At 71.4% G+C, this 56,029-nt stretch carries 56 protein-coding genes, 2 tRNA genes and 2 pseudogenes (2 of these 60 cut by a window edge); 29 read left to right on the top strand and 31 right to left on the bottom strand.

Translation table 11 applies throughout. The features are described 5' to 3' along the window. On the bottom strand, positions 1-111 hold the start of the coding sequence (locus V6D49_RS17205; RefSeq protein WP_340560808.1) for an RNA-guided endonuclease InsQ/TnpB family protein. The gene continues 1,122 nt to the left of window position 1, outside the view; 111 of the gene's 1,233 nt are visible here — the first part of the coding sequence; it begins with the start codon at positions 109-111; its stop codon lies beyond the left edge, outside the window. Between the two features lie 25 nt (positions 112-136). Here V6D49_RS17205 and tnpA point away from each other — a divergent pair, with 25 nt between their 5' ends. Both tnpA and V6D49_RS17195 read left to right on the top strand, forming a co-directional pair. Beyond that, positions 137-553: an IS200/IS605 family transposase gene (tnpA, locus tag V6D49_RS17200; RefSeq protein ID WP_340560807.1), complete on the top strand. Its 417-nt coding sequence runs from the start codon at positions 137-139 to the stop codon at positions 551-553. A gap of 201 nt (positions 554-754) precedes the next feature. Further along, complete coding sequence (locus V6D49_RS17195; protein WP_340560806.1) at positions 755-1,462, top strand: L,D-transpeptidase family protein; 708 nt, start codon at positions 755-757, stop codon at positions 1,460-1,462. A gap of 40 nt (positions 1,463-1,502) precedes the next feature. Here V6D49_RS17195 and V6D49_RS17190 read toward each other — a convergent pair whose 3' ends face one another. Then, complete coding sequence (locus V6D49_RS17190) at positions 1,503-2,306, bottom strand: exodeoxyribonuclease III (RefSeq protein ID WP_340560805.1); 804 nt, start codon at positions 2,304-2,306, stop codon at positions 1,503-1,505. A 26-nt stretch (positions 2,307-2,332) separates the two neighbouring features. On the opposite strand from V6D49_RS17190, the gene V6D49_RS17185 reads away from it, so the two are divergent. From V6D49_RS17185 to V6D49_RS17175, 3 genes are all read left to right on the top strand, one after another. Further along, positions 2,333-2,815, top strand: a complete 483-nt coding sequence (locus V6D49_RS17185) for a GNAT family N-acetyltransferase (RefSeq protein WP_340560803.1) — start codon at positions 2,333-2,335, stop codon at positions 2,813-2,815. Positions 2,816-2,942: 127 nt separating this feature from the next. After that, a complete protein-coding gene (locus V6D49_RS17180; RefSeq protein ID WP_340560801.1) occupies positions 2,943-4,397 on the top strand; it encodes a flavin-containing monooxygenase in 1,455 nt (484 codons plus the stop codon). 90 nt (positions 4,398-4,487) lie between these two features. Continuing rightward, entirely contained in the window at positions 4,488-5,843 is a 1,356-nt protein-coding gene (locus tag V6D49_RS17175; RefSeq protein ID WP_340560800.1) for a helix-turn-helix domain-containing protein, read from the top strand. Positions 5,844-5,887: 44 nt separating this feature from the next. Here the strand turns inward: V6D49_RS17175 and V6D49_RS17170 are convergent, their stop codons facing one another. From V6D49_RS17170 to V6D49_RS17145, 6 genes are all read right to left on the bottom strand, one after another. Beyond that, the gene (locus tag V6D49_RS17170) at positions 5,888-6,733 is read right to left on the bottom strand and encodes a S1 family peptidase (RefSeq protein ID WP_340560798.1); all 846 of its coding nucleotides are present in this window, start codon (positions 6,731-6,733) and stop codon (positions 5,888-5,890) included. A gap of 159 nt (positions 6,734-6,892) precedes the next feature. Beyond that, the gene (locus V6D49_RS17165; protein WP_340560797.1) at positions 6,893-7,546 is read right to left on the bottom strand and encodes a hypothetical protein; all 654 of its coding nucleotides are present in this window, start codon (positions 7,544-7,546) and stop codon (positions 6,893-6,895) included. Beyond that, the gene (locus V6D49_RS17160) at positions 7,543-9,054 is read right to left on the bottom strand and encodes a HAMP domain-containing sensor histidine kinase (RefSeq protein WP_340560795.1); all 1,512 of its coding nucleotides are present in this window, start codon (positions 9,052-9,054) and stop codon (positions 7,543-7,545) included. Before V6D49_RS17160 ends, V6D49_RS17165 begins: the two co-directional genes overlap by 4 nt. Continuing rightward, positions 9,051-9,734 (bottom strand): response regulator transcription factor, encoded by a 684-nt coding sequence (locus V6D49_RS17155; protein WP_340560793.1) that lies wholly within the window; start codon positions 9,732-9,734, stop codon positions 9,051-9,053. Before V6D49_RS17155 ends, V6D49_RS17160 begins: the two co-directional genes overlap by 4 nt. 44 nt (positions 9,735-9,778) lie before the next feature. Next, the gene (gene murJ / locus V6D49_RS17150; RefSeq protein ID WP_445330541.1) at positions 9,779-11,458 is read right to left on the bottom strand and encodes a murein biosynthesis integral membrane protein MurJ; all 1,680 of its coding nucleotides are present in this window, start codon (positions 11,456-11,458) and stop codon (positions 9,779-9,781) included. After that, a complete protein-coding gene (locus tag V6D49_RS17145; RefSeq protein ID WP_340560791.1) occupies positions 11,455-12,627 on the bottom strand; it encodes a lipid II:glycine glycyltransferase FemX in 1,173 nt (390 codons plus the stop codon). The genes murJ and V6D49_RS17145 overlap by 4 nt, the downstream gene beginning before the upstream one ends. A gap of 221 nt (positions 12,628-12,848) precedes the next feature. Between V6D49_RS17145 and V6D49_RS17140 the strand changes: the two genes are divergently transcribed. After that, positions 12,849-14,018 (top strand): L,D-transpeptidase, encoded by a 1,170-nt coding sequence (locus V6D49_RS17140; protein ID WP_340564093.1) that lies wholly within the window; start codon positions 12,849-12,851, stop codon positions 14,016-14,018. A gap of 85 nt (positions 14,019-14,103) precedes the next feature. Here V6D49_RS17140 and V6D49_RS17135 read toward each other — a convergent pair whose 3' ends face one another. The 3 genes from V6D49_RS17135 to V6D49_RS17125 form a co-directional block, all read right to left on the bottom strand. Beyond that, on the bottom strand, positions 14,104-14,502 hold the full coding sequence (locus V6D49_RS17135; RefSeq protein WP_340560790.1) for a RidA family protein: 399 nt from the start codon (positions 14,500-14,502) through the stop codon (positions 14,104-14,106). Beyond that, positions 14,499-15,707 (bottom strand): MFS transporter, encoded by a 1,209-nt coding sequence (locus V6D49_RS17130; RefSeq protein ID WP_340560789.1) that lies wholly within the window; start codon positions 15,705-15,707, stop codon positions 14,499-14,501. Before V6D49_RS17130 ends, V6D49_RS17135 begins: the two co-directional genes overlap by 4 nt. A 69-nt stretch (positions 15,708-15,776) precedes the next feature. Further along, entirely contained in the window at positions 15,777-16,250 is a 474-nt protein-coding gene (locus V6D49_RS17125) for an RrF2 family transcriptional regulator (protein ID WP_340564091.1), read from the bottom strand. A gap of 85 nt (positions 16,251-16,335) precedes the next feature. Between V6D49_RS17125 and V6D49_RS17120 the strand changes: the two genes are divergently transcribed. Together V6D49_RS17120 and V6D49_RS17115 are read left to right on the top strand one after the other, a co-directional pair. Beyond that, entirely contained in the window at positions 16,336-16,578 is a 243-nt protein-coding gene (locus tag V6D49_RS17120) for a ribbon-helix-helix domain-containing protein (protein WP_340560787.1), read from the top strand. Next, a complete protein-coding gene (locus V6D49_RS17115; RefSeq protein ID WP_340560785.1) occupies positions 16,575-17,009 on the top strand; it encodes a type II toxin-antitoxin system VapC family toxin in 435 nt (144 codons plus the stop codon). Before V6D49_RS17120 ends, V6D49_RS17115 begins: the two co-directional genes overlap by 4 nt. Before the next feature lie 100 nt (positions 17,010-17,109). On the opposite strand, the gene V6D49_RS17110 is transcribed toward V6D49_RS17115, so the two are convergent. From V6D49_RS17110 to galU, 7 genes are all read right to left on the bottom strand, one after another. Then, positions 17,110-17,183, bottom strand: a tRNA-Ala gene (locus V6D49_RS17110). 72 nt (positions 17,184-17,255) lie between these two features. Beyond that, a complete protein-coding gene (gene sepX / locus V6D49_RS17105) occupies positions 17,256-18,179 on the bottom strand; it encodes a divisome protein SepX/GlpR (RefSeq protein ID WP_340560783.1) in 924 nt (307 codons plus the stop codon). 223 nt (positions 18,180-18,402) lie between these two features. After that, positions 18,403-19,011: a GNAT family N-acetyltransferase gene (locus V6D49_RS17100; protein WP_445330540.1), complete on the bottom strand. Its 609-nt coding sequence runs from the start codon at positions 19,009-19,011 to the stop codon at positions 18,403-18,405. A 14-nt stretch (positions 19,012-19,025) separates the two neighbouring features. Continuing rightward, on the bottom strand, positions 19,026-19,559 hold the full coding sequence (locus tag V6D49_RS17095) for a MogA/MoaB family molybdenum cofactor biosynthesis protein (protein WP_340560781.1): 534 nt from the start codon (positions 19,557-19,559) through the stop codon (positions 19,026-19,028). Further along, a complete protein-coding gene (gene moaC, locus V6D49_RS17090; protein WP_340560779.1) occupies positions 19,556-20,041 on the bottom strand; it encodes a cyclic pyranopterin monophosphate synthase MoaC in 486 nt (161 codons plus the stop codon). The genes V6D49_RS17095 and moaC overlap by 4 nt, the downstream gene beginning before the upstream one ends. 62 nt (positions 20,042-20,103) lie before the next feature. After that, positions 20,104-21,438 (bottom strand): molybdotransferase-like divisome protein Glp, encoded by a 1,335-nt coding sequence (glp, locus tag V6D49_RS17085; RefSeq protein WP_340560777.1) that lies wholly within the window; start codon positions 21,436-21,438, stop codon positions 20,104-20,106. Further along, entirely contained in the window at positions 21,435-22,409 is a 975-nt protein-coding gene (gene galU, locus V6D49_RS17080; protein WP_340560775.1) for a UTP--glucose-1-phosphate uridylyltransferase GalU, read from the bottom strand. The genes glp and galU overlap by 4 nt, the downstream gene beginning before the upstream one ends. Before the next feature lie 143 nt (positions 22,410-22,552). Between galU and V6D49_RS17075 the strand changes: the two genes are divergently transcribed. Further along, entirely contained in the window at positions 22,553-23,197 is a 645-nt protein-coding gene (locus V6D49_RS17075; RefSeq protein ID WP_445330539.1) for a 5-formyltetrahydrofolate cyclo-ligase, read from the top strand. Here the strand turns inward: V6D49_RS17075 and V6D49_RS17070 are convergent. Further along, entirely contained in the window at positions 23,187-25,955 is a 2,769-nt protein-coding gene (locus V6D49_RS17070; RefSeq protein ID WP_340560773.1) for a penicillin acylase family protein, read from the bottom strand. The genes V6D49_RS17075 and V6D49_RS17070 overlap by 11 nt on opposite strands. 457 nt (positions 25,956-26,412) lie before the next feature. On the opposite strand from V6D49_RS17070, the gene V6D49_RS17065 reads away from it, so the two are divergent. From V6D49_RS17065 to mscL, 6 genes are all read left to right on the top strand, one after another. Next, positions 26,413-27,957 (top strand): potassium/proton antiporter, encoded by a 1,545-nt coding sequence (locus V6D49_RS17065; protein ID WP_340564086.1) that lies wholly within the window; start codon positions 26,413-26,415, stop codon positions 27,955-27,957. A gap of 213 nt (positions 27,958-28,170) precedes the next feature. Next, complete coding sequence (locus V6D49_RS17060) at positions 28,171-29,442, top strand: MFS transporter (protein ID WP_340560771.1); 1,272 nt, start codon at positions 28,171-28,173, stop codon at positions 29,440-29,442. 66 nt (positions 29,443-29,508) lie between these two features. Continuing rightward, positions 29,509-29,850, top strand: a complete 342-nt coding sequence (locus V6D49_RS17055; protein ID WP_340560769.1) for an FmdB family zinc ribbon protein — start codon at positions 29,509-29,511, stop codon at positions 29,848-29,850. Between the two features lie 146 nt (positions 29,851-29,996). Then, on the top strand, positions 29,997-30,833 hold the full coding sequence (locus V6D49_RS17050) for an S-methyl-5'-thioadenosine phosphorylase (RefSeq protein ID WP_340560767.1): 837 nt from the start codon (positions 29,997-29,999) through the stop codon (positions 30,831-30,833). 237 nt (positions 30,834-31,070) lie between these two features. Then, entirely contained in the window at positions 31,071-31,904 is an 834-nt protein-coding gene (locus V6D49_RS17045; RefSeq protein WP_340560766.1) for a hypothetical protein, read from the top strand. A 195-nt stretch (positions 31,905-32,099) separates the two neighbouring features. Continuing rightward, on the top strand, positions 32,100-32,609 hold the full coding sequence (mscL, locus tag V6D49_RS17040) for a large conductance mechanosensitive channel protein MscL (protein ID WP_340560764.1): 510 nt from the start codon (positions 32,100-32,102) through the stop codon (positions 32,607-32,609). Positions 32,610-32,663: 54 nt separating this feature from the next. Here mscL and V6D49_RS17035 read toward each other — a convergent pair whose 3' ends face one another. Further along, positions 32,664-32,873, bottom strand: coding sequence for a hypothetical protein (locus V6D49_RS17035; RefSeq protein WP_340560762.1), 210 nt, complete (start codon positions 32,871-32,873; stop codon positions 32,664-32,666). Then, positions 32,870-33,430 carry an AMP-binding protein gene (locus V6D49_RS17030; RefSeq protein ID WP_340560761.1) on the bottom strand — a complete coding sequence of 187 codons (561 nt, stop codon included), beginning with the start codon at positions 33,428-33,430 and terminating at the stop codon, positions 32,870-32,872. Before V6D49_RS17030 ends, V6D49_RS17035 begins: the two co-directional genes overlap by 4 nt. Before the next feature lie 112 nt (positions 33,431-33,542). Here V6D49_RS17030 and V6D49_RS17025 point away from each other — a divergent pair, with 112 nt between their 5' ends. Continuing rightward, complete coding sequence (locus V6D49_RS17025) at positions 33,543-34,595, top strand: P1 family peptidase (RefSeq protein WP_340560759.1); 1,053 nt, start codon at positions 33,543-33,545, stop codon at positions 34,593-34,595. Positions 34,596-34,617: 22 nt separating this feature from the next. Here the strand turns inward: V6D49_RS17025 and V6D49_RS17020 are convergent, their stop codons facing one another. Next, positions 34,618-35,628: a sigma-70 family RNA polymerase sigma factor gene (locus tag V6D49_RS17020; RefSeq protein WP_340560757.1), complete on the bottom strand. Its 1,011-nt coding sequence runs from the start codon at positions 35,626-35,628 to the stop codon at positions 34,618-34,620. Positions 35,629-36,409: 781 nt separating this feature from the next. On the opposite strand from V6D49_RS17020, the gene V6D49_RS17015 reads away from it, so the two are divergent. After that, positions 36,410-37,264, top strand: a complete 855-nt coding sequence (locus tag V6D49_RS17015; protein WP_340560755.1) for a GNAT family N-acetyltransferase — start codon at positions 36,410-36,412, stop codon at positions 37,262-37,264. Continuing rightward, positions 37,261-38,133 (top strand): lysophospholipid acyltransferase family protein, encoded by an 873-nt coding sequence (locus V6D49_RS17010; RefSeq protein WP_340560753.1) that lies wholly within the window; start codon positions 37,261-37,263, stop codon positions 38,131-38,133. Before V6D49_RS17015 ends, V6D49_RS17010 begins: the two co-directional genes overlap by 4 nt. A 69-nt stretch (positions 38,134-38,202) precedes the next feature. On the opposite strand, the gene V6D49_RS17005 is transcribed toward V6D49_RS17010, so the two are convergent. Together V6D49_RS17005 and V6D49_RS17000 are read right to left on the bottom strand one after the other, a co-directional pair. After that, the gene (locus V6D49_RS17005; RefSeq protein ID WP_340560752.1) at positions 38,203-39,699 is read right to left on the bottom strand and encodes an MFS transporter; all 1,497 of its coding nucleotides are present in this window, start codon (positions 39,697-39,699) and stop codon (positions 38,203-38,205) included. Positions 39,700-39,762: 63 nt separating this feature from the next. Next, on the bottom strand, positions 39,763-40,371 hold the full coding sequence (locus V6D49_RS17000; protein WP_340560750.1) for a TetR/AcrR family transcriptional regulator: 609 nt from the start codon (positions 40,369-40,371) through the stop codon (positions 39,763-39,765). Positions 40,372-40,525: 154 nt separating this feature from the next. Between V6D49_RS17000 and V6D49_RS16995 the strand changes: the two genes are divergently transcribed. The 4 genes from V6D49_RS16995 to V6D49_RS16980 all read left to right on the top strand — a co-directional run bounded on the left by V6D49_RS16995 (position 40,526) and on the right by V6D49_RS16980 (position 43,629). Next, positions 40,526-40,598: transfer RNA gene (locus tag V6D49_RS16995), tRNA-Arg, on the top strand. 85 nt (positions 40,599-40,683) lie between these two features. Beyond that, positions 40,684-41,472 carry a hypothetical protein gene (locus tag V6D49_RS16990; protein WP_340560748.1) on the top strand — a complete coding sequence of 263 codons (789 nt, stop codon included), beginning with the start codon at positions 40,684-40,686 and terminating at the stop codon, positions 41,470-41,472. Between the two features lie 191 nt (positions 41,473-41,663). Beyond that, positions 41,664-42,473 (top strand): hypothetical protein, encoded by an 810-nt coding sequence (locus V6D49_RS16985; RefSeq protein WP_340560747.1) that lies wholly within the window; start codon positions 41,664-41,666, stop codon positions 42,471-42,473. Further along, a complete protein-coding gene (locus V6D49_RS16980) occupies positions 42,460-43,629 on the top strand; it encodes a helix-turn-helix domain-containing protein (protein ID WP_340560745.1) in 1,170 nt (389 codons plus the stop codon). Before V6D49_RS16985 ends, V6D49_RS16980 begins: the two co-directional genes overlap by 14 nt. A gap of 4 nt (positions 43,630-43,633) precedes the next feature. Here V6D49_RS16980 and V6D49_RS16975 read toward each other — a convergent pair whose 3' ends face one another. The 3 genes and pseudogenes from V6D49_RS16975 to V6D49_RS16965 form a co-directional block, all read right to left on the bottom strand. Beyond that, positions 43,634-44,449, bottom strand: a complete 816-nt coding sequence (locus V6D49_RS16975; RefSeq protein ID WP_340560743.1) for a WbqC family protein — start codon at positions 44,447-44,449, stop codon at positions 43,634-43,636. Beyond that, positions 44,391-45,080, bottom strand: coding sequence for a YdcF family protein (locus V6D49_RS16970; protein ID WP_340560742.1), 690 nt, complete (start codon positions 45,078-45,080; stop codon positions 44,391-44,393). Before V6D49_RS16970 ends, V6D49_RS16975 begins: the two co-directional genes overlap by 59 nt. Then, positions 45,077-45,400: pseudogene (locus V6D49_RS16965) on the bottom strand (hypothetical protein); the annotation flags it as partial. The pseudogene V6D49_RS16965 and the gene V6D49_RS16970, both read right to left, overlap by 4 nt. A gap of 13 nt (positions 45,401-45,413) precedes the next feature. On the opposite strand from V6D49_RS16965, the gene V6D49_RS16960 reads away from it, so the two are divergent. From V6D49_RS16960 to V6D49_RS16940, 5 genes are all read left to right on the top strand, one after another. Further along, entirely contained in the window at positions 45,414-45,632 is a 219-nt protein-coding gene (locus V6D49_RS16960) for a DUF7848 domain-containing protein (RefSeq protein ID WP_340560738.1), read from the top strand. A 295-nt stretch (positions 45,633-45,927) separates the two neighbouring features. Next, a complete protein-coding gene (locus V6D49_RS16955; protein ID WP_340560737.1) occupies positions 45,928-46,074 on the top strand; it encodes a hypothetical protein in 147 nt (48 codons plus the stop codon). A 16-nt stretch (positions 46,075-46,090) separates the two neighbouring features. Then, on the top strand, positions 46,091-47,284 hold the full coding sequence (locus V6D49_RS16950) for a cupin domain-containing protein (RefSeq protein ID WP_340560735.1): 1,194 nt from the start codon (positions 46,091-46,093) through the stop codon (positions 47,282-47,284). After that, the gene (locus tag V6D49_RS16945; protein ID WP_340560733.1) at positions 47,281-48,189 is read left to right on the top strand and encodes an aldo/keto reductase; all 909 of its coding nucleotides are present in this window, start codon (positions 47,281-47,283) and stop codon (positions 48,187-48,189) included. The genes V6D49_RS16950 and V6D49_RS16945 overlap by 4 nt, the downstream gene beginning before the upstream one ends. Next, on the top strand, positions 48,170-48,994 hold the full coding sequence (locus V6D49_RS16940; protein WP_340560731.1) for a phosphotransferase: 825 nt from the start codon (positions 48,170-48,172) through the stop codon (positions 48,992-48,994). The genes V6D49_RS16945 and V6D49_RS16940 overlap by 20 nt, the downstream gene beginning before the upstream one ends. Before the next feature lie 594 nt (positions 48,995-49,588). Here V6D49_RS16940 and V6D49_RS16935 read toward each other — a convergent pair. After that, complete coding sequence (locus tag V6D49_RS16935) at positions 49,589-51,460, bottom strand: ATP-dependent nuclease (RefSeq protein ID WP_340560730.1); 1,872 nt, start codon at positions 51,458-51,460, stop codon at positions 49,589-49,591. A 514-nt stretch (positions 51,461-51,974) separates the two neighbouring features. On the opposite strand from V6D49_RS16935, the gene V6D49_RS16930 reads away from it, so the two are divergent. Together V6D49_RS16930 and V6D49_RS16925 are read left to right on the top strand one after the other, a co-directional pair. Continuing rightward, positions 51,975-52,499: a GNAT family N-acetyltransferase gene (locus V6D49_RS16930; RefSeq protein ID WP_340560729.1), complete on the top strand. Its 525-nt coding sequence runs from the start codon at positions 51,975-51,977 to the stop codon at positions 52,497-52,499. Between the two features lie 192 nt (positions 52,500-52,691). Next, positions 52,692-54,965, top strand: a complete 2,274-nt coding sequence (locus V6D49_RS16925) for an nSTAND3 domain-containing NTPase (RefSeq protein ID WP_340560727.1) — start codon at positions 52,692-52,694, stop codon at positions 54,963-54,965. 135 nt (positions 54,966-55,100) lie between these two features. Here the strand turns inward: V6D49_RS16925 and V6D49_RS16920 are convergent. The 3 genes and pseudogenes from V6D49_RS16920 to V6D49_RS16910 all read right to left on the bottom strand — a co-directional run. Beyond that, a pseudogene (locus tag V6D49_RS16920) lies at positions 55,101-55,412 on the bottom strand (transposase family protein); the annotation flags it as partial. A gap of 34 nt (positions 55,413-55,446) precedes the next feature. Beyond that, a complete protein-coding gene (locus V6D49_RS16915; RefSeq protein WP_445330538.1) occupies positions 55,447-55,656 on the bottom strand; it encodes an integrase core domain-containing protein in 210 nt (69 codons plus the stop codon). Between the two features lie 94 nt (positions 55,657-55,750). Further along, positions 55,751-56,029 carry the final stretch of an IS1182 family transposase gene (locus V6D49_RS16910; RefSeq protein ID WP_340560725.1) on the bottom strand. The gene runs 1,326 nt beyond the window's last position, so 279 of the gene's 1,605 nt are visible here — the last part of the coding sequence; its start codon lies off the right edge, out of view — the gene reads right to left on this strand; it ends in the stop codon at positions 55,751-55,753.

Below are 56,029 nucleotides of genomic sequence, written 5' to 3'. Positions count from 1 at the left end.
CCGAGCGCGAAGCGCGTCGTTGTAGACCACCAGCGCACACCCGAACGCCTTCGCCAACGCCGTGCACTGACCGGCACTCGGATACATGCGAAAGCTGTACCGAAGCTGCACGCAGATCACGATACACAGTTGGCTTATGGGTATCGATGAGAACGTTCGTACAGGTCGACACCGCGTATTCCGGATGCATGTCCACTTGGTCTTCGTGACGAAGTACCGGCACTCCGTCTTCACCGACCGGCATCTGACACGGTGCGAGGAGATCATGCGAGCCGTGTGCGAGGACTTCCAGGCCGAGCTGGTGGAGTTCAACGGCGAGGCCAACCACGTCCACCTGCTGGTGAACTTCCCACCGAAGGTCACCGTGTCCAGGCTGGTGAACTCCCTCAACGGCGTGTCCTCGCGCAGACTCCGCCAGGAGCTCCCCGACCTGGTCCGCCACTACTGGCGGGCACAGCACCTGTGGTCCGGCTCGTACCTCGCAGAGTCGGTCGGCGGTGCGCCACTCAGCACCGTCAAGCAGTACATCCAGCAGCAGAACCGACCGTTGTGACCTGGGCCCAGGCGAACAGCGCGAATCCGTGCACACAGCCGAGGTCAGAGCAGTTTCCAGATTCGCTCCACCACCGGGCTGAAGCCCGGCGCACTGAGAATAGACCGGGTAGCGCAACCGTCACCCGGGGTGAGAGCGTCTCCGTCCCCGCGCGGATCCTTCCGGCCCCCGCCGGACCGCGCGGCAGGGAGGGAGACACCCATGGGACGAGGGTCGGCCCGGCGGCGCACCGCCGTGGCACTACTGGTCACCACCGCGTTCGTCGCACCCGCCGGGATCGTCGCGACGGCCGCACCCGCGCAGGCGGCGCCCTACTGCAACGTCACGACGGGCAGCCACCAGCGGCAGGTCGAACGTTTCCTGAAGCTCGCCGTGGACGGCAGGCAGTCACTGAAGGACTGCCGCGCCATCCAGGCGTTCCAGACCCGGCACGGCATAGCCCCCAACGCCGGCTGGGCCGGCCCGATCACCTGGGGCGTGATGCACCTGATGAACCAGCAGAAGGCCGCCGGGAAGAACCCGAACAAGAGCGGCCGGTGCCCCACGAACAAGGGCCGCATCGCCTGCGTGGACCTCACCCGGCAGCTCAGCTGGATCCAGGACGGCCGCAAGCTCGTGCACGGGCCCGTCCCCGTCCGCACCGGCCGGAACGGCCACGAGACCCGCACCGGCGCCAAAAAGGTCTACTGGCGGAACAAGAACCACTGGTCGACGCTGTACGACGTAGCGATGCCCTACGCCCAGTTCTTCGACGGCGGCATCGCCTTCCACTCCATCAAGGGCAGCGTGTGGTCACCGCCCGGCTCCCACGGCTGCGTCAACATGCGCCGGGCGGACGCCGCGACGTACTGGAGCCTGCTGCGCAACGGCGACGACGTGCACGTCTGGGGTCGCAAGCCCGGGACGTGAGCCTCCGGGGGCCGCCGGGGGCGCCCTCAGGGGCAGGCCCTCAGGGAGCGAAGACGGCCGTCACGGGGGCGTGGTCCGACCACCGCTCGGCGTGGCTCCCCGCCCGCTCGACGTACGCCTTCACACAGCGGGCGGCCAGCCCCTCCGTGGCGGCCAGCAGGTCGATGCGCCAGCCGCTGTCGTTGTCGAAGGCCCGCCCCCGGTACGACCACCACGAGTACGGCCCGGCCTGGTCCGGGTGCTGCCGCCGGACGACGTCCACGAACCCGCCGTCCGCCGGGTCCAGCACCCGGCTCAGCCAGGCCCGCTCCTCCGGCAGGAACCCGGCCTTCCGCCGGTTGGCCTTCCAGTTCCTGAGGTCCACCTCCTGGTGCGCGATGTTCCAGTCACCGCAGACCAGCGCCTCCCGGCCACCTTCGGCCGCCCGCTTCCGCAGCTCCCCCAGGTAGGGCAGGAAGGCGGCCATGAAGCGCTCCTTCTCCTCCTGCCGCTCGGTGCCGACCTCCCCCGACGGCAGGTAGAGGCTCCCCACCGTGACGCCCGGCAGGTCCACCTCGACGTAGCGCCCGGCGGCGTCGAACTCGCTCACCCCGAAGCCGACCCGGACCGCGTCCGGCGCGCGACGTGTGAGAACCGCCACGCCGGCCCGGCCCTTCGTCGCCGCCGGCGCCCACTGGACGTGCCAGCCCTCCGGCGCCCGCACGGCCTCCGTGAGCTGCTCGGGCTCGGCGCGGACCTCCTGGAGGCACACGACGTCCGCCTCGCAGGACGCCAGCCAGGGCAGATATCCCTTGCCGGACGCCGCGCGCAGACCGTTGACGTTGACCGTTGCGACCTTGAGCATCCCCGCAGCTTACTTAGGATTTCCGTATGCACCTGGCCCGCATCCGGTACGACCACCCCGACGCCCGGCGACTCGACGCCGAGGTCCAGCAGGAGTACGCCGTCCGCTACGGCGACGAGGGCGACGTCACCCCGCTCGACGCGGAGATGTTCCTCCCGCCCGGCGGGCTCTACCTGCTCGCCTACGACGACGACGGCCGTCCCGTCGCCTCCGGCGGCTGGCGCGCCATGGACCGCAACGGCGAGGGGTACGCGGACGGCGACGCCGAGATCAAGCGGATGTACGTCGTCCCCGGCGCGCGCGGGCAGGGCCTGGCCCGCAAGATCCTCGCCCAGCTGGAGGCGGACGCCCGCGCGGCGGGACGGCTGCGCATGGTCCTGGAGACCGGCACCATGCAGCCGGAGGCCATCGCGCTGTACGAGTCCGAGGGCTACGAGCCGTGCGCGAAGTTCGGCCTCTACCGCGAGGAGCCGAACAGCCGCTGCTACGCCAAACCGCTGACCGTCTGACGGCTCGGGGCGACTCGGGGCGGGCCGGGCCGGCAGCACGTGCGGGACGTACGCCCGTCCCGCACGTGACCACGGCCACGTCACCGGTGGCACGGACGACCCCGCGCCGCTCGATAGCCTGACCGGCATGCCGCTCGACCACGTGGACGTCCTGATCGTCGGGGCGGGCCTGTCCGGGATCGGCACGGCCTGCCACCTCACCCGGGACGCGCCCGGCCGTACGTACGCGATTCTGGAGGCGCGCGGGGCCGTCGGCGGGACGTGGGACCTCTTCCGCTACCCCGGCGTCCGCTCCGACTCCGACATGTTCACGCTCGGCTACGCCTTCCGGCCGTGGCGGGGCGAGCGGTCCATCGCCGACGGCGCCGCCATCCGCGACTACATCCGCGACACCGCCCGCGCCTACGGCGTGGACCGGCACATCCGCTTCCGGCACCGCGTCGTGCGCGCGGAGTGGTCCAGCGCCGACGCCCGCTGGACGGTGACCGCCGAACGCACCGACACCGGCGAGCGCACCCGCCTCACCTGCTCGTTCCTCGCCGCCTGCGCCGGCTACTACCGCTACGACCGGGGCCACACCCCGGACTTCCCCGGCGCGGAGCGGTTCACCGGGCCCGTCGTCCACCCGCAGCACTGGCCCCGCGACCTCGACTGGCGCGGCCGGCGCGTCGTCGTGATCGGCAGCGGCGCCACGGCCGTGACGCTCGTGCCGGCACTCGCCGAGGAGGCCGCGCACGTCACGATGCTCCAGCGCTCCCCCAGCTACGTCGCCGCGCTGGCCGCCACCGACCCCCTCGCCCGCGCCCTGCGCCGCCTCCCACCCCGGCTGAGCGGGCCCGTCGTCCGCTGGAAGAACGTCCTCGTCTCCGTGGCCGGGTTCCAGCTCAGCCGACGCCGCCCGAAGCTCATGAAGGCGCTGCTGCGCCGGGGCGTGACGCGCTGGCTGCCGCCGGGCTACGACGTCGACACCCACTTCACCCCGCGCTACGACCCGTGGGACCAGCGGCTGTGCGCGGTGCCCGACGGCGACCTCTTCCGCGCCGTGGCCGACGGCACCGCGTCCGTCGTCACCGACCACGTCGAGACCTTCACCGAGACGGGCATCGCCCTCGCCTCCGGCGCCCACCTCGACGCGGACGTGATCGTCACGGCGACCGGCCTGACCCTCCACCCCCTCGGCGGGCTGCGCCTGCGCGTGGACGGCCACGACGTCGACCTCGGCCGCACCGTCGCCTACAAGGGCGCCATGCTCTCCGGCGTCCCCAACTTCGCACTCACCCTCGGCTACACCAACGCCTCCTGGACGCTCAAGGCCGACCTCGTCGCCCGTTACGTGTGCCGCGTCCTCAACCACCTCCAGGACCACGGCCTGCGCGCCGCCACCCCCGTCACCCCGACGTTCCCGCCCGGCACGGAGCTGTCCCCGCTCATCGACCTCAGCTCCGGCTACGTGCGGCGCGGCATCCACACCCTCCCCCGCCAGGGCCCCCGCACCCCCTGGCGCCTCCACCAGAACTACCTGCGCGACGTGCGCCTCCTGCGCCGCTCCCCCCTCACCGACACCCACCTCCACTTCACCTGACCGGTCCCCGGAGCGGATTGCGGGGGCGGTGATCCGGTGAGCGGTGCACCGGGGTTCAATTTGGCCCTCGACCGGGGGACGATGGCCGGCATGGGGAGTGAAGGTGAGCCTCGTTGGAGCGACTTCGGGCGTCGGCTGCGCTACTGGCGGTCCCGGGCCGGGCTGACGCAGGCCCAGCTCGGCGAGCTGCTGGGCTATCACCACAGCCACATCAGCAAGGTCGAGCGGGGCTTCAGGGGTCCGCCGCCCCGGTTCTCCGAGGCGGCGGACACGCTGTTGGGCACCGGCGGTGAGCTGGCCGCGCTGTGGGAACGCGCGAGCACCGGGGAGGCGGCGGCGCAGGGCGTCCCGTTCCCGGTGCCCCGGACGGACGGGCGTCCCACCGACGTCACCCCGGAACTGCTGGCCCACTGGCCCGGGGCGCTGCCCGCGAACGGCCTGCCCTGCCCGCTGCACGACACGGCCGGGTGCCCGGTGCCGCCGCCCACGTACGTACTGGTCTCCGGTCGGCTGCTGCCCGTCGACGTCGACGGCGTCCACGGGCTGACGGCCCTGCTGGCGGCGTTCGAGCGGATGACGGTGGGGCGGACGTCGGTGGAGTGCGCGCCCGTGGAACGGACGCTGCGGACGCTCGTGGAGCGGTCGACGCAGGTCGGACGCCGGACGGCACTGCCGCTGCTGCGGCTGGCGGCCCGGTACGCCCAACTCGCGGGCTGGCTGCGGGTCCTGCGCGACCAGAACGGGCTGGCCATGTCCTGGTACGGGCACGGGTTGCGCTGGGCCGACACCTCCGGGGACGTGACGGCGAAGGTGGCCCTCCTGTTCGACATGAGCATGGTGGCGCGCATCGAGCGGGACCGGGACGCCGTGCACGCCTACGCCGACGCCCTGGAGCACGCCGCGCCCGCCCGCCGCTGGGTGGCCACGATGGCCAGCCTCTACCGCGCGCGGGGCGAGGCCCTGTGCGGCGGGCTGGGCGAGGTCGAACGGCACCTCGGGGCGGCCCGGGCCCTGCTGGACGGCTTCGGCGAGCGGGATCACGCCGAGGCGCCGTGGCTGGTGGGGGCCGAGGGCCGGATGCGGCTGGAGTCCAGTGCGGCGGGGGCGCTGCGGGACGTCGCCGTGCTGGCCGGGGACGTGCGGGCGGCCCGCCGCGCCGTCACGGCGGGCCGCGCGTCCCTGCGGGCGCTCCCCGGTCACATGCGCCCCACCCGGACGCTCCTGACCCTGCGGCTGGCCGACGCCCACGCCTGCGCGGGCGACCCGGACGCCGCCGTGGCGACGGCGGGCGGGGCGCTCGACGAGGCGCTGGCCGCCCCCCGGACGACGATCGTCCGGGAGCTGCGCGGGCTCCACACCCGGCTGTCAGGGAACCCGCGCTGGTCCGGGACGGCACCCCTGCGGGACTTCCGGGAGCGCCTGCTCACCGCCCTCCCTCCACGCTGAGCCGCGCGCGGCCGACCGGTCGACGGCGGTCTGCCGGAAGCGCGTCAGTACAGGCTGACCTTGTAGCGCTTCAGGGCTTCGGTGACGGGCTGGTAGAACGTCGTGCCCCCGCTGCGGCAGTCGCCGCTGCCGCCGGAGGTGATGCCGAGCGCCCTGTTGCCCTGGTACAGCGGTCCGCCGGAATCGCCGGGCTCGGCGCAGACGTTGGTCTGGATCATGCCGTGCACCGTGCCTGCGCTGCCGTAGTTCACGGTGACGTCGAGCGCGGTGACCGTCCCGCTGTGGGTCCCGGTGGTGGAGCCGGTGCGCTGCACGGACTGGCCGACGACCGGGTCGGCGGCGACGAAGCCGCCCGGGTGGCTGAGCGCCGGGTCGTCGTACCGGACGAGGGCGTAGTCGTTGCCCGGGAAGCTCGAATGGATCGTCGGGCCGATGGGCGTGGTACCTCCGGGGGCGGTGTACCACTGGGCCACCGCGTTGCCGCAGTGCCCGGCGGTGAGGAAGTAGTACGTGCCGCCGCTGCGGACGTTGAAGCCGACGGAACACCGGACGCCGTTCCCGTAGATGGGGTCGCCGGCGGAGAGCATGGGCCGGAACGTCGCGGACGTCCGCTCGATCCGCAGCGCGCCGGCGTCCGGGCCCGCCGCCTTCCGGAGGTGGGCGAGGTCCGCCCGGGAGACGGTGGCGTCCGCGGTCACGACGACCCGGCCGGAGCGGGCGTCCACGTACCAGGCCGTCCCGCCGACGTCGGCCGCGAGCACGGCGTCGCTCACCCGGGACAGCTCGGCCGCGTCGAAGGTCTCCGGCTCGGCGGCGACGGCGTTCGGCAGGCTCACCGTCGCGGCGGCCAGCAGTCCGACGGCGGCCGCGAGCGTGCGCTTGATCCTCACTGCAGGTTCCTCCTGTGGGGGTGGGGACCCGCGTGGTTGCGGATCCTCGGCAGGGACCCGCGTGGGACGGGGAGTTCACCCCCGCATTGGCGTGCCCCTGCCAAGGAGGGAGTATGAAGCGCTGCCATCCCCCGTCAACCCCGTCGGGCGGTGGACGTCTCAGCGGGGGGAGGTCGACGAGGGGCTCGCGTCCGGGCCGGTGGTGGGCGTCGGTGCGGCAGCTCGCTCGCCGTCCACGTCGCAGACGGCGGGCGCCAGCACCGTGTCGGCCCCCCGCAGCCGCACGGTGGCGCGACCCTCCTCGTCCTCGGCGAACGCCGCCGTGCACACGATTTGCCGGACGGCCAGGTCGTCGAGGCCCGCGAGAGCGATCGGCACCAGCACCTCCACCCCGCCCTCCGACAGGGGCGCCGTCCGGACGGGGGTCTCCGGCAGGTCGGGCAGGCCGTCGGTGAGCCCGACCTCCCGTTCGGGCCCGCGCGGACCGGCGAAGAGGGCCACGACCGTCCTGGACGTCCGCGTCACCCCCGGCACCCCGGGCACCTCCTGCCCGTCCGCCGCACCCGCCGTGTCCTCGAACACCTCGTCGAGGAAGCGGATCACGGGCATCACCCGCCCCTCGGGCGTCCGGAAGAAGAGGAGCCCGGTGGACGGGTGCGGGACGACCGGGAACGTGGCCGGGTCGCCCGCTCCCACGACCTCGGTCTCCGCGATGCCGCAGCCGCCGAGCAGCAGGGCGGTGAGAGCGGCGAAGGCGGCCAGGGGCGCGGCGCGGCGGCCACCGCCCGACGGTCTCCTGCCGGGTGCGATCATGCCGGGTCCTCCCCCGCGTGCAGCGGCATCTCGACGGTGAAGACGGCACCGCTCCCGTCGGGGCCGTTCGCCGCGCGGACGGTCCCGCCGTGGAGTCGGGCGTTCTCGAGCGTGATGGCCAGACCCAGGCCGCTGCCGGCCGAACGGGTGCGGGCCGCGTCGGCCTTGTAGAAGCGGTCGAAGATGTGCGGGAGCACGTCGGGCCGGATACCGGGCCCCCGGTCGGAGACCTCGGTGATCAGGCGCTCCGTCCCGTCCGCACCGACGGCGGTGCGCAGCCGCACGGTCACCGGCGCTCCGCCGTGCCGTAGGGCGTTGCCCACCAGGTTGGCGACGACGATGTCGAAGCGGCGGGGGTCGAGCCGGGCGCGGACGCCGTCCGGCAGCTCCGTGCGGACCACGTCCGTCCAGTGCCGCCGCTCCAGGGTCTTGCGGACGGTCTCCGCGACGTCGATCTCGTCGATATTGAGGTCGGCGGCGCGGGCGTCGAACCGGGAGATCTCCATCAGGTCCTCCACGAGGACCGCGAGCTTCTCCGTCTCCGCGCTGACCAGCCGCACCGCCCGCTCGGTGTCCGGGTCCAGGCGGTCCGCGTCCTCCTCCAGGACGCCGGTGACGGCGAGCATCCCCGCCAACGGGGTGCGCAGCTCGTGCGAGACGTCGGAGGCGAAGCGCCGGGCGCGCGCCTCGGCCCGCCGCAGCTCGTCCACGGAGGCCTCCAGCGCACCGGCGGACTCGTTGAACGTCCGGGCCAGGTCCGCGATCTCGTCGCGGCCCCGCGCCCGGATGCGGGTGTCGAGATGGCCCCGGCCCATGGAACGGGCCGCCTCGCGCAGCTCCCGCACCGGACGCAGCACGCCGCGCGTCGCGATCAGCGCGGGCACGAGGGCGACGGCGAGGCCGGGCAGCGCCCCGTTCCGCGCGGCCACGACCAGCGCCTCCACGTTCGCCCGCTCGTCGGACATCGGCATCACCGCGAACAGGACGAGCCCGGTCGGCACCGCCCTCCCCGGCCCGCCGCCGCGCTCGCCGACGTCGAACACGACCGGCATGCCGATCGTCAGATACGGCACCCCGTCCTTGACGACCCGCTGGAAGCTCCCGCTGGGATCGGCGTGGGCCCGGCGGCGCAGCTCGGGCGTGATCACCGTGGAGGTGGGGTTGTCGGCGGAGGAGACGCGGATGTCGCCGTACTCCGCGTACACGTACCAGGTGTTCGGCTTGCCGTTGCGGGCCATGGCGCGCAACCCGCCGACCAGCCCGTCGGTGTCCAGCGGCAGGTAGAAGTCGAACGCGCCGACCTCGCTGCGGAAGGTCGAGACGGCCGTGTCCTGCGCCGTCTCCAGCACCGCGTTGCGTGCCTCCCGGAAGGTGAGGGCGGCGGTCGTGCCCGCGCTGACTGCGGCCACCAGCAGGAACGCGAGCACGAGCCGGGCCCGCAGCCCGAAGGGACGGCGCCGCTCCCCCTCCGGCGGCCTGCGGAACCGGAGCGGTCCGCGGAGCCTCACAGCGGTCCGAAGCGGTAGCCGAAGCCCCGCAGGGTCTGAATGTAGCGCGGGCTCGCCGGGACGTCCTCGATCTTGTTGCGCAGCCGCCGCACACAGGCGTCCACGAGCCGGGCGTCGCCGTGATAGCTGTGCTCCCACACGTGCTCCAGCAGCTGCTGCCGGCTGAAGACCTGCTCCGGGGCGGCCGACAGGTGCAGGAGAAGCTTCATCTCGGACGGCGCGAGAGCCAGGCGTACGCCGTTCTTGACGACGGTGAGACCCGCCCGGTCGATGGCCAGCCCGCCGTGCGTCTCGACGCCGGGCCGCCCGCCGCCGTGGTCCTCGATCCTGCGCAGCACCGCCCGGATGCGGGCCTCGATGACCTCGGTACGCGCGGGTTTGACGATGTAGTCGTCGGCGCCGGCCTCCAGGCCGATGACGATGTCGAAGTCGTCGCCGCGCGCGGTGAGCATGATGATCGGCAGCTGGCTGTCCTCCCGCACCGTGCGGCAGACCTGGACGCCGTTCATCCCCGGCAGCATCAGGTCGAGCAGCAGCAGGTCGGGCCGGAACGTGCGCAGCGCGGCGAGCCCGGCCTCGCCGGTGGCGGCCGCCCGCACCTCGTGGCCGCGCCGGCGCAGGCCGAGTTCCACGCCCTCCCGCACGGAGGGGTCGTCTTCGATGAGGAGCACACGGGGCATGGGCGCAGTATTCCCTGGGGCCGGGGGCGGGACGGGGGCGAGGTTCAGGAGCGGCGGCGCAGCCGGGCGAGGGCGCCGGTGACGAGCGCGGCGACCTCGGCGAGGCGCAGCGGACGGGCGAGGAGGACGAAGACGGCGGCGATCACCACCGTCCCGGCGGCGACCGCCGCGAGCGCCCCGGCGGGTCCGGCCGCACGCGCGGCACCGTACCCGAGCGCGCACGCGGGCACGGCGGCGATCAGCAGCCGGACCTGCCCGGCGAGGGCCCGCCCGGAGGGGCGGCGCACGCCCGGCGCGGCCAGGGCGCGGTGGAGGACGAGGGCCGTCACGGCCCAGCCCACCCACAGGGCGACCGTGTACGCCCCGGCCATGCCCGTCACCGCCCAGCGGGCCGGCAGCAGCACGTACGCGACGATCGACAGGCCCGCCTGGAGCCCGGCCGTCACGAGGTTGAGGAGGAACGGCGTGCGGACGTCGGAGAGCGCGTAGAACGTGCGGAACAGCACGTACTGCCCGCTGAAGGCGATCAGACCGGGCGCGAACGCCATCAGGGTGCCCGCCATGACGGCGACGGCCGCCGCGTCCGTCTCGCCGTAGCGGAAGACGACCGACAGCACCGGCTGCGCGAGCGCGAACAGCACGCACGCCGCCGGGACGACGGCCGCCGCGCTGTGCCGCAGCGCGTACGAGACGTCGCGCCGCACGGCGGCGGTGTCCGCGTCGGCGGCCGCCGCGCTCATCCGGGGCAGCAGCGCCGTCATCAGCGACACGGTGATGATCCCGTGCGGCACGGCCCACAGCAGGTAGGCGTTGTTGTACGCGCTGAAGCCCGCGCCGCCGTCCACCCCGGCCGCCTCGGCGTGCAGGCCCGCCGCCGTGGCCAGCCGGGTCGTCACCCAGTACGCGACCTGGTTGGTCAGCACCAGCAGCACCAGCCACCCCGCCTTGCGCAGCGGCGCGGTGAGCCCGCTGCCGCCCCAGTCGAAACGGGGCCGGAAGCGGAACCGGGCGGCGCGCAGCGACGGCAGCAGGGCGAGGGCCTGGACGACGATGCCCGCCGTGGTGCCCCAGCCGAGCAGCGCCGTCTCCGCCGGGCTGAGGGACCCGCCGTCGCCGACCGCCAGGTAGAGGCCGAAGACGGCGATGACCACCAGGTTGTTGAGCACCGGCGTCCACATCATGGCGCCGAACCGGCCCCGGGCGTTCAGTACCTGCCCGAGCAGGGTGAACAGCCCGAGGAAGAAGATCTGCGGCAGGCAGTAGCGGGCGAAGGCGACCGCCGTGGCCGTCCGGTCCGGCGGGTAGTCCGTGTACACGTCGATGATCGCGGGGGCCGCCCAGACCGCGCCCGCCGTCAGCACCAGGAGGGCGAGCACGCACGCCGTGAGCAGCCGGTCGGTGTACGCCGCGCCGCCGTCCGCGTGCTCCTTGGCCGCCCTGACCAGCTCCGGCACGAAGACGGCGTTGAGCGCACCGCCGATCAGCAGCATGTAGACGATGGTCGGCAGCGCGTTGCCGACGGCGTACCCGTCGGCGAGCGTCCCGACGCCGATCGCGGCGGCGACGACGGCGGAGCGGGCGAACCCCGTCGCGCGCGACACCACCGAACCCGCCGCCATGATCGCGCCGCTGCGCGCCACGGACGGCGCCCGTCCGGTCTCGGCGGGCGCGGTGGGGGCGGCGGCGGGCGCCGCCGGGGCGGGCGCCGGGCCCGGCGCCGTCACCGGCGCGCCAGGTACGTCTGGAACGCCCGGTACAACGCGTGGTTGGCGGCGCCGTCCAAGGGCCTCTCCCATTCCCCGAGGGTCTCGACGACCTCACCCCCGGTGCCGAGCTTCCAGCGCAGCAGCCCGTAGGGCCGGTCGTCGGGGTCGAGGGTGGAGGGTACCCCGCGCATGTCGTACACGTGGGCGCCGAGGGCCCGGGCGTCGAGCAGCATGTGCCACTGGAGCAGGTTCGAGGGGCGGACCTCGCGGCGGTGGTCGGCCGAGGCCCCCGTCTGGTACCACACGCGCCGCCCCACGCGGATCATGGTGTGGGCGGCGAGGATCTCGCCGCCGTGCCGGGCCAGGTAGAGCTTCATCCGGCCCGGTTCCTCCGCGTTGAGGGCCGCGTACTGGCGCTCGTAGTAGGCGAGCGAGCGACCGAGCCGGAACCCGTCCCGCTCCTCCGTGATCCGCAGCAGCCGGTAGAACGCGGGCAGGTCGGCCGCACCGCCGACGGTCACCTCCACGCCGGACCTCCGCGCGCGCCGCACGTTGCGCCGCCACTCCTGGTTGAGCCCCGCCCACAGGTCGTCCGGGCTCCGACCGGCGAGCGGCAACCGGAAGACGTGCCGGGGCTGCGCGTCGCCGTCCTCCTCGCCGCCGCAGCGCCGCCAGCCCCGCGCCCGCAGCCGGTCGGCGACGGCCGTGCCCAGCGGGTCCACCTCGCTCGCCAGGACGTCCCCCAGCCGCCGCCCCGGCCCGGTCGCCGCCTTCAGCCGGGCCGCGCTCCAGCGACGGTAGGCGGGCGAGGGTCCGATCCGCACCGCGAACACCCCGGACGCGCGCAGGTGCCGCAGCAGCGGGCCGAGCCAGTCGTCGATGCGGGGATCGGTCCAGTCGGCGACGGGCCCCTCCGGCAGGTAGGCGAAGTGCTTGTGCGTGCCCGGAAGTTGGCGTAGCAGCACGAGTGCCGCCCCGGACAGCCGGCCGCCCGCCGGGTCCGCTCCCCACCCGACGAACCGCGCCTGCCAGCCCTCCTTGACCTGCGCCCAGGACGGGCACTGGAGGAAGCCGGGAGCCAGCGCCGCCCCCTCACGGGACTCCAGGAAGCGGCGGTACGTCACGGCGGAGACAGGCCGCAGCGGCGTCTCCTGGCTGCGGTCGGCCGTCACAAGCAGCGCTGACACGGTGAGACCCTCTCGGTCGGGACGTCCGGTTCTTCGGGGACGCCGAGGATGCTCACAGCCGCTCTTGACCGCTCCGCGCGACGTGTGTGACGGGACGATGACCGTTCCCCCGCAATCGCCGTCATCTGCCCCACGGGGCAACCCACCTGCGCTTTCCCGCCTCTACGGTCACGGATACACCACCACTCACGACCGGGGGAGCCCCGTTGGACCACATACGTATGCGCGGAGCGGCACTCGCGGCGCTGCTCGTGCCGCTCGCCGCCTGCTCGACGTCCGCCCCGGGGCCGCAGGGCACCGACGGCCCGGGCGACGCGGCCGGCGAGGACCGGCCGGCGGCCGTGACGGTGACACCGCACGGCGAGGACGCCCCGGCCGGCGAGCCCGTCCGCGTCACGGCGTCGGACGGACGGCTGACGTCGGTCACCGTCACCGACGCCGACGGCGGCCCCCTCGCGGGCGAACTCGCCCCGGACGGCTCGGAGTGGACCTCCCGGCGCAAGGCCGCCCCCGGCACCTCGTACCGCGTCACCGCCGTGACGGCCACCGGGGACGGCGGTGACCGCACCTGGAAGTCCGCCTTCACCACGGCGGAGGCCGACGGGGTCAACAAGGTCGACTGGCGGCCCGGGACGGACACCACCGTGGGCGTCGCCCAGCCAATATCCCTGGTCTTCGACCACCCGGTCACCGACAAGGCAGCCGTCGAGCGGCAGTTGACGGTCACCACGTCCAACGGGACGGAGGGCGCGTGGGCCTGGCTCACGGACCACTCCGGCCGCGACCGGATCGACTGGCGTCCCGAGACGTACTGGAAGTCCGGCACCCGGGTGACGCTGACCGCAGAGCTGAACGGCACGGACTCCGGCGACGGCGGCTGGTTCGTCCGCGACTACACGACCACCTTCACCATCGGCGCGCGCCAGGTCGTCGAGGTCGACCTCGACCGCAAGCGGCTCACCCTGGTGCGGGACGGGAAGGAGGTCCGCACGATCCCGGTCTCCGGCGGCACCCCCGGCGGCGACAAGCGCTCCTGGCGCGGCACGGCCGTGCTCATGGCCAAGGAGGGCACCATCAACATGAACTCCGAGACGGTCGGGCTCGGCGACGCCTACGACAAGATGGTCGACCACTCGATGCGGCTGACCTGGTCCGGCATGTACGCGCACGCCGCGCCCTGGAACGACCGGTGGATGGGCAAGGCCAACAAGAGCTCCGGCTGCATCGGCATGAGCGACGCGGACGCCGCCTGGTTCTACGCCCAGGTCCGCCCCGGCGACCCGTTCGAGATCACCGGCGAGGACACCAAGGGCGTCGTCGCGCCGGGCAACGGCTTCGGCGCCTGGAACGTGTCCTGGCCCGACTGGCAGGCCCGCAGCGCCCTCCCCTGACCCCCGCGCGCCCCCGTGTGCCGTGCCCTCCTCCTACGGTCCGCGCACCGCCGCCTCCGTGACGGCGGTGCGCGGACCGGGTGGCCTAGCGCGGTGCGATCGCCACCGCGTCGATCTCGAAGAGCATCTCCGGCAGCGCCAGCGCGGCCACCCCGACCAGCGTCTGGGCGGGCAGTTCCTCGCCCCACGTCCGGTGCAGCGCGGCGCCCAGGATCCGCAGCTTCTCCGGGTCGTGGTCGACGATGTAGGTGCCGAGGCGGACGACGTGGCCGACGTCGAGGCCGACGGCCGCGAGCGCGGTACGGAGATGGGCCAGGGACTGTTCGACCTGGGCGGCGAAGTCCCCGGTGGTGACCGCGCCGGAGGCGTCCGAGGCGTACTGGCCGGCGATGAAGACCTGCTCGCCGGGTGCGGTGACGACGTGGCTGTAGCCGAAGCCGGTCGGGTTGTGCAGGCCTGCGGGGTTGGTGATGGTGCGGGTCATGACGGTGTTTCCTTTTCCTTGGTGGTGGTGTCGATGAACACGTGACGACCGAGAGCGCCGACGCCGACGGCGACGGCGGCGGCGGCGGCGAGCGAGAGCGTCGCCCCGGCCCACAGGGGTGCGGAGAGGGAGACGGAGTCGACGAGACGCCCGCCGAGGAAGGCGCCCAGGGCGATGGACAGGCAGAACGCCGCGACGAAGAGCGAGGTGGCGGCCTCGGCGGCGTCCGGGGCGGCGGCCAGGAACCACGACTGCAGGCCGACCGAGACCCCGCCGAAGGCCAGCCCCCACCCCAGCAGCAGGAGCGTGCCCGCCGTGCTGCCTGCGGTGAGCGCGAGGGCGGCGAGCACGGCGGTGAGCCCACCCGCCACCAGCAGCAGTGCCGGCCGGGCCGCCCGGGCGGCGGCACCGCCGACGAGGAAGTTCCCGGCCAGCCCCGCACCGCCGTAGGCGAGCAGCAGCACACCGACGAGGTCGTCGCCGATGCCGTAGCGGTCCTGCAGCATCGGGCGGACGAAGGTGTAGGCGAGGAAGTGCCCGGTGACGATGAGGAACGTCAGCGCCAGGCCGGCCCGCACGCCGGGGTTGGACCGCAGCAGCCCGCCGAGGTCGGCCGGGCTCAGTCCCCGCTCGGCCGGCAGGGGCGGCAGCTGCAGGACGAGGCCGCCCAGCACCGCCAGCGCCAGCACGCCGAGCGCGGCGAACGCCGTCCGCCAGCCGCCGAGTTCTCCGGTGAGGGTCCCCAGGGGGACGCCGAGGACGGAGGCCGCGGAGACCCCGGCGAAGATGACGGAGGTGGCCCGTCCGACGTGCCGTGCGGGCACCAGGCGCAGGGCGAGCCCACCCGCGAAGGCCCAGAAGCCCCCGATGCTCACCCCCAGCAGCACCCGCGCGCCGAGCACCACGGCGAAGTGCCCGGCCGTGGCGGACAGGAGGTGGGCGGCGGCCACCAGGGCCATCAGCGCGCAGAGGACGAGTCGGCGGTCGAGCCGCCCGGCGGCCACCGCCAGCAGCGGCGCCGACACCGCGGCGACCAGCCCGGGGACGGTGACCATCAGCCCCGCCGTGCCGTCCGAGACGTGCAACTCCCCGCCGATCGGCGTGAGGAGCCCCACGGGCAGCAACTCCGCGGTCATCACGGTGAAGATGCCGAGCGTGACCGCTGCGACCGCGAGCCAACCGCGCACAGCGGCCCGTCTCTCCATAACCTGGATACTCGACATCCAGAATACCCCCCCTCCCTCGATCCCGCCCCTGCGGGCCGGTCGCTCATGTCAGCCGTTCAGGAACCAGCGCCTGACCCGCTCCGGCGCCCCGGGCGCCTGCCGTTCGGCCTGCTCCCGCACGTCGTCGAGCGTCTGCCGGGCGAGCTCCCGGCGCCAGGCGAGCTCGGCCCGTGCCATGGCGTGCGCGAAGGCACACGGCTTCTGATAGCTGCTCGGGCTCCCCGCTCCGGGCCCCTGCTGCCGGATCTCGGCGCACCGGAACGCCTCCTCGGGCCCCTCGATCGCGGCGACCACGTCCATCAGCGTGACCTGCGTCAACGGCCGCGCCAGCCGGAAGCCACCCCGGGGGCCGGACGTCGAGGTGACGATGCCGGCCCGGGCGAGAGCCTGCAGCTGCTTGTTGAAGTACGGAGCGGGAAGTTCGTGGTACGCCGCCAGTCTGGCCGCCGTCACCGGGCGGTCCGGGCCGACCCAGGCGAGATTCAGCACGCCGTGCAGCGCCCACTCCACACCCTCACTCATCTTCATGATCCTGGATACTACACATCCAGAACTTCCCGGACCACGTGAGCGGGCGGAGATATAGGGCAGGTGGTACCCTACGTTCATGATAAAGACGAGCGTCTACCTTCCCGAAGAGCTGGAAGTGCGGTTGGACGCCGAGGCCGCCGCCACCGGCGTCAGCAAGGCCGAGCTCATCCGGCGGGGAATCGCCATGCTGCTCGAGCACTCGACGCGCCCTCGACAGGGCAACGCATTGCCCGTCTTCAACAGCGGCCGGACCATGACCGCCGAAGCGATGGATGACGCGCTCTACGAGCACATCAAGGAACGATCGGCGCGCCGTTGATCATCGTCGCCGACACGTCCGCCCTGTTCGCCGCGTTCGACGCGGCGCAGCAGGAGCATCGTGACGCCCTGGACATCGTGGACCGGGAAGTCCTCGCCCTCTCCCCTCTGGTCATCACCGAACTCGACCACCTCGTGCACCGGGATCTGGGATTCACCCCGGCCCTGCAGGTCATGGAGGCACTGAACGCCCGCATGGCGGACGGCCAGTACAAGCTGGCCGCACTGCGGCCGGCGGACCTCATCGCTGCCCACGAGGTACGTGTGAAGTACGAGGGACTCCGACTCGACCTGGCGGATGCCGTGGGCGTCGTCCTCGCGGACCGGTACAAGACGGACCGCATCCTCACTCTTGACCAACGCGACTACCGCGCGATCACCCCACTGACCCCCGGGCTCACCGCTTTCCGCATCCTCCCCGCCGACCACTGACTCCAGGGGCACCCGCCCCCAGACACCTCGCAGCGAGGCCGAAAACAACGAAGATCCCGTCCGATCAACCAGATCGGACGGGATCTCGTGTGCTGTGTTGTGGACCTGAGGGGATTTGAACCCCTGACCCTCTCGTTGCGAACGAGATGCGCTACCAGGCTGCGCTACAGGCCCTTGCAACGGGTGAAACTGTAGCACCTGGGGAGGGCGGTGCAAAAATCCCGGTCGGGGGCCCGCGGGAGGGCGCTACTCGTTCGCGGCGCGGCGTCGTTCCTGGTCGGCGTACTGGTCGAACAGCGGGGTGCGGCCGCGACGGCGGTCCTCGGTGGAGGACGGAGTCGGGGCCGGGTCGGTGGCGCGGGCGGAGCTCCAGGCGTCGGGGGCCTCCAGGTCGACGCCGGAGGCGTGCCGGGGGGCCACCGGGGCGTTGACGTAGGTCGGCAGCGGGACGGGGACGGGCTCCCAGCCGTCCCCGTCGTGCAGGGCGCGGGGGGCGCGCTGCTGGTCGACCCACTCGGCGTGGTCGGTGGCCTCCACGAGGGCGCGGCGGTCATCCGCCGGGCTCGGGGCGCTGTGCGGCTGTTCGGAGGTGGGGGCGGCGGCCGGGACCGGGTCGGTGGGACGGCGGCGGGCGCGCAGCCGCCGGGCGGCGTCCTCGGCCCGGTGCTGGTCGAGGCGGGCGGAGGCGAGCCGGACGGCGTAGCGTCGGCGCTCCTGCGCGCGGACGTACAGGATGTAGGCGGTCAGCAGACCGGCCGGCACGGCGGGTGCCCACAGGAGGTGGAGGCCGCCCACGGCGGCGGTGACGGAGCCGAGGGTGAGCGCGAGGAAGAGGACCATCGTGGTGCGGCGCCGACGGGCGAGGACCTTCGCGCGGACGGCCCGCTCCTCGGGGTGGAGGGTGCCGGGCCGGGCGGGTGCGGGGTCGGCGAGGGACCGGTCGGCGGTGCCGTCCGGCTCCTCGGGGGCCGGGGGCTCCGGCCGGTCGCCGTTCTCCTTCGCCTGACGCCGCTCGGCCGACGCTCGTCCCGTCAGCATGCGGATCGCGGTGCTGAACCGTTCCGTCGGACGTGCGTCGTTCAGCTCGTCCTGGCGGCGGAGCCACATCGGTACCAGGTAGGCGGCCCAGGCCCCGACGATGACTGCGTAAATGAGGCCGCTGCTGCTCACTCTCACACCGTAGAGGGGTTTCGGGAGGTGCATCAGCCAATTGACGCGGTGTGTCGCACGATCTGCCTGACATCTCGACACTTTTTCACGGCTGGTTCAGACCGATAAATCACCGAAACTGACGGGAATTCGAACAGGAATGCGAATAACTGCGGGGGCTGGTATTCCGTGATCCCGTGATCCCGTGACGCCGTTCCTGCCGCAGGGCCGCTTGCCCACCCGGCTACCTCTGGGCGGGGCCCGGCAGGGAGCGGTCGTGCCAGCGGGTGAGCAGGCCCTCGGGGACCTCCTCGGCCGTCAGGGCGTAGACGAGGTGGTCGCGCCAGGCTCCGTCGATGTGGAGGTAGGCGGGGCGGAGGCCCTCCTCGCGGAAGCCGAGCTTCTCCACGACGCGGCGGCTCGGGATGTTCTCCGGGCGGATGCAGACCTCGATGCGGTGCAGGCCCACGGCACCGAAGCAGTGGTCGACGCTGAGCGCGACCGCCGTCGGGGTGAGGCCGCGGCCCGCGACGGCCCGGTCGATCCAGTAGCCGACGTGCGCGGAGCACATGGAGCCCCAGGTGATGCCCGCGACGGTGAGCTGGCCGACGAGCCGGCCGCGCCACACGATCACGAACGGCAGCATCCGGCCCGCCTGGGCCTCGCCGCGCAGGTGGCGGACCATCTGCCGGTAGGTGGGACGCTGCGGGGGGAGCCGTCCGGGCGGGGCTGGCGGAACGGTGGCCTCCCAGGGCCGCAGCCAGGCGCGGTTGCGCTGGTTGACCTCCCGCCAGGCCCGCTGGTCGCGCATCCTTATCGGGCGGAGGGCCAGGTCGCCGTCCGCCAGTTCCACCGGCCATACGGCGTTCAGTGGGATTCACCTCTGGGGTGGTCGCCGCCGCGGAGCTGGTCGACGGCGTGCGGAAGGATCTCCGTCAGGACGGCGAGCCCGTCCTTGACGCCTCCCCGGGAGCCGGGCAGGTTCACGATCAGGGTACGTTCCGCGACCCCGGCGAGGCCACGCGAGAGGGCCGCCGTGGGGACCTTCGTCCGGCCCGTGGCACGGATGGCCTCGGGGATGCCGGGGATCTCGTGGTCGAGGACGCGGCCGGTCATCTCGGGGGTGAGGTCCATCGGGGTGAGCCCGGTGCCGCCCGTGGTGACGACGACGTCGTATCCGGCGGCGACGGCGCGGCGCAGGATCTCCTCGACCGGTTCGCCGTCGGGGACGACGCTCGGCCCGTCGACGTCGAAGCCCATCGCCCGCAGTCCGTCGGCCAGCAGGGGGCCGCCGGTGTCGGCGTAGACGCCGGCGGACGCCCGGTTGGAGACGGTCACGGCCAGCGCCCGCACGGGCGCTCCGGGGGTGGCCGGTGTCGGTTCCGGTGTCGCGGCCGTCATGAGCGCTTCCATTCCCCGGACGCGCCGCCCGTCTTCTCCTCCACGCGGACGTCCGTGATCACGGCGCCGTTGTCGACGGCCTTGACCATGTCGACGACCGTCAGCGCGGCGACGGAGACGGCGGTGAGCGCCTCCATCTCCACCCCGGTGCGGTCGGTGGTGCGCACGGTCGCCGACAGTTCCACGGCGTCGTCGGCGACCGTCAGCTCGACGTTGACGCCGGAGACGGCCAGCGGGTGGCACAGGGGGATCAGCTCGGGCGTCCTCTTCGCGCCCATGATCCCCGCGATGCGGGCGGTGGCGAGCGCGTCGCCCTTGGGCAGCCCGCCGTCGGCGCCGCGCAGCAGTTCGACGACGCGGGGGGCGACCAGGACCCGTCCGCTGGCCGTCGCCGTGCGCGTGGTGACGTCCTTGGCGGAGACGTCCACCATCCGGGCGGCCCCGGATTCGTCGAGGTGCGTGAGGTGCTGCTGGCTTTTCATGGGCAGCAACCGTACCCGCACGGCACCGCCCGTGACGGGCCGACCGATCCGCGGGACGGACGTCAGCCGAGGGGCACGACGTCCAGCTCGTCGCCGTCGGCCACCCGGGTGCGGGACTCGGGGACGACGATGAGCGAGTCCGCCTGGGCGAGCGCGGCGATGAGGTGGGAACCCGCACCGCCGACCGGCCGCACCTCGCCCGTCCCGCCCGGCGCGGAGGGCGGCCGGTAGGCGCCGCGCAGGAACTGCCGCTTGCCCTCGGGTGAGCCGAGCGGTCCGGCGTCACCGAGCCGCACCACGGCCCGCACCCGGGGCCGGTGGACGTCCTCGCAACCCATCAGCTTACGGATGACGGGCCGGACGAACAGTTCGAAGGAGACGTAGGCGCTCACCGGGTTGCCGGGCAGGGCGAGCAGCGGGACGCGGTCGGGCCCGATCAGTCCGAAGCCCTGCGGCTTGCCGGGCTGCATGGCCAGCCGGCGGAACTCCACACCGCCGCCCCAGGCCATCGGCTCCTCGCCCGGCCGGGAGCCCGTACCGCCGAGGGCCTCCTTGACGACGTCGTACGCGCCGACGCTGACGCCGCCGCTGGTGACGAGGACGTCGGCCCGGACGAGCTGGTCGTCGACGGCGGCGCGCAGGGAGTCGGCGTCGTCGGCGACGGCGCCGACCCGGTAGGCCTGCCCGCCGGCGTCGCGGGCGGCGGCGGCGAGGACGTAGCTGTTCGAGTCGTGGATGCGCCCGGCGCCCAGCTCCTCGCCTGGCGCGACGAGTTCGCTGCCGGTCGACATGACGACGACGCGCGGGCGGGGCCGCACGGGCACGGAGCCGCGCCCGATGGCGGCGAGCAGGCCGAGCTGGGGCGGGCCGAGCACTGTGCCGGCGCGCAGGGCGAGCGTGCCCGCCCCCACGTCGCTGCCGCGCCGGCGCACGTGCTGCCCGGCGCGCACGGCGCGGTGGACGCGGACCTCTCCCCCGGCGCCGGAGGGGTCGGCGGCGTGCGCGGACATGGCGTCGGCGGGGCCGCCGCCGGTGCCGCCGTCGGTCCACTCCACGGGGACGACGGCCTCGGCGCCGGGCGGCAGCGGGGCTCCGGTCATGATGCGGGCCGCCTGTCCCGGGGCGACGGTGGGCGGCTCGGCGCTGCCCGCCGCGACGTCCCCGACGACGGTCAGGACGGCCGGGTACTCCGGTCCGGCACCGTCGACGTCGGCGGTGCGCACGGCGTAGCCGTCCATGGAGCTGTTGTCGAACGGCGGCAGCGGGGCGGGCACGGTCACGTCCTCGACGAGGACGCAGCCCTGTGCCTCCAGCAGGGACAGCTCGATGGGCTCCAGGGGACGGACGGAGGCCAGGACGTCCGCGAGGTGGTCGTCGACGGACCAGATGTCGGTCACAGCCGCACGGCCCCCTGCATCACCGGTTCGAGGTCGCGGCCGTCGGCGTCGGTGCGGGCCGCCGCCTCGTCCATCTCCTTCGCCACGAAGTCGCGCAGCCAGGAGCGGAACTCCGGGCCGAGGTCCTCGCGCTCGCAGGCGAGCCGGACGATGGCGCGCAGGTAGTCGCCCCGATCGCCGGTGTCGTAGCGGCGGCCGCGGAAGACGACGCCGTGGACGGGCCCGCCGAGGGAGGGGTCGGCGGCCAGGGTCTGGAGGGCGTCGGTGAGCTGGATCTCGCCGCCGCGCCCGGGCTCGGTGCGGCCCAGCACGTCGAACACGGCCGGGTCGAGGACGTAGCGGCCGATGATGGCGAGGTTGCTGGGCGCCTCGGCGGTGGCGGGCTTCTCCACCAGGTCGCGGACCTGGACGACGTCCTCGGCCCCGGTGGTCTCCACGGCGGCGCAGCCGTAGAGGTGGATGCTGGCCGGGTCCACCTCCATCAGGGCGATGACGCTGCCGCCGTGCTGCTCCTGCACCTCGGTCATACGGGTGAGCAGCGGGTCGCGCGGGTCGATGAGGTCGTCGCCGAGGAGGACGGCGAACGGCTGGTCCCCGACGTGCGGCGCCGCGCACAGGACGGCGTGTCCGAGGCCCTTCGGGTCGCCCTGACGGACGTAGTGCATGGTGGCCAGTTCGCTGGACTCCTGCACCCGCTCGAGCTTGCGCTCGTCGCCCTTGGTGCGCAGGACCTCCTCCAGCTCGTAGTTGCGGTCGAAGTGGTCCTCCAGGGGGCGCTTGTTGCGCCCGGTGACCATGAGCACGTCCGACAGACCGGCGGCGACCGCTTCCTCGACGACGTACTGGATCGCGGGCTTGTCGACGACCGGGAGCATCTCCTTGGGCGTCGCCTTGGTGGCGGGCAGGAAGCGCGTGCCGAGACCGGCGGCCGGGATGACGGCCTTGCGGATCGGGGTACGTGGCTCAGTCATGTCGGGAACCCTATCTGGTGATTTCTCGCGTACGGACGGAAGTCGGGTGACCCCCCGACGGGTGCCGCCGGGGCGGTGACACCATGCCGTCGAAACGGACGAACGGCGGGGCCGGTCCACGGCCCGCGAGTGAGGACCTCGACGTGACGCACGACCCCCACCCCGGCAGCGGCGGCCCCGGCACGCCGGGCCCCGGACAACCGAAGCGGGCCCTGCGGCGCGTGCTGCTGGAGCGCCGCCGGGCCCTGCCGGAGAAGGACGCGGCCGACGCCGCGGCGGTTCTCGCCGAGCGCGCGCTCAGGCTGCGGGAGCTGGCCGGGGCCCGCACGGTGGCCGCCTACGTCTCCGTCGGACGGGAGCCGGGCACGCGGGAGCTGCTGGACGCCCTGCGCGGGCGCGGGGTCCGGGTGCTGCTGCCCGTGCTGCTGCCGGACGACGACCTGGACTGGGCGGCGTACGGCGGGCCGGGGAGCCTGCGCCGCGCCGGGCGCGGACTGTGGGAACCGGACGGCCCCCGGCTGGGGGCCGCCGCCGTCACCGGGGCGGACGCCGTCCTGCTGCCGGGGCTCGCGGTGGACGCCACCGGGCTGCGGCTGGGCCGGGGCGGCGGCTCCTACGACCGGGTGCTGGCGCGGCTGGCCGGGGCCGGGGCGGACCCGGCGCTCGTCGTCCTGCTGTACGACGACGAGCTGCTGCCCGTCGTACCGGCCGAGCCGCACGACCGGCCGGTGCACGCCGCCGTCACTCCGTCCGGCGTGCACCGCTTCGGGCGGGGCGCTACGGGGTGAGCGCCATGGTGTCCTCGGCCGACGCGTCCACGGCCTCCCGGCTGTAGGCCCAGGGCAGCAGCTCGCCCTTCGCCCACAGGTCGGTCTGGTCGGTGTAGTGCGGGTGGTAGGCGTGCCCGGAGGCGCCGGTGAGGTTGATCCAGCGGGACTTGTCGAAGTCCTCCAGGTTCACCACCATCCGCATGGACGGCACCCAGACGACGTCGTAGCCGCCTGCGGCGTTCCAGCCGGTGGCGTTGACGGCGTCCTTGCCGCCGGGCACCTCCCACGGGCCGCGGTTCAGCATGCGCTGCACCAGGCCGGGTCCTGCGGTGCCGAGGGTCTGGTTCTCCAGCATCAGGCGGTGGAGGCGGCCCCAGCTCCAGGTGTCGATGTTCTTGCCCAGTTTGGTGGTGAGTTCCCAGCGGGCGTCCTTCATGGCCCGCGCCAGCAGCTCGTCGCGTCCCTCGGTGGCCGGGGTGTCCAGGCCGTCGGCGGGGGCGGACCACCAGGCGTTGTCGGGATCCTCCACCAGGCGGCGCACGATCTCGAACCAGCGGTCGCCGCCGTCGGGCTGCGCGGCGTCGGGGGCGCGCGTGCCGCACTCGCGCACGGTGCGGGCGGTGCCGTCCAGGTCCTCCAGCGGACCGGAGTCGTCGGCCGGACGCACCCGCAGGCACTCGCCCTCGACCCGCAGCTCCTTGGGCAGCTTGTTGCCGAAGGCCAGCATGAGCAGGTTGCGCCAGACGCCGTTGAAGTAGGCGGCCGGGGCGGAGTCCGCGTCCTGCGTGTAGTCCCAGCCCTCCAGGAGCTGCTGCGCCTCGCGGACGTAGGGGTCCTCGACGTCGATCTTGAGCAGGTACGGCACCAGGAGCTTGGCGATCTCGCTGCTGCTGTCGGACTGCATGGACTGCATGTCGTCCATGGAGACCTTGCCGCCGTCCTCGATCTTGGACTGGATGAGGTCGTTGATGCGCTGGCTGCGGGCGCCGTAGCTCCAGTCCTCGGTCAGCAGGTAGGGGTAGGTCTCCTGGTCGATGACCGCCTGGTTGGCGGTGACGATGTAGCCGCGCTCGGGGTTGTACTCGTAGGGCAGCGCGGACTGTTCCACGTAGCCGGTCCACTCGTAGTCCGGGTCCCAGCCCGGTGCCGGGTAGCGGCCGTCGCCCTTGCCGCGCACGGGGATGCGGCCGGGGGCCTGGTAGCCGATGTTGCCCTCGGTGTCGGCGTAGACCAGGTTCTGGGAGGGGACGGCGAAGTCGGCGGCGGCCGCGCGGAACTCCTCGAAGTCGCTCGCCTTGTTGATCTTGAAGACGGCGTCCATGGTGTTCGACGGGGACAGGGCCGTCCAGCGCAGGGAGACGGCGTACCCGTCGCCCCGGTCGGGCGCCGGACCGGTGACGGGCGCGCCCTCGCCGACGCGGGACAGCTCGGTGTTCCGGTCCGACACGATGGGTCCGTGCCGGGTGGAGCGCACGGTGATCTCGCGGTCCTTCCCCCCGGCCACCTTGATGACCTCGGTGCGCGTCTCGTAGGGGACCATCTCGCCGTCGTACAGGTAGCGGCCGTCCTCGATCTTCTCCAGGTAGAGATCGGTGACGTCGGCGCCGAGGTTCGTCAGCCCCCAGGCGATGTCCTGGTTGTGGCCGATGACGACGCCCGGCAGACCCGCGAAGGTGAAGCCGGAGACCTCGTACGGGCAGCGCTCGCTGACCTTCTTGCAGTGCAGGCCCATCTGCGTCCAGACCGAGGGCAGCTGCGGGGCCAGGTGCGGGTCGTTGGCGAGCAGCGGACGGCCGGTCGTCGTGTAGTCGCCCGAGACCACCCAGGAGTTGGACCCGATACCGCTGCCGTTCGGGCCGAGCAGCGCGGGCAGGTCGTCCAGCGACGCGGCCAGCCCGCCGAGCTGCGTGCTCACCTCACCGGGCAGCGCGTCGTCCGGCCCGGTGCCGTCGGCGGCGTCCCCGGGGGCGGGGTCGGGATCGGAGGCGGCGTCAGGGGCTGCGTCAGGACTGGCGTCGGAGTCGGCGTCGGGGAGGAAGGTCTCCGTCGCCTCGTCGACCGCGCCGCCCTCCACGATCGGGCGGTGCCGCTCGGTGGGGTAGTCGGGGTAGAGGTCCTCGATCTCCTCCTCGTCGAGCCGTGTCGACAGCAGCGAGCGGTCGATCTCGTCCTCGACGTTGCCGCGCAGGTCCCAGGCCATGGCCTTGAGCCAGGCGACCGAGTCGACGGGCGTCCAGGGCTGCGGCTCGTACGCGTCGTTGACGAGGCCGAGTGCCGCGTACTCCAGCGAGAGCTCCGCGCCGCCGTGCTCCTCCAGGTAGGCGTTGACCCCGGCCGAGTACGCCGTGAGGTGGTCCTTGGTCTCCTCGGACAGCTCCGTCTCGTACTCCTCCTTCGCCACGTCGTGCCAGCCGAGCGTGCGGAGGAAGGCGTCCGTGCGGACCTGCTCCTCGCCGAACATCTCCGAGAGCCGACCCGCCGTGGTGTGCCGGCGCACGTCCATCTCCCAGAACCGGTCCTGGGCGTGGACGAAGCCCTGCGCCATGAACAGGTCCTCGGCGCTGGACGCGTAGATCTGCGGGACGCCGTTGCCGTCCCGCTTCACCTCGACCGTGCCGGACAGACCCTCCAGTTGCACCGAGCCGGTCGTCTGGGGGAAGGAGGCGCGGACGGTGCCGACCGTCCAGAAGCCCCCGGCGACCAGCCCCCCGACGAGCAGCAGCACCAGAGTGATCACAACCAGGCGGGCGCGCCGGGACCGTTTCTTGACGGGCATCGCTGTCCTTCGGGGCAGGGTGGGACCTTACGACCTATGGATTCCGGGGGGATTCCGTGCTGGAGCAACTGTAGGCGGAGGCGATGCGGAGTCTTGCGGCGAGTGCTGCTCCACCCCATGCCGTCCCCATGCCGTCACCAGGCCTTCACCGGGCCCCGACGGTCATGGGATGGTAAATTGTTAGACTAGGCAACGAATATTAACGGCTTCTTAGCGCGCGGACGGGCTTGCGCGGCACCGTTTCGGCTGAAGCGGCGCCCGTGCCGGGCCGGTTCACGGACGGGTGCCCCGACCGTCGGGGGGACCGGTGATCGCGCGGCCTCGCGGTCGCCGCCGCCCGACCGGCGCCACGTACGACCGAGCCCGCCGCCCGCACCACCCGACGGGTTGGCGGGCCGACGAGACGGACGACCGACCAGATCGACGAGACCGAGACCAGAAGAGAGAGGACCGGCCCCTGACTGTCGACCGCCTCAACGAACTCCTGCTCGCCTGCGCACTCGTGCTCCTGGTCGCGGTGGCGGCCGTGCGGCTCTCCACGCGCAGCGGGCTCCCCACCCTGCTCATCTATCTGGGCATCGGCGTCACGATGGGTCAGGACGGGCTGGGGGTGGAGTTCAGCGACCCCGAGCTGATGCAGGTGCTCGGCTACGCCGCCCTCGTGATGATCCTCGCCGAGGGCGGGCTCGCGACGAAATGGCGGGAGATCCGCCCGGCGGTGGGCGGTGCGGCGGTGCTCGCGACGTTCGGCGTGGCGATCAGCGTGCTCGTCACGGCGGCGGCGGCGCACTACCTCGTGGGGCTGTCCTGGCAGTTGTCCCTGATCCTCGGCGCGGTCGTCTCCTCCACGGACGCGGCCGCCGTCTTCTCCGTCCTGCGGGTGATCCCGCTGCCGCGCAGGCTGAGCGGCATGCTGGAGGCGGAGTCCGGCTTCAACGACGCGCCCGTCGTCATCCTCGTCGTCGCGTTCTCGGCCCTCGCCACCGACCCGCAGCCCTGGTACCAGCTCGTCGGCACGATCGTGTTCCAGCTGGCGGTCGGCGTCCTGTGCGGCCTCGGCGTCGGCAAGCTCGGTGAGCTGGGGCTGCGGCGCATCGCCCTGCCCGCCTCCGGTCTCTACCCGATCGCCGTGCTGGCGCTGTGCGTCCTCTCCTACGCCGTGGGCGCGCTCGCCCACGGAAGCGGCTTCCTCGCCACCTACATCACCGGCCTCATCCTCGGCAACGCCAAGCTGCCGCACCGTCCCGCCGTGCGCGGGTTCGCCGACGGGGTCGCGTGGATCGCCCAGATCGGCCTCTTCGTGCTGCTGGGCCTGCTCGCCACGCCGAGCGCGCTCACGGCCGACTTCTGGCCCGCCATCCTCATCGGCCTGGCCCTGACGCTGGTGGCCCGCCCGCTGTCCGTCGTGGTGAGCCTGACGCCGTTCCGGATGCCGTGGCGGCAGCAGATGCTCATGTCGTGGGCCGGGCTGCGCGGCGCCGTGCCCATCGTCCTCGCGACGATCCCGATGGTGGCCGGGATCGAGCAGAGCGACCGGATCTTCAACATCGTGTTCGTGCTCGTCGTCGTCTACACCCTCGTGCAGGGCCCGACCCTGCCGTGGCTGGCGCGGAAACTGCGGCTGGGCGCCACCGACGGCGCCACGGACGTCGACATCGAGTCCGCACCGCTGGAACGGCTGCGCGGTCACCTGCTCTCCGTCTCGATCCCCTCGGCGTCCCGCATGCACGGCGTGGAGATCAACGAGCTCCGGCTGCCGCCGGGCTCGGCGGTGACGCTCGTCGTCCGCAACGGCAAGAGCTTCGTCCCGACGCCGACGACCGTCCTTATGCGCGGGGACGAACTCCTCGTCGTCGCCACCAACGCCGTGCGGGACCAGGCCGAGCAGCGGCTCATCGCCGTCGGCCGGGGCGGCAAGCTCGCGGGGTGGCTCGGCCGCCGCCCGCACCCGGGGCCGCCCGGCGTCTCCGGCCCGCCGGGACGCTCGGCGCCGAGCCGCTGAACCACCGAGTCGCTGAGCCTCTGACCTTGGAATACCAGGCAGAACGTACGGGTTACACTGCGAGTACCCAGACACGTTTTCCCCGACCCTGCCTGATGCAGAGCCGGCGTCACCGGTGTGAACCACCCGGTGCGACGCGAGCGGACGGCTCTCGGTGCGCACAAGCCCCGTTCGATCCGGGTGCGCACTACCAGGCGGCAGAAAGGCACGGCCGTGGCGTCGAAGCCCGGCTACCGTCAGCTGTTGCGCACCCCGGGTGCGTGGTCCTTCCTTCTCCCCGGCTTCCTGGCCCGGCAGCCGTTCGCGATGCTCACCATCGGCATCGTGCTGCTCGTCCAGCACACCACCGGGTCCTTCGGGGCCGCCGGCGCCGTCTCGGCGGCCACCGGCGTCTCCATGGCGCTGTGCGCCCCGCAGGTGGGCCGCCTCGCCGACCGGTTCGGGCAGCGCGCCGTCCTGGTCCCCGGCGCACTCGCCCACGCGACCGCCGTCACCGCGCTCATCACCCTGGCCCTCACCGGCGCCCCGCTGTGGGCGCTCCTGCTCGTCGCCGTGCCCACCGGCGCGTCGGTGCCGCAGATCGGCCCCATGGTGCGGGCCCGCTGGGCGCACCGGCTCGGCGGTGGTCCGCTGCTGCCGACGGCCGCCGCCTTCGAGTCCGTCACCGACGAGCTGACGTTCGTCGTCGGACCGGTCCTGGCCACCGCCCTGTGCACCGGCGTGCACCCCGCCGCCGGTCTCGTCGCCGAAGCGGTCCTGACGGTCGTCGGCGGCCTGGTGTTCGCGGCCCAGACCCGCACGGCTCCGCCCGCCCACCGCGACACCCTCGCGGGCCGCTCCGGCGGCTCGGCCCTCGCCGAGCCCGGCGTCCGCGTGCTCATCCCCGTCTTCCTGGGCATCGGTGCCGTCTTCGGCGGCCTCCAGGTCTCCTTCACGGCGTTCACCGAGGCCATCGGCCAGCCCGCCGCGAACGGACTGCTCTACGGCGTCTTCGCGGGCGGCAACATGCTCGCGGGCGTCGCCTGCGGCGTGATCGCCTGGCGCTCCGAGGCGCACCACCGGCTGCCCCGCGCCTACGCCGTCCTGGCACTGGTGACCGTGCCGCTGTGGTTCGCCGCTTCCGACGGCTCCCCGGTGCTGCTCGGTGCGGTGGGTCTGCTGGTCGGCCTCGCCACGGCACCGGCGATGATCACCGGGTTCACCCTGGTGGAGCGACTCGTCCCGGCCCGGTCGCGCACCGAGGCGTTCACCTGGCTGACCGGCTCCGTGGCGCTGGGCCAGGCCCTCGCGGCCACCACGGCGGGCCAGCTGACCGACGGGTTCGGCTCCACGGCCGGTTTCACCGTCCCGCTCGCCGGAACGGCGCTGGCCGCGCTCGCCGTCGTGACCCTGCGCCGACACCTGGCACCGCGCCCCGCACAGCCGGCCGACGCCCGCGTCGTGGCACGTGGCGCCGATCACCGTGTGCCCGTCGCAGTGGACTAAGCCGCCGGAATGCTGCACCATGGAGCGTCGTTAGCACTCCACAGGGACGAGTGCCAGGAGGAGCAAGTGCCGACCTACCAGTACCAGTGCACCGAGTGCGGCGAGGGCCTTGAGGCGGTGCAGAAGTTCACCGACGATTCCCTCACCGACTGCCCGAGCTGCTCGGGACGCCTGAAGAAGGTGTTCTCCGCCGTCGGCATCGTGTTCAAGGGCTCCGGGTTCTACCGGAACGACAGCCGCGGCTCGTCGTCCAGCAGCAGCCCGGCGTCGGGTTCGTCCGGCTCCTCGGGCTCGTCCGGCTCCGGTTCCTCGGATGCGGGCTCCGGCTCGTCGGGGGCCGGCTCGTCGTCGGACAAGAGCGCGGCGAAGAGCGACACGAAGCCCGCCGCCACCACCTCCGCGGCCTGACGTCTCCCGTCCGGGCCCGGTGGCGCGCTGACGCCCCCGGCGTCGTCGCGCGGCCGGCCCACCGCCGCCCGTACCGGCCGCCGCCGGCGCGGGCGGCGGCCCGGCACGTCGGGTCACCCTCGGCGGGCGGCGCTTAAGGTGTGCGCATGACGACACCTCCGCAGGCCGACATCGGCGTCATTGGCGGCTCCGGCTTCTACTCCTTCCTGGACGACGTCACCGAGGTGCCGGTGACCACGCCCTACGGAGAGCCCAGCGACGCCCTCTTCGTCGGGGAGCTGGCCGGCCGCAGGGTCGCGTTCCTGCCCCGTCACGGCCGCGACCACACCCTGCCGCCGCACCGCATCAACTACCGCGCCAACCTGTGGGCCCTGCGTGCCGCCGGGGTGCGCCAGGTGCTCGGACCGTGCGCGGTCGGGGGGCTCCAGGAGAAGTTCGGGCCCGGCACGCTCGTCGTACCCGACCAGCTCGTGGACCGGACCAGGTCACGGGCGCAGTCCTACTTCGACGGTGAGGAGCGGGCCGACGGGCAGCGGCCCAACGTCGTGCACGTCACCTTCGCCGACCCCTACTGCGAGACGGGCCGGGAGGCCGCCCTGAGCGCCGCCCGGGGCCGGGAGTGGGAACCGGTGGACGGCGGCACGATGGTCGTCGTCGAGGGGCCGAGGTTCTCCACCCGCGCGGAGTCCCTGTGGCACGCCGCGCAGGGCTGGGCCGTGGTCGGTATGACGGGCCACCCGGAAGCCGTGCTCGCCCGCGAACTCGGCCTCTGCTACAGCTCACTCGCCCTGGTCACCGACCTGGACGCCGGGGCGGAGACGGGCGAGGGCGTCTCGCACTCCGAGGTGCTGGAGGTCTTCCGGGAGAACCTGGGACGGCTGCGCACGGTCCTGTTCGACGCCGTGGCCGCCCTGCCCGCCACCCGTTCCTGCGGCTGCGCGGACGCACTGGCCGGCTTCGACCCGGGTATCGCCCTGCCGTGACGCGGGCGGCCCGTGCCGTGCGCGCCGCCACCCGTGCCGTGCGGGCGGCGGCGCCCGACCGTGCCCGGGGGCTGTAGGGATGAGCGCCAGGGGAGCGTGGCGGTGTTCGTGAGGGACGCGTTGTGGGCGGCGTGGCCGAAGTTGTCCACAACCGGGGAGTAATCCACAGGCCCCAGCGCCATCGGGGCGGGTGCGGCACCGTGAGGGAGTCGTCGTTCCCGAAGCGAGGTGCTGTCGATGTCTTCTTCCGCTGCTCTTTCCGCCGATCCGTCCGCTACCGATCCGTCCGCCACGACCACGGCGTCCGTCGCCTCCACGGCATCCGCCACGACCACCGTCGCCGCTGCGGTCCCGCCGCCGGACCCGCCCACGGACGTGCCGCCGACCGCCGCCGTACCCTCCTTCCCCCCGGTCCGGGCGGGTGGGCTCCTCCGGCACCGCCTGCGCGCGGGGTTGCGTCGGGCCCGTCGCACGGCAGCCGTGGGCCTGGGCGTCGCAGCCGTGCTGCTCGTCGCGCTCGGGCCGCCGGGCGCGCACGACCGTCCCCGGGCCGGGGGCGGGGGCCCTCCGTCCGACGACGGTGATCGGGCCGTGGCCGTGGGCGCCGCCGGGTCGGTGCCGGGTGCGTCGGCCGGGGGCGACGACGGCCGCCCACCCGACGACGCCCTGGTACGGGCTCCGGTACGGCTGGCCGACCCGGGCGTCGTCCGGCTGCTGAAGCCGGGCGACCGGGTGGACGTCCTCGCGGGCCCGGCCCCGGAGCCTCCCGGAGGTGTCACGGCGGCCACCGGGGCCGCCGACGTCCTCGCTTCCCGGGCCCGGGTCGTGGCCGTGCCCGAACCGGGCGTGCCCGGCGAGGCCCGCGACGTCGCGGGCGGCGACGTCGCGGGCGGGGACCTAGCAGGCGGAGCCGTCGCGTCGGGCGCTGCTTCGGGCGGTGTGGCGGGCGGTGTGGCACAGACGATTGCGGGGGACGGGGCCCTGGTGGTTCTGTCGGTACCGCGTTCGATCGCGGCCCACCTCGTCGGACGCGCCGCCGAGGGATCTCCGCTGGCTGTGACGCTGTGGTGAGGGCGGAGCCCCGGGGCACGGCCGGGGCCGTCCGCACTGGTGCCCGCAGGCCCGACCGTACGGGGTCACCGGATTGGACAGCCGGGAGGGCACTCGTGCAGCGTGCCCGATGCGGTGTCCCGGAAGCATGCCCTCCGGCGGGTGCCGCAGCCCGTCCACCAGCGTGTGCCGCAGCGTGCACAGAAAGGCAGTCCGTTGAGCGAGAAGCAGAGCGTCCTGGCGGGATTCAAGGAATTCCTGATGCGGGGCAACGTGGTCGAACTCGCGGTCGCCGTCGTGATCGGCGCCGCGTTCACCAAGATCGTGAACGCCGTGGTCGAGGGCGTGATCAACCCCGTGGTCGGCGCCATCGGCCCGAAGGACCTGGACGCCTACCAGTCCTGCCTGAAGGCGCCCTGCTCCGTGGACCCGGAGACGGGCGAGGCGATCGGCATCTCGATCCAGTGGGGCTTGGTGCTCAGCGCGTCCATCACCTTCCTGATGACCGCCGCCGTCGTCTACTTCCTCATGATCATGCCGATGAACCGCTACAAGCAGCGCGTCGCGGCTCGCACACCCGTGGTGGAGACCCCGCCGACGAAGACGGAGCTGGACGTCCTGACCGAGATCCGCGACGCCCTCGTCACCCAGCGCACGTCCTCCGAGGAGCACGGGGGTGCAACGGTGGGAGCGCCCCGCGAAGGCGGGCAGAGCCCGAAGCCCTGAGGCACACGCTCACGGCGGACGCGAAGGACAGGGCGGTGTCGGGGCCGGCCAGCGTCACAGATGGTGCGGTGGCTTCTCGTCCAGGAAGCGCGCCAGGTCGCCGGCCGCGCCCGCGCCCCCCGAGGGGGCGTCCCCCCAGCCGCTGTCGGAGTCGTCCGCCGAGGGACGGCTCAGTGGGTCGCCGAAGTCCAGCGCCGCGGCAGGGTCGCGCGGGGGCCGGGGGGTGGGCCGGTCCGGTGCGGACGGCTCTCGCGGTGCGGTCATACCTCCAGCCTAGCCAGGGCCTCGTGCCACCAGAGGTCGCGCCCGGGTGTCCACGGCACCGGCCGCGCCACCTGGTGCACGACGATCACGGAGCGCACGGCCGGACAGCCGTCCAACACCCGCTCGACGAGCTGCTTCGCCGGATAGATCCGACCGGCGTGCACGCAGCTGTCCGCGACGACCAGGACGCCCGCCCCCGAGCTCCGAATGCGCTCGCGCAGGAGGGGCGACCCGGCGCCGACCGGCAGGCTGACACGCACCGCGTCCAGTCGGCCGCACGCCATCGTCACCGCGACGGATTCCGGCGACATCGGCAGCAGGACGGCCACCCGCTCCGCCGGCCGAACGCCCTGCCGGGCGAGCGTCCCGGCGACGCGGCGCGCCTGTTCCAACAGCCGGACGTGCAGGTACTCGGCGGCGGGCTGCGGAACGGCGACGTCCGGCGCCCCGGGTCCGGCGTCCTGTTGCGGCTCCCGCTCCGCCTGCGCGCGCGGAGCCGCGTTCGGAGCGGGCCGGGGAACCGGGTGGCTGAGGGTCTGCTGCTGATCGGCCGACATACCGGTAAGCGTCGAGGGGCCGCATGAACGTCTGATCAACGTTCGTTGTACGCGCACGGGCCGCTGTCCTTGCCGTCTCCCACCGCGCCGTCGCAGCTGGTACCCATGTTCCGTGGCTGACGAAACCGGATCGACGGAAACGACCGAACCCACGCGGCGCGACGCCCTGACCGACGTGCCCGGGATGCGTGTCGGACACGCGGAGCGGGTGGGCGACGGCTGGCTGACGGGCACCACCGTGGTGCTGGCGCCCCCGGGCGGGGCAGTCGCCGCCGTGGACGTGCGCGGAGGTGGGCCGGGCACCCGTGAGACCGACGCGCTCGACCCGCGCAACGTCGTGCAGCGGGTCGACGCCGTCGTCCTCACCGGCGGCAGCGCCTTCGGTCTGGACGCGGCCTCGGGCGTCGCGGCGTGGCTGGAGGAGCAGGGTCGTGGTGTGCCGGTCGGCCCCGACCCCGCGCAGGTCGTGCCGGTCGTTCCCGCAGCCTGCCTCTTCGACCTGGGGCGGGGCGGCGAGTGGCGGGCCCGCCCCGACGCCGCACTCGGCCGGGCGGCCGTATCCGCCGCGCACGCGAGCGGCCCGGACGTGCCCCAGGGCAACGTGGGTGCGGGCGCGGGGGCGGTCACGGCCGGGCTCAAGGGGGGCGTCGGCACGGCGGCCACAGTGCTGCCCTCCGGAGCGACGGTCGCGGCTCTGACGGTCGTCAACGCCGTCGGCTCTGTCCTGGACCCGGCCTCGGGCGCGCTCTACGGCGAGCTGTTCTCCGGCCGGTACGTCGTTCCGGACGCCGAGCGCCACGCGGCGGCCCGGGAGCGGCTGGACCGTTCGCGGGCGTCCCTGGGCATGCCGCCCCTGAACACGACCCTGGCGGTGATCGCCACGGACGCCTCCCTGACCAAGGCGCAGGTGCAGAAGCTCGCCGGATGCGCTCATGACGGGCTCGCCCGCGCGATCCGGCCCGCGCACCTCCTGCACGACGGCGACACCGTGTTCGGCCTCGCCACCGGGAAGCGGGACCCGGCCGACGTCATGGAGGCGAACGCCATCCTGGCGGCCGGCGCCGACGTTCTGACGCGCGCAGTGGTCAAGGCGGTGCTCGCCGCCGAGACCGTCCGGGCGGGCGGCCGTGAGTTCCCTTCCTACCGGGACCTGTACGGCGGCTGACCGCTCCGGCCGACCGGCGGAGCTACGCCGCCGCGTCGAAGCCGGTGTCGTGCGCCATGCGCTTCAGCTCCAGCAGCGCGTGCTTCTCGATCTGCCGGATGCGTTCCCGGGTGAGGCCGTGCTGCTTGCCGACCTCGGTGAGCGTGCGCTCGCGACCGTCCTCGATGCCGTACCGGGCGCGGATGATGGACGCCGTCCGGTGGTCGAGGCGGCCTATGAGGCTCTCCAACTCCTCACTGCGCAGCAGCGTGAGCACGGACTGCTCGGGAGAGACGGCCGAGGTGTCCTCCAGGAGATCACCGAACTGCGTCTCGCCCTCGTCGTCCACCGACATGTTGAGGCTCACGGGATCGCGCGCCCAGTCCAGCACGTCCGTGACGCGCTCGGGCGTGGAGCCCAGTTCGGCGGCGATCTCCGTCGCCTCGGGGTCCCGCCCGTGCTCGCGGTTGAACTCACGCTGGACGCGCCGGATGCGGCCCAGCTCCTCGACGAGGTGGACGGGCAGCCTGATCGTCCGCGACTGGTCGGCTATGGAGCGCGTGATGGCCTGACGGATCCACCACGTCGCGTACGTGGAGAACTTGAAGCCCTTGGTGTAGTCGAACTTCTCCACGGCGCGCACCAGGCCGGCGTTGCCCTCCTGGATGAGGTCGAGCAGGGGCAGACCACTGCGGGGGTAGCGCCGGGCCACGGCCACGACGAGCCGGAGGTTGGAGCGGATGAACACGTCCTTGGCGCGCTCGCCCTCGGCCACGATCACCTCCAGCTCCTCCCGCGTGGCGTGCGCTCCCGCGCCGTCCGCGATCGGTTCCTCCTCGCCGTTCAGCAGACGCTGGGCGTAGACGCCGGCCTCGATGGCGAGGGACAGCTCCACCTCCTTCGCCGCGTCCAGCAGTGGCGTACGGGCGATCTCGTCCAGGTACATGCCGACCAGATCACGGTCGGCGACATCGCCGCTCGCGCGCGCACTGGTTGCCCTTTCAGCGCCTTCGGTGGCGGGCTGCTGACGACGGGCGACGGCACGGGTTGCCATGCGCTCTCCCTTGCGTGTGTCACTTGCCGGGCGGTGGCGGAACCGGGTGCCCGGGGTGAAGGACGCCCGGAGCGCCTTCCTCCCCTGACCGGGTAACCGTTTCCGAACATCTCAACGAGTCGAATCGGGACAGAATTCCCAATGCGCCCGCTATTTTTTCGATCATGCAGTACCCTGACCCCCCGCAGGTGCGCGGGCGAGAGCCGACAGGCCCGACGGACGTGCAGGTCAGATCGGGCGGGGAGGGCTTCCTCGCGGTCACGGCGGGCTCCGCCGCTCCGAGGTGGCCGAGACGTCGATCACATCCGCCATGCTGCCGTTCACCCCCGTCGAGCGACGTCCGCGACTGCTCTCCTCCAAGGACGGCACCCGCCCGCTCCCGGTTGCGCCGGGAAACGGTGGCGCGCCCCCTGGCGCGGCCGGAGGGCCGGACGTCTCCTGCCGTCCCGATGAGGGCCGCGTACCCGGAGCGCTCCCGCTTACGCGGCCGACGCCGCTCCCTCACCGGACCCGCCGCCGTCGCCCGCGCCGGGCGGGCGCCCCGCCGCTTCCGGGACGGTGCCGGGTACGGAGCCCGGTACGGGACGTCACCGACGGGTGAACGCGGCAGGACGAGCCGCGCCGCATCCCCCTACGGACGGGTGCCGTACCCCTATGTCGCCGCCCGCCTCCGGACACGGGCCGGGCTCCCGGTGACGCTGGCGTGCGGGCGCGACGTCCTCGCGCCCGGACGTGACACGTCCGACAGGTTCCGGGACGCGCAACGGAAGCGAGAGTCACCATGCCCCCGCCCGCCACACCCGCCACCACCGCACCCGACTCCACCACCGCACCCGACTCCCCCGGCGCACCCGCCGCCGCCGACGCACCCGCCGCCGCAACGCCCCGCGCGGCGGCGTACACCGCGTCGATCGCGCACACGGCCGAGGAGATCCGGGCCGCCCAGCGCCTGCGCTACCGGGTCTTCAGCGACGAGTTGGGGGCACGGCTGCACACCCCGCTGGCCGGTCACGACGTGGACGACGTCGACGGCCTCGCCGATCATCTCGTCGTGACGGAGCGCGCCACCGGCGCCGTCGTCGGCACCTACCGCCTGGTGCCGCCGGGCCGTGGCGACCGCCTCTACTCGGACGGCGAGTTCGACCTGACGGCGCTCGCCCCGCTGCGCCCGTCACTGGTCGAGGCGGGCCGCTCCTGCGTCGACCCTGAGCACCGCAACGGCACGGTGATCAACCTCCTGTGGTCGGCCCTCACCCGCTACGTGCTGCTCTCCGGGCACCGCTACCTCGCCGGCTGCGCCTCCGTCCCGCTGGCCGACGGCGAGCGGGCCGCGCACACCGCCCTGCGTCTGGCCGAGGGCCGGCACGCCGCCCCCGCGCAGTTGCGCGTCACTCCGCACCGGCCGTGGCGCCCCACCGAGCCGTTCACCGAGCCGTTCACCGAGCGACCCTCCCCCGCCGACCTGCCGCCCCTCCTGCGCGGGTACCTGCGCATCGGGGCGTGGCTGTGCGGACCGCCCGCGTACGACCCCGAGTTCGGCACCGCCGACTTCTTCACGCTGCTGGACATGGAGCGCCTGGGCGACCGCTACCGGCGCTACTTCCTCGGCACGTCCCCCGACGGAGCCGGGAGATGACGCTGTGGCGCGTCACCTCCCCGTGCACCGTGCGGTGTGTGGGGCCGAGCGCGCAGCCGGTGCCCGCCACGACGGCAGCCCGACGTCTGGCGGCCGTCACCGCCACGGTCGGCCGCGCCTTCCGCGACGGTGAGCGGCTCGCCGACCCGCTCCTGCTGCGGGAGCGGGCCCGGTCCGTCCTCGGCGCGCTCGGCGTCACGTTGGAGACGCAGGGCGTGCCCCTGCCGTCCGTGGCGCCGGACGGCAGGGGCACGGGTGGCAGTGGGGCGGACGGCAGGGCCACGGGCGGCACCGGCCCTCCGGGCACACTCATCGTCGCCAACCACATCTCCTGGCTGGACGCCGTCGCGCTGCTCGCCGTCGTGCCGACGCCGCTGCTCGCGAAGCGGGACGTGGCCGGCTGGCCGGTGCTGGGGCGGCTGGCCGGACGGGCCGGCACCCTGTTCCTCGACCGCGACGCCGTCCGGACACTGCCCGACGCCGTCGCCGAGATCGCCGCCGTCCTGCGCTCGGGGCGGAACGTCGCGCTCTTCCCCGGCGCCACGACGTGGTGCGCGCCGCCCGGTGGCGCCTTCCGCCGTGCCACGTTCCAGGCCGCCGTCGACGCGGGCGCGCCCGTCCAGCCGGTGAGCCTCGGGTACCGCCAGTTCGGCGCGCCCAGCACCGTCCCGGCCTACGTCGGTGCGGCGTCGTTCGGCACGTCGCTGCGACGCGTGGCGCGGGCCTCCGGGCTGTCCGTCACCGTGCGGGCCCATCCTCCGTTCGCGTCCGACGGCCTCACCCGTCGCGAACTGGCCGCCCGCGCGCAGGCGTCCGTGAGGGGCGCCCTCGAAGCTCCCGCCCCGACCCGGCTCCGGGTGCCCGTCTGACGCACGCCTCGGGGCGGCCCGGCCCTCGGCCGAACCGCCCCTGTGCACCGGCTCCGTGAAGGGGCCGCGTCAAGGCGCCAGCACCGGCACGGGCTCCGCCTCCCCGGCGTCCTTCGGGCTGCCCGTCACCGGACCGCCCCGCTGGCCCTTGGCGTTGACCAGCGTGAAGGCGAGGGTCGCGGCCAGCACCAGGATGCCGAACGCCCACCAGATCGCCGTCGTGTATCCGTGCACGACGGCCAGCAGCCGCACGTCCCCCACAACCGGCGCCGAGGGCACGTACGACGCGGCGGCGCTCGCCGCGATGGTGTTGAGCAGCGCCGTACCGATGGCCCCGCCGACCTGCTGCGAGGTGTTCACCATCGCCGAGGCGACCCCGGAGTCCTGCGGCCGCACGTTGTACGTGGCCAGCGACATCGCCGGCATGAACGCCGACCCCATGCCGAGGCCCAGCAGCAACTGCGCGGGCAGGATCAGGGTGAGGTAGGAGCTGTCCGTCTCCAGCTGCGTCAGCATCAGCATCCCGAGCGAGCCGACCAGGAAGCCCGGCCCCATCAACAGCCGCGGCCGGACCCGGGTCATCAGCCGGGCGCCGATCTGCGTCGAACCGGTCACCATGCCGATGATCATGGGCAGGAAGGCGAAGCCGGTCTTCATCGGGTCGTACCCCTTCACCAACTGCAGGTAGTAGGTGAGGAAGAGGAACAGTCCGAACATCGCGATGATCGCGAGCCCGAGCGAGAGGTACACCCCGCCACGGTTGCGGTCCGCGACGACGCGCAGCGGCAGCAGCGGCGCCCGGGTACGGGACTCCGTCAGGACGAACGCGGCCAGCAGCACGACGGACGCCACGAACGTCCACACCGTGCCCGCGTCCGACCAGCCGTGCACCTCGGCGCGCGTGAAGCCGTACACCAGGGCCACGAGGCCGAGCGTCGAGAGCAGCACACCGGGAATATCCAGCGTCGAACGGTTCCGCGCGCCGGCCGGTTCCCGGATGACCAGGACGGCCCCGACCGCCGCGACGACGGCGAACGGGATGTTGACGTAGAACGTCCAGCGCCAGTCGAGGTACTCCGTCAGGACGCCGCCGAGGATCAGGCCGATGGCACCGCCACCGCCCGCGATGGCACCGTAGATGCCGAACGCCTTGGCCCGCTCCTTGGCGTCGGTGAACATCACCGCGAGCAGCGACAGCGCGGCCGGGGCCAGCAGCGCCCCGAACACGCCCTGCAGCGCCCGCGCGCCGAAGAGCATGCCCTGGTTGACGGCCATGCCGCCCAGCGCGGAGGCCAGGGCGAAGCCGATCAGGCCGGTCACGAACGTCCGCTGACGTCCCCACAGGTCGGCGACCCGGCCGCCGAAGAGCAGCAGACCACCGAAGGCCAGCGCGTACGCGGTGATGACCCACTGCTTGTTGGCCTCGGAGATGCCCAGATCCTCCTGGGCCGAGGGCAGGGCGATGTTGACGATGGTGGCGTCCAGGACGACCATCAGCTGGGCTATGGCGATGAAGGCCAGGGCCTTCCACCGCTTGGGATCAGGTTGCGTCGGTGTTTCGGACACCACGGATTCCCCCCTTGGAGAGCACGAACGAAAGAACTGAGGAGACCGAAGGGGCCTTCGGTCTCAGACGGGTCGGCGCAACGCCTCCAACGTCGCCGGAGTCCCCGGAAGCCGGGACGGCGCCGGGGCGCGGAGGCCGTCGAGGAACAGCCGGACGTGCCGGGCCATGAACTGTTCGAGCTGATCGCACCCCGTCCCCGGCAGCGGACGGCTCAACTGGCTGAGTGCCATCAGCAGATCGCCGACGGCCACGTCCGGCCGCACGGCACCGGCCCGTTGCGCCCGGTCCAGCAGCCTCGCCACCAGGGCGTCCAGCCGGTCCCGGGCCGCCAGCAGTTCCGGATGCGCGCGGTCGAAGGCGTGCGAGATCATCGGACACAGCGCCCCGATCCGCTCCTCCACCGCACCGAAGACGAACCGGCACAGGGCGTCGAACGGGTCACCGTCGTCCGCCAGCGCCTCCCGGGCCCGCCCGGCGACGCTGTCGGTCACGTGCGCCACGACCCCGCGCACCAGCGCGTCCCGATCCGCGAAGTGCCGGTACAGCGTGGCGTTACCCACGCCGGCCCGGCGCGCCACCTCGTCGAGCGGCACCTCGGCACCCCACTCGACGAACAGCTCCCGAGCCGCGCCTACGATCCGCTCCCGGTTCCGCGCCGCGTCCGCCCGCACTCCGGCCTCCTCTTCCCGTCACTGTCGACACAACCACAAACGGGGACCTGTTCCCCACTTATTTCTTTCACCGGCGTGACCCCCGTCACCCACCCCCGACCCTCCGCCCCGTCCACCCCTCCCCGGCCCGCTACACTGACCGCGTCACATCCCCGCCTCCGTAGCTCAGGGGATAGAGCACCGCTCTCCTAAAGCGGGTGTCGCAGGTTCGAATCCTGCCGGGGGCACAGAGCAACACCAGGTCAGAGGCCCTTCCGTCCAGCGAACCGGAGGGCCTCCGAGCTCGCAGCACACATATGGCACACACGCCGTGTGCGCAGAGGGTGGGGAGCTGTCACGAGATGCCCGCGAAGGACGAGCTATCTCCGGCTCCGCCCTCGCCCCGACCTGTCTTACCCCAAAATCGCGGAACGCCTCACCATCATCGGCCCCCAAAACACCCAGGAGCTGGGCTATCGGACCAGCCCCTGGCAGCAGGCCGCCGCCGCGGCCGACCGCATCCCCCACCACCTCGACCACAGCGACGACGCAGTCGCCCAGGCCCACCTCGCCGCCTTCGGCGAAGCCCTCGACACTCTGCCACTGCTCGCGCCCCCACGGCCTATGCCCCCGGTTGCGGCAGCCGCCGAAACCTTCGAACGCGCCACCCGCATCCGCATCCGCATCCGCATCCGCATCCGCACCCAAGGCTGGCACGCCCGCGCCCTGCACCGCGCCATCCGAGAGCCACGCACTGCACCAGTGACCGGCGACGGAACCGGGCTGGCCCTGTTCCTCGACACCGCCTTGGTCGTTATCATCGCCGCCGCCCACTGGCACACCAGGCGCCACCACGCCCAGCAGACCGAAGCCGCCCACCAGACCCTCACCAATCTCCAGGTCGCCTACCAGCAAGCCGCCGTACCACTGGCCGCCCTCACCCAGCCCCGACCGAACCAGAAGGTCGTGAACCGGTACGACCTGGCGCATCCAGCGCATCGGCGTCCGGCAGGCGTCCAACGCACGGACCGTACCCCTGCTTCGACCGGGCAGACGCCACCCACGTCGGCAAAGTCGCCTCCGACCCAGCAGTCCGCACCAGGCGGCCAACGGCACCGTTGACCCACAGTCGGCTACAGGGCCGTACCCCCACACGCTTCCTCGATCGGCGGACGCGTGGACTCTGGAACGGGCTGCACTCGTAACGCATCGCGCACGACACAGAAGCGCTTGTGTAATAATTCGTACATCAACTAAAGTCTGCCGCCCAGTGAAGTGCCCCAATGCGAAGTCCGACCGGAGGAGTCGTCCGCATGAGTGTGCCTCTCTCCCCTTGGGCGACCGAGGTGTTCGGCAAGCAAGCTCCAGTAGTCCGCGTGAGCATCGGGCAGGCTCTGCGGAACATGCAGGCCAACGCGCAGGCTGCGCAGGAGCAGACCGACTCGCGGACCAACCACACTTACGGCTCGGCCCGCTGGCAGGGCCAGTTCGAGCGGGTGCGGGAAGAGTTGAAGGATCTGGCGGGAGCCGTTCCCGTTAGACCGTTCGGGTTCCCCTTCGAGCTCATGCTCGTCGGGCGTGGTCTGATCTATCCGTTCCTCTACTCGAAGACCCGGTCGGACGTACGCACAGCCCGCATCCCGCGCGAGTCCCGGTTGGTGCATGAGCTGTTCACCTTCGCTGCCGAGCCGGCTCATGTGCAGGACGCGTTTGACTTCGACGGCTTCGGCGAGACCGGTCAGGCAGTGGAGCCGCGAGGTGGTCTCGCGACTGTGCCTCCTGACACGCGGCTGGTTCTGGTCCCCTTCTCCTGCAATGCCTCCGAGCTACTGGACGCCTACTGGGGCTTGGCCGCACTGGGTACGGACCGGCGCTTGGTGTGGGAGACGGTCCCCGAACCTCTCGCCCTGCCCGACACCGTCACCTTCCACGGGCAGCCTCTCAGGAGTGTCCCCAAGCAGCCGACATCGCCCGAGCTGGAACTGACCAGCTTCGGCGACGGGGCAGAGCCGACCCTTACGCTGTCGTCGCGTGCGAATGTTGATCAGCAGCGCGACGTTCCGCCGCTGACCGAAGCAGAGCCGGCCGACGACCAGACCAGCGAAGACGATGCGAACCATTAAGCAAGACCTCATCCCAGGCTTGGAGGAGCGGGGCACAACGCCCCGCGCCATCTCCGACGGTTTCGATCCGGCCCGGCTGACGCAGGCACGTCGGTTGGCCGAGATGACGAAGAAGGACGTCGCGCATGCCCTCGGGGTGACTCCTGCGGCGGTGGGCCAGTACGAGACGGGCGTATCTCGCCCTCGCCCTGACCTCGTCCCTCGCCTTGCCGAAGTGCTCGGCGTACCGGCCACTTTCTTCCTCGTCGGCCGCCCATCGAATCGGCTCGACTCCTCCATGGCCCACTTCCGCAGCCTGCGCAGCACGCCGAAGTCCCAGAGGGAACGGGCTCTGGCCTTCGCCGAGCAGGTGTGGGAGCTCACCTACGCCCTCGAACGGCGAATCCAGCTCCCCCTCGTAGACCTGCCCGGCTTTGCCGGTGGTGAGATCCATCCTGGAGCAGAGCTGCCCACGGACCCGGCTGCAGCAGCACGCGAGCTGCGGCGGCGCTGGGGCGTAGGAGACGGCCCCGTCACCCATCTGGTCCGACGCATGGAGTCCCACGGCATCGTTGTCGTGATGCCCCCTGCATCCGATCCTTCGGCCGCGACGGTCGACGCGTTCTCCACGCGTGCGGCACGGCCACTTGTGGTTCTTACCGCCAACCGCGCTGACGACGTCTATCGCCACCGCTTCACGGCCGCCCATGAACTGGGACACCTCGTACTCCACGGCGAAGCCACCGGTGACAGCCGTCAGGAGAAGGAGGCCGACGCCTTCGCCGCCGAGTTCCTCACTCCGCAAGGCAGCATCCTCCCTCTCCTGCCCAAACGAATGGACCTCGCTCGTCTGGCCGAGCTCCGCCAGGTCTGGGGCGTCTCCATCCACTCACTCGTCTACCGGTGCCGTGAACTCGGGCTTATCTCCGACGCCACAACCAGCCGTACCTATCAACGACTCCGAGCCCTGGAGGGCCAACCAGGTTTCATTCCGGAGTCGGTTTCGAACTACTCTGGTGAGCAGCCGTCCCTGCTCCGCCAAGCCTTCGATTTGGCCTGCAAGGAAGCCGGTCTGTCGGTGGCCGCGCTGGCTCATGAACTGGCCTGGACGACCAAGCGGGTCCGCGAACTACTCGAAGTCCAGGAACAGCGTCCCGTTCTACGCCTCGTGCAGTAGCGGCTCAGTATCGCCCTGGCTTGAAGAAGCGTGCTTCTCGTCGGGAAGCCAGTCGGTTCGCCAACGCCCCAGGGCCGATCTTGCTCAGGGCCCAGAGGCTGCTGACCCGACGGCTCCACTGCCAGAGTGGGACATCCGTACCTACAGGGGTACAGAAGGGCAGCACCGGGATGTCATGGGCTTCGAAGGGGCCTGTGTCGAGGTAACGCAGGCCGCCGGTACCGCACAGATAGTGGGTACTGCCCGTGGCCGCGGCGAGGTCGGCGAGGCGCTCGGACCGACCCTGGCGGGCGGGGATCTCGCGGCTGTCCAGCACTTCCCCCGTCCAGCCGAGAGCCGCGAGCAGGGCGGTCGTCGACGCTCTCGCGATACCTGCCAAGTGGTCTGTGGTGTCGAGTGCATCCAGGACCGCGCCCAGGACCTCGCGCACGGCATCCCAATGATGACTGCGACCGTAGTACTGGCGCACGAGCAGCTCGACCGTCCGGCGTGAGCGGCGCTGATCAACGAGCCGGGCCTCGTTGATCAGCGTCGGGCGGCCGTGAGGAAGGTGCGTCGGGAGTGTGAGCCACTGCTGCAGACCGGGGTCGTCCAGGGCGGCGAGGCGGGCTCGGTGCTGGTAGTCGCGCCGAGCGAACTGCACGTCGTCGAGGACGATCCAGCGGTCGGCGGCGAAGAGCTTCGCCAATGTGGACAGCCGCGGGAACAGATTCGGTTGGTGGATCGCGCACGCTCCGCCCGGCGGGCCGACGCGGGGCAGCTCAGGTGCTGATGAGACGGCTGTCGAAGCCAGCGCGCAGGAGGCGCCCGTAAGCGTCATGCACATCCCCTGGTACGTCCTGCTCGACGGCGAAACCAAGCTTCGGGTACTCGATCACCCGTTGCAGGTCGCCGACGAGCATGTCGACGACGAGCTTCTCGTCGCCGATGGACTTGATGTAGTCATCCAGTTCCAGCGGCTCCGAGGCGCACACGACGTCCACCTCGGGCCATAGCTTGCGGCAGGTCGCGTACGAGCGGCGCTCCATGTACGGCTTGGAGATCAGCATCAGCGACTCGACCTCCACCCCGGCCTCGGCCAGCAGCTCGTGGGAGAAGGTGACGTTCTGGCCGGTGTTGGACGCCTTCGGCTCGACCAGGATGGCCCCGTCGGGCACGCTCAGGCTCAGAGCATGTTCGCGGTAGTGGACGGCCTCGCCGCGCGGGAAGCGGTCGCGGGTGGTGGGGCTGTTGCCCCCGCTGAACACCACGACCGGGAAAAGGCCGGCGCGGTACAGATCGGCTGCCGTAGTGGCCACACCCAGGTCGTGGCTGCCCAGGCCGATTGCCGCCGAGCAGGGCCGCTGCTCGTGGCCCATCTGGTGGTAGTTCCAGATCAGCGTCGCGTCGTGGAACTGCTCGTCGGTGATCTGACGCTGCTCGTGCTCCGGCACTGGCACTCCCTGGTTCATCCCTGCTGGTCCTTTCGGATGCCCTCGATGCTGCGCAGCTGGTGGCTCAACCCGTACTGCCGGGCCACCTGTGCCGCCTGGTCGAGGACGGACAGTCCATCATTCCGGGTCGCCGCATCCGACAGAAGGATGTGCCCGTAGGCGGTGTCCAACCGGACCCGCTGCATCGGGGAGTCGACGGTGCCAGTGGTGCGTGCGATGTCGATGTAGTGCAGGGCCTGCTTCAGATCGCCGGCGCCACGATGGGCCAAGGCCAGCTTCTGGTGAGCGACCGACCAGTCCTCCGGCTCGCCCAGATCCTCGAAAGCACGGGTGGCAGCCGTCCGAGCGGTCATGTGCCACAAGGAGTGGACCCTTCAGCCCGACCGGGAGCCCGACGCCGAGCCCACCACCTACGCGATGCAGTACGCAGTCTGCGGTGAGAACTCGCCAACGAGCGTCGACTCCGCGAAACCGCAGAACCGGATGCTCGTGCACGGTGGCCGCAATCCTTCGCATCACAGCCACCGGGAGATCATCACCCGGCTCTGGCGGGCGTGGTGGAAGCCATGATGAGCCGCGCCGTGGCCCGACTGGCGCGCTACACGGGCCCACTGCTGATCGTGCTGATCTCCGCTTCGTGCGGCTTCGTAGTCGGCATCGCGGTCTCCGCCGCCCCGGCCGGCCCCTGAGTTCCCGTCCCTGCCGGACGTACCGATCGAGATGTTCCCTACTTCGAGAAGTCCCGGCAGGGGCGGGCCGCAAGACCCCGCTTCGGACGGTCCAGCCACTACGCCGCTTGGACAGGCCGAGCGGCGTCCGAGGTGGGTCAGCAATGCCACTTCATCCATCGGCTCTAGGAGGAGCAATGCCTCACACCCCTGCCACCACGCCGACGGCCGGTCCGGCCCAGGCCGGACTGGTCAAGGCACGTCGCCGGATCCAGGCCGCCCGCGAGCGCGGCGTCACCCCGTCCGACGGCGGCAGCACCGGCCGCTCCGACGGCAACGACTGATTCGGAAGGAGACGCGTTGTCGCCGCTGAACCTGGCGGCGCACCTGGGCCAGGACGAGTTCCTGGCCCAGGTGCTCCACCGCCACCACCGTTACGTCCCCACCGCCGTTCCCGACCCAAGCCGACTGGTCACGTGGGGCGACGTCAACACCATCCTCGCCACCCATCGCCTGGATCCGCCCCGTCTCCGCCTGTCCGCGGACGGCGAGATGCTGCCCGCCTACCGCTACACCACCCCGGTCACCACCCGTCGGCACACCGTCTGGCAGCGCCTGCACCCCGCCGAGCTGCACGCCCTTCTCGCCGAGGGCGCCTCCCTCGTCATCGACGCCGTCGACGAACTCCACCCGCCCGTCAGCCGTGCCGCGATGGAGCTGGAGCAGTGGCTGCGCACCGGCGTGCAGGTCAACCTGTACGCGTCGTGGACCGCCCGCGAGGGCTTCGGCGTGCACTGGGACGACCACGACGTCGTTGTCATCCAGATCGACGGCGCCAAGCGCTGGAAGCTGTACGGGCCGACCCGCACAGCTCCCATGCACAAGGACACCGACGAACCTGAGCCTCCGCCGGAGGAGCCGGTCGCGGAACTGGTACTGCGCCCCGGGGACGTGCTGTACCTCCCGCGCGGCTGGTGGCACTCGGTGGCCGCCTCAGAGGGCGAGCGCTCCCTTCATCTCACCTTCGGCCTCCAGACCACCACCGGCGCACAGCTGCTGTCCTGGCTCGCCGACGACCTGCGCCGCCACGACGTCCTGCGTGAAGACCTGCCTGTACACGCGTCGGCTGCGCAGCGGGCCGCCTACCTGGATGGGTTGCGCAGAGAAGTCGTATCCGCCCTGGAAGCTCCAGACCTCATCGACCGGTACACGGCAATGCTCGATGGAACCGACCTCACTCGTCTGCGGCCGAGCCTGCCCCACATCGCCGGTATCCCCGCAGATCCGGCGGTACGCGTAGGGCTGACCACCACACGAGCCCGCTTGGAGCCCGTGGCCACCGGGAGCAGAGTGGTGTTCCGAGCCTGCGACAACGAGTGGGAGATGGCCGAGGAAGCCCTGCCGCTACTCCAGCGCCTGATGTCCGTCGCACCCCGCACCATGCCTCTCGGTGAGCTGGCTGCAGCGGCTCGCATCTCGATCGCTGAGGTGGCGGCCGTCGTCTCCGAGCTGATGAGCGGCCAAGCGATCGCAGTGGAGGGGAACGAACGATGACGACGGCAGCCCTGGGGCTGGGCACCTATCGCCTCCGCCCCTCCGCGCTCAACGACGCTGTTGGCCGCGCGGCCACCGACCCCGGCACCGCGTGGCTTGACACCGCACCCAACTACCTCGGTGGGCAGGCGCAGCCGCTGCTCGCCCCCGTTCTCACCCAGCATTCCGTTCAGGTCTCCACCAAGGTCGGATTCCTGACCGGCCAATCCGCCAAGGATGCTGTTTCAGACGGAGTCATCACCAGCGTTGACGCGGAGCACGGGCACTGCCTGAGCAGCCCGTACGTCCACTGGCAATGCGCCCGCAACCGCACCGAACTCGGCCGCGGCCGCCTGGACCTCGTCTTCGCCCACAACCCCGAGCGCACCGTCGGCGACCCTTACGAAGCCCTCCGCGGCACCTTTGCCGCCCTCGAAGCAGAAGCGGCCGCCGGCACCCTCACCTCATACGGCGTCGCCACTTGGGACGGCTTCGACACCGGCGCCCTGAGCATCACTGCCCTGCACCGGCTGGCCACCGAAGCCGCCGGCACGGAACAGCACCACCTACGGGCCATCCAGCTGCCCGTATCCCTCGTCACCGCCACCGCCTTCGCCCAGGCCCTGAACGGCGATGGCCCCATCGCTCAGGCGGCCGGCCTCGGATGGCAGGTGTACGCCTCGGCACCCCTTTTCGGCGGCGAACTGCCACACCTGGCCACCCGCGAACTCACCGCGCTGCTGAACCCGGACCTCACCACCGTCCAGGCATGCCTGCTGGCGGCGGCGTCCTGCCCCGGGGTGACGCGGACTCTGCTCTCCGCCTCCACCCCGGCACACTGGGCCGAAGCCCAAGCCGCCCTGCGGAACCCGGCCCTCCCTGTCCCTACACTGCGAAAGGTGCTGGATGTACTCGCCGCCGGCTGACCCTACGGACCAGCAGCGCATGCGCCGGGTCTTCGCGCAGTCTGCTGAGACGCTGGATGTCACAGTCACCGGCCCCGAGGTCTGGGGCTGGCACGGCCGCACCCTCAGCAGCCGCGTCGAGCACCCGGACCGGGGCGCCTGCTGGCTGCGTCTGCTCTCCACGCCACAGGACAGAGCCGCAGGAAAGATCTGGGAGGGCAATCGCCAGGCCGCCGCACTCTTCGACGGGCACGTTCATAAGCCCCTGCTCCACGACACCACGGAGTCCAGCAGCGACGGCTACGCCTACCAGGCCGAGCTACACCAGTACGTCGCCGAGCCTATCTGCTCCCACAGCCCCGTCCTGCACACGGACCCAGACCTGCCGACCGCCTGGTGGCACTCCCTCCGTACCGACCTCGACTACGTGAGCGTCGCCCCCACAGACCGCGTGGCCGTACGACAGGAGTGGGTGGACCGCAGCGTCCCGCGCTTCCTCGGCATGCCTGCCCCGAAGATCACGGACTGGGCGACGGCGCACGGAGACCTGCACACGGCCAACCTCACGAGCACCACCCCCTATCTGCTCGACTGGGAGGGCTTCGGCCTGGCACCGGTAGGCCACGACGCTGCCATGCTGCTGGCGTACTCCCTGCTCGTTCCCCGCTTCGCCCAGCGCGTCCGTGACGCCTTCCCCGTACTCAAGACGGAACTCGGACGCATCGCCCAGATCATCGTCGTGACCGAGCTACTGCAGTCGGCCTCACGCGGAGACCATCCCGAACTCGTCCCAGCGCTGCGCTCCCGGGCTGCTGAACTGGTTTGACTGGTTCCTGAGCAGCCAATAGCGCTACCCAAACCGGTTCCGGACGAGGTGAGGAAGCACCACAGTCAGCTCGGCGCTTCCTTGCCTCAAGCTGGAAATCGGCTCCGAATCAACGATTTAGACGCCCACCGTTCTTCACCCATTCGGACGGCGGCGAGCGGCCGTATCCGAACAGCCGGTCATCGACAGTGCACGAAGGTCAGTAGACGCGCAGTGCGATGCGGCTGTGCCCGACAAACCGTGTCGATGCGGCGGAGGTGACAGGACCGGCCCCAGCGGCCCACCCATTCCACCCGTTTTAGCATGAGATAAACCACCCTCCAGACAGGGGTGATGTCAGTGCCATAGGGAAGACTCTGCAGCGGGGAGGGAGACTCATGACTGACCAGCGAAGTGACTCTGACCAGCACATTCCTACTCCGGGTGGTTGCCGATGGTGTGGACTTGAGGCGCGGGAGCATGCGCAGCGCTGGAAGCCTCCGGTGGGGTGGCATAGGTGGGAACCACCGACGTTGGAGCAACGCAAGGACCGCATGCTCGCACGGCGGCGACACCGCAGCGGTACCAATGAGACCGGGTCAGCGCTGCGCACTTTCATCCTGCGGCCAGCTTTCTGATCTCACCGAAGACCTCACGCAGTTGTGCGGGCACCTGATCAGGGCTGGTGAGCGTGCTCACCAGCCCGAACATCATGTCGGGCTTGCCGCTGGGCCCGCTCGTGCTGCGGCTGCGGAGCATGTTCAACACTTCCTTGCTGAACTTCTTGCCGCGCTGAGCAGTGAAGTCGTCCGTGGTCCACAGCTCACCCTTCGGCCAAAGTTCATTGGCGGCCTCGGCCCACAGGTCGTCCGGAAACAGTTCCTCCAACTCGTTGAAGGAGTCCGGCTCACCCACGAAACGGACCACGTCGTCGACAGCGCTGCCGAAGAACTGTTGGAGACGGGCTTCCTTGAAGAGACCCTTGGGCAAGGTCCGGCTGTCGGCATCCACCATGAGCATCACAGAGCGGCCGTGCTCGACCAGATAGTGGGCAAGGTGCAGCGCCCCCTCGTTGTTGAAGCACGCCCACAGGGCAACGCCAGCCGACTGCAGAGACTGGTCCTCGGACAGCCGGAACAGCATGGGGATCACCCGCTGTTCGGTGTCGCCCTCAACAGCCAGGAAGCAACGCTCGTGTAGCAGAACGGAGTTGCGGAGGCCCACCGCTGCGGCGATGCGACCCAGGTGGATATCGATATCGTCGTGGGTGTCAGCCCCCAGTCGCTCGATCAGCGTCCGGCCGTGCTCCAGCCGCAGATGGACGACATCGGCGATGTCGACACCATCGATCAGGTTCATGGAATGGGTGGCGACGATGACATTCACATGGGGCAGTGCGCACTGGTCACGGATGAGCTGCATAATCTTGCGCTGGTGTCCGTAGTCGAGATGCGTGTCCGGCTCGTCGTAGATCACGATCGTCTGTACCGGCGGCGGGGTGTCCTCGGCGGCCTCAGGATCCGCTGGAGAGTCGACGTCGGCGAACTCCTCACGCGTGAGCAGCCGACTGTTCCACTCCCAGATCGCCAAGGAGATACGGCGTGCGCTGCCCAGGCCGGAACGCTCCAGGCCCACGGTCTCGCCCTTCGTACGGGCGATCCGCAGCGGCGCTCCCCGGAAACCGTGAGTGAACGAGACCACGGGCTCGACGTCTACCTCGGTGAGGTCGTCGCAACGGCTCTGAATGTGTTCGCACAGAGACCGAGCGTCACCCTGAAGGCGTTCCCTGATTCCGGCCTCGATCGACTGCAGTTGCCCCTCAAGCGTGGGATCCGCCATATGTACCTGGTAACGGCCCATCAGCGCGGTTTTCACAGCAGCGTCGGGATCGGCGGACTTCCCGTCGAACGGCATCAGCCGGGGCATGCGGCGCACCATCCCCTTCGGAGCAGGAACCCAGCCCGACGCCGATGCGTGAGCCATGCCGTACTTGCACAGGGCTGGCTCGATGTCGCCGCGCTTAATGGACGACAGCTCAGGAAGTAACTGCTTGGCGAGGGCTCTCACCTCGTTGAGGGACAGCTTAGAAGGGTCACGCAGCCGCTCGTCGTCCGCGAGCGGCGCCCAGCACTCAAGGACGGGTTCCTCGCCGTTGACGGCACGCCGCCGTACGCGCAACTCCTCTACCGGGAAGCCGAACGTTTCCAACTCCCAGGGGTCGAGGGTGAACTGCCCATCCACCCATGTGGTCGAACACCGCAGGAGAGGCGCCGAGTCATCAACGTCCACGTCATCGGGAGAGTCGAGCTCGTAGGTACGATCGTCCTCAGTCAACTGCTCATTGCCCACGAGAAAAGCCAGCGCGGCAAGCACCGCGCTCTTACCACCGTCGTTCTGGCCGGCAAGGATGGTCGGTGTGCTGACTGGAATATCGCGGACATCCTTGAGGGATCGGAATCCGCACACGGTGAAGCTGTGCAGGTGCACCGTTCTCAGCCGCTCCGTTCCCTAGCGTCTCGGGGCAGAGGCAAGCCACCAGCGGCGCCTCGCCACACACATTGACCTGGGCAACAACCACCCCAGGCGCATCATCTTATGCCTTGTGGGGGTGACCTGTTGGCACCGTGAACGGATCTGACCGATTCGGACCGATCCAGGCGCAACCTGTGCATCTCGCGCCCGTCCAAGCCGAACCACGGATTCCCTGGCGAGAACCTTCAGAGCTGGCCCGATGCCGCCCCCGAGCAACGCTCACGCAGCGAGCGGACCAGTGGGAGCAGGGAAAGCTGCCACTTCGCTCGACACCACAGCGCGGGTCCGGGAGCGGGGCCCTTGGCCCAAGGCCCGGTCTCCTCCACCGCCGCTACCCGAAATGCTCGCGTAGCGCACATGCTGCAGGAATTCGGGGCCGCGCTGCGCGCTACCGCGCCCGGCAGCACCACCGTCCAGACCTGGACCGAGCACACCGCCACATGGAGGGTGCCGCACGACCACGGCCCCCGTGATCGGACTGCGCACCTTCACCGGTCTCGACACCATCCGCGGCGATCCCCTCGACGTGTACGCCGACGTGCGCGTCCCGCTGCTCCACCTGCCGAACTACGCGATCACCGCGTTCGGCGAGCGCCTGGACCGGCACAGCACCGAGCCGGGGTTCACGGTCGTCCTCGCGTACGCGGACGGGCGTCCGGTCGGCTGCGCCTACGGAAACACTATCGAGCACGGTGACCGCTACTGGCAGCGCACGAGTCCCGCGCTGGCGGAGAAGTACACCGAGCGACCGGCCGTGGCCCTGAAGGAGATCGGCGTCCGGCCAGCCTGGAGGAAGACCGGTACTGCCCGGCGCATCCATGATGCTCTCCCCGCCACGCACGACGAGCCGTATGTCACGCTCATGGTCAACCCGGCCGCCGGTGGCGGAAAGGTCCACGCGCTCTACAGGTCGTGGGGGTACGAGGACATCGGGCAGAGCCAGCCGTCACCGGCCTCGCCGATCCTCACCGTGATGATCCGCGTCGTCCGCTGATCGGCGCTTACGACCCCGCCGTCTTCGAACGACACAGCTGCTCTGCCGTATCCAAAGCCCTGGCCAGCGCGAGCCGCACGCATGGCATCGCGACTCATGGAATGCTGATCCACGCTCCGTTCAGCGTGACTTCGGGGCCCGCAGCCCTGGCTAGTGGCCCGGCCCGCGGATGATCAGGCAGGGGGCGGGACCATGGAAACGTTCGACGTGGGCAGGCTGACGGACTTCGACTTCGAGGCCGTGTGCAAGGACCTCCTCGAGCTGGAATTCGGCGTTCGGCTGGAGATCTTCACCTCCGGGCCGGACGGAGGCGTGGATCTGCGGCATATGCAGGGAGACGATCCCGCTCTCATCGTGCAGTGCAAGCACTTCCACCGGTCCGGCCGAGCCAAGCTGCTGGCCCACATGCGGAAGGTCGAGGCCCCCAAGCTCGCCCATCTCAAGCCAGGGCGCTATGTCCTTGCCACATCGGTCGAGCTCAGCCGTGCCGCCAAGGACAAGCTCTACGACATGCTGCAGCCGTTCGTCAGGTCACCGGGCGACATCTACGGCAAAGATGACATCGATGCGCTTCTCCGCAAGCACGATCAGGTGGTCAGGCGGCATCTGCGACTCTGGCTCACGAGCGCTTCGGTACTCAACGCCCTCATGTCCAAGAGCATCGTCACGCGTTCCCACGCCCTCGCCGACGCAGTCAACGCCACACTGCGCACGTATGCCGACAACGGCAGCCTCGGGGAGGCGCTGCGACTCCTTGACAATCGGCACGTGTGCGTGGTCGCCGGGGCTCCGGGAGTAGGTAAGACCACGCTCAGCCATGTGCTGTGTGCTCACTACGCAAGTCACGGGTACGACATCATAGAGATCGCCGAAGACGCGGAGGAAGCAAATGCACTATGGGACCCTGGCGTCCCTCAACTTTTCTACTACGACGATTTTCTGGGACAGACCGCGATTGACGAAAAGCTGGGGAAGAACGAGGACGGCCGCCTCATATCTCTGATGCAGCGGGCGACGAACTCCCCCAACAAGAGGCTTTTACTCACCACGCGGGAGTACATTCTCGCGCAGGCCAGACAGAGGTACGAGCGCCTCGATAGGCACCGTTTCGATATCCAGACGTGCGTGCTCGATGTGGCCAATTACACGTACGGGGCGAGGGCATCAATCCTCTACAACCACGTCTCCGCCTCCAGCCTTCCGGCCCGCACGAAGTCAATATTCGCATCTCCAGATGCGTACGCACCCATTGTCCAGCACGAGAATTTCAATCCGCGCGTCATCGCCGCGACACTGTCCGAGGCTGTAGCATTCGGGGCCGCCGGGAAGCGCATCGCGACCGAAATGGTTGCGAACCTGAATGACCCCGGCCGCGTTTGGGGTCACATCGTCAACCACCAAATCGGCCCATCTGACACCCTCCTACTTAAAACGCAACTATCCTTCCTGTCCGGCATCCGGATGGATACCCTCGAAAGCGTCTGGGCTTCATCGGGGGGTGCACTCCGGGACCTGCACAATGCCTTGAAGGTACTGGACGGGACGATGCTCAGGAGCGTGCGTCACGGAGAAGTGGTGTTCGTGGAGTTCCATAACCCGTCGGTGCGTGACTACATGCGCGATTTCATCTCTTCCGATCACTCCGAGATGAAGGACTTCGTCGGTCGCATCCGGCTCTTCGAGCAGGTCGAGTCGCTATGGTCCATGCTGTCCTCCCGTAACGCGGAGCAGGTACTGAAAGCCTTGATGCGCTGCATGCCGGAGTTGGAACGGAGTGCGGAGCTTGCCTTCCGGTCGGAGACCGTCGTGGTAGAAGGTCACCACTCCGCGCATGACAACGCCCACCGGGCCCTGCTCTACCTGAAGCTGGGAACCGCTGTGACGTCCGAGCGCGTGCATGACATTGGTTGGCAGAGTATCAGCGAAGACAGCGCGATCAGCGAAGCATGGGATCAACAGACGGTTCAGGACATTCTCAGCTTTCTCGGCGATTCGAAGAGGCAGGATCTCAGAGAATTCCTCCCGCAAGCAGCCGACCAGGCAGCCGAATGGATAATGGAGTTCGATCTTTCGGATTGGCGATCCTTGAGCGACGCCCTGGATTTCGCCTCACTGCTGACGGATTTCGAAAAAGGCGAAGAGGCGTATGAGTATGTCGCAGGCCGCATGGACGATTACGTCGAATGGGCTCTGGAGAGCTGGATGGAGCACGGTGATGGGTCCAGATATGACCTGACCGAGATGGAGGCCATCTTCCGTCATTACGAATCCGGGGATGGGGACCTTTACCGGCTTGACGAGGAGATTTTCGCCAAGGTCCGCGCCCTCGTGGAGGCATCGGCATCGTCCCTCAGCGCCCCGAGGACCCCGAGACGCCCTGCGCCCGCCCGTTCGACCGGGCCGACGGTGGCCGAGAGGGAGGGCGTGGCCCGCATGATGGCCACGCTCACTTCCGACGGCACCTGAGGCCGCTCGGCGGCGGCCCCGTCTGCTCGGGGCTCGGGCGGCCGAGGCCGCCCTGCTCGTGGCGCTATCACGCAGTCAGACACGCACCACCGCTCAACGGCCCCTCATGTACAAGGCTGTGTCAGTGAACCTCTTTCATCCTGTGTAGTAGCAGGTCAGGAGGACGTGTACGGCTTGGACGGTGCGGCCGATGCGTCGGGTTGAGCAGCGGGCTCTGCGCAGTGCTCGCCAGGACTTCAGTCGGGCGAAGGCGCGTTCGCCGGGTGCGCGCAGCCGGGCGTGATCGCGGTTGAACCGTTGATAGTGCTCGGGTAGGTCGCGATGGCCGTAGTACGGGGTGCGGACGGTGGCGCCGGCGCCCTGGTAGGCGCGGTCGGCCAGCACGAGGATCTGCCTGGTGAGGCAGGCTTGGACGATGCCATGGGCGCGGGCCGCGGTCAGGTGAGCTGCCCCGAGTTTCGTAGAGTCCGGTGATCTTGTTTCAGGCGGACTGCGGGGTGGTTTCCTGTTGTCGCCACCACTCGCGTTCGTACTCGGCGGGCGGTACGTATTCGAGGGCGGAGTGGAGCCGTTCCTCGTTGTACCAGGTGACCAATTGGAAGGTCGCCCGCTCGACCTGGTCAACGTCCCGCCACGGTCCTTGCATCTCGATCAGCTCGGCCTTGAAGGTGCCATTCAGCGCCTCGGCCATCGCATTGTCGTAGCTGTCTGCGACCGACCCGACCGAGGCTGAAGCCCCGATCCCGGTCAGTGAGCGACTCTGTCGGGGATCTTGTGCCTGCGGCTCATTTGCCTTGTCGCCACCAGCATTGCCAGGTCAGACCGCGGGCGGTGAGGTACTGCTGGAAGGTCGTGGAGGAGCGAGGGCGGTGGGGGTGTCGGGTAGTGCGTGAGGCGAGGCGTTCGATGTTGATCGCGATGCCGGTCAGGACGTGCTGCACGTGTGTCTTGCGGATGCCGTGGTAGCGGCTGCGGCGGGCCCGGTGTCCGTTGATGAACTCGCAGATGGTGCCTTCGACTCCGGACCGGGTGGCGTAGAGCCTTCTCCACTGGGGGTCTTGCTG

This window comes from Streptomyces sp. GSL17-111, assembly GCF_037911585.1.
Lineage (GTDB): Bacteria > Actinomycetota > Actinomycetes > Streptomycetales > Streptomycetaceae > Streptomyces.
Note: the sequence above shows the minus strand (reverse complement) of the source record. Positions and strands in the feature narration are given on the sequence as shown.

Coding starts and splice junctions, on each gene's coding strand:
- tnpA (WP_340560807.1), top strand. CDS start 137: ATGGGTATCGATGAGAACGTTCGTACAGGTCGACACCGCGTATTCCGG.
- V6D49_RS17195 (WP_340560806.1), top strand. CDS start 755: ATGGGACGAGGGTCGGCCCGGCGGCGCACCGCCGTGGCACTACTGGTC.
- V6D49_RS17190 (WP_340560805.1), bottom strand. CDS start 2,306: ATGCTCAAGGTCGCAACGGTCAACGTCAACGGTCTGCGCGCGGCGTCC.
- V6D49_RS17185 (WP_340560803.1), top strand. CDS start 2,333: ATGCACCTGGCCCGCATCCGGTACGACCACCCCGACGCCCGGCGACTC.
- V6D49_RS17180 (WP_340560801.1), top strand. CDS start 2,943: ATGCCGCTCGACCACGTGGACGTCCTGATCGTCGGGGCGGGCCTGTCC.
- V6D49_RS17175 (WP_340560800.1), top strand. CDS start 4,488: ATGGGGAGTGAAGGTGAGCCTCGTTGGAGCGACTTCGGGCGTCGGCTG.
- V6D49_RS17165 (WP_340560797.1), bottom strand. CDS start 7,546: ATGATCGCACCCGGCAGGAGACCGTCGGGCGGTGGCCGCCGCGCCGCG.
- V6D49_RS17155 (WP_340560793.1), bottom strand. CDS start 9,734: ATGCCCCGTGTGCTCCTCATCGAAGACGACCCCTCCGTGCGGGAGGGC.
- V6D49_RS17140 (WP_340564093.1), top strand. CDS start 12,849: ATGCGCGGAGCGGCACTCGCGGCGCTGCTCGTGCCGCTCGCCGCCTGC.
- V6D49_RS17135 (WP_340560790.1), bottom strand. CDS start 14,502: ATGACCCGCACCATCACCAACCCCGCAGGCCTGCACAACCCGACCGGC.
- V6D49_RS17130 (WP_340560789.1), bottom strand. CDS start 15,707: ATGGAGAGACGGGCCGCTGTGCGCGGTTGGCTCGCGGTCGCAGCGGTC.
- V6D49_RS17125 (WP_340564091.1), bottom strand. CDS start 16,250: ATGAGTGAGGGTGTGGAGTGGGCGCTGCACGGCGTGCTGAATCTCGCC.
- V6D49_RS17120 (WP_340560787.1), top strand. CDS start 16,336: ATGATAAAGACGAGCGTCTACCTTCCCGAAGAGCTGGAAGTGCGGTTG.
- V6D49_RS17095 (WP_340560781.1), bottom strand. CDS start 19,559: ATGACGGCCGCGACACCGGAACCGACACCGGCCACCCCCGGAGCGCCC.
- moaC (WP_340560779.1), bottom strand. CDS start 20,041: ATGAAAAGCCAGCAGCACCTCACGCACCTCGACGAATCCGGGGCCGCC.
- galU (WP_340560775.1), bottom strand. CDS start 22,409: ATGACTGAGCCACGTACCCCGATCCGCAAGGCCGTCATCCCGGCCGCC.
- V6D49_RS17070 (WP_340560773.1), bottom strand. CDS start 25,955: ATGCCCGTCAAGAAACGGTCCCGGCGCGCCCGCCTGGTTGTGATCACT.
- V6D49_RS17050 (WP_340560767.1), top strand. CDS start 29,997: ATGACGACACCTCCGCAGGCCGACATCGGCGTCATTGGCGGCTCCGGC.
- V6D49_RS17045 (WP_340560766.1), top strand. CDS start 31,071: ATGTCTTCTTCCGCTGCTCTTTCCGCCGATCCGTCCGCTACCGATCCG.
- V6D49_RS17035 (WP_340560762.1), bottom strand. CDS start 32,873: ATGACCGCACCGCGAGAGCCGTCCGCACCGGACCGGCCCACCCCCCGG.
- V6D49_RS17030 (WP_340560761.1), bottom strand. CDS start 33,430: ATGTCGGCCGATCAGCAGCAGACCCTCAGCCACCCGGTTCCCCGGCCC.
- V6D49_RS17020 (WP_340560757.1), bottom strand. CDS start 35,628: ATGGCAACCCGTGCCGTCGCCCGTCGTCAGCAGCCCGCCACCGAAGGC.
- V6D49_RS17015 (WP_340560755.1), top strand. CDS start 36,410: ATGCCCCCGCCCGCCACACCCGCCACCACCGCACCCGACTCCACCACC.
- V6D49_RS17010 (WP_340560753.1), top strand. CDS start 37,261: ATGACGCTGTGGCGCGTCACCTCCCCGTGCACCGTGCGGTGTGTGGGG.
- V6D49_RS16985 (WP_340560747.1), top strand. CDS start 41,664: ATGAGTGTGCCTCTCTCCCCTTGGGCGACCGAGGTGTTCGGCAAGCAA.
- V6D49_RS16980 (WP_340560745.1), top strand. CDS start 42,460: ATGCGAACCATTAAGCAAGACCTCATCCCAGGCTTGGAGGAGCGGGGC.
- V6D49_RS16975 (WP_340560743.1), bottom strand. CDS start 44,449: ATGACGCTTACGGGCGCCTCCTGCGCGCTGGCTTCGACAGCCGTCTCA.
- V6D49_RS16970 (WP_340560742.1), bottom strand. CDS start 45,080: ATGAACCAGGGAGTGCCAGTGCCGGAGCACGAGCAGCGTCAGATCACC.
- V6D49_RS16960 (WP_340560738.1), top strand. CDS start 45,414: ATGTGCCACAAGGAGTGGACCCTTCAGCCCGACCGGGAGCCCGACGCC.
- V6D49_RS16955 (WP_340560737.1), top strand. CDS start 45,928: ATGCCTCACACCCCTGCCACCACGCCGACGGCCGGTCCGGCCCAGGCC.
- V6D49_RS16945 (WP_340560733.1), top strand. CDS start 47,281: ATGACGACGGCAGCCCTGGGGCTGGGCACCTATCGCCTCCGCCCCTCC.
- V6D49_RS16940 (WP_340560731.1), top strand. CDS start 48,170: ATGTACTCGCCGCCGGCTGACCCTACGGACCAGCAGCGCATGCGCCGG.
- V6D49_RS16925 (WP_340560727.1), top strand. CDS start 52,692: ATGGAAACGTTCGACGTGGGCAGGCTGACGGACTTCGACTTCGAGGCC.
- V6D49_RS16915 (WP_445330538.1), bottom strand. CDS start 55,656: ATGGCCGAGGCGCTGAATGGCACCTTCAAGGCCGAGCTGATCGAGATG.